Annotated in this window: 55 protein-coding genes (1 of these 55 only partly in view); 15 read left to right on the top strand and 40 right to left on the bottom strand. The window is 36.9% G+C overall.

The features are described from left to right. From BUE24_RS19480 to BUE24_RS19440, 9 genes are all read right to left on the bottom strand, one after another. Window positions 1-743: the 5' portion of a tetratricopeptide repeat-containing sensor histidine kinase gene (locus BUE24_RS19480; RefSeq protein ID WP_073319929.1), read on the bottom strand. It extends 1,258 nt beyond the left edge of the window; 743 of the gene's 2,001 nt are visible here — the first part of the coding sequence; the start codon lies at window positions 741-743; the stop codon falls past the left edge of the window. 81 nt (window positions 744-824) lie between these two features. After that, a complete protein-coding gene (locus tag BUE24_RS24060; protein ID WP_170864638.1) occupies window positions 825-980 on the bottom strand; it encodes a hypothetical protein in 156 nt (51 codons plus the stop codon). Between the two features lie 413 nt (window positions 981-1,393). Further along, a complete protein-coding gene (locus BUE24_RS19470; protein WP_073319924.1) occupies window positions 1,394-1,633 on the bottom strand; it encodes a hypothetical protein in 240 nt (79 codons plus the stop codon). 718 nt (window positions 1,634-2,351) lie between these two features. Further along, window positions 2,352-2,879, bottom strand: coding sequence for a hypothetical protein (locus tag BUE24_RS19465; protein ID WP_073319922.1), 528 nt, complete (start codon window positions 2,877-2,879; stop codon window positions 2,352-2,354). Between the two features lie 4 nt (window positions 2,880-2,883). Beyond that, the gene (gene prfH / locus BUE24_RS19460; RefSeq protein ID WP_073320283.1) at window positions 2,884-3,579 is read right to left on the bottom strand and encodes a peptide chain release factor H; all 696 of its coding nucleotides are present in this window, start codon (window positions 3,577-3,579) and stop codon (window positions 2,884-2,886) included. A 154-nt stretch (window positions 3,580-3,733) separates the two neighbouring features. Further along, on the bottom strand, window positions 3,734-5,125 hold the full coding sequence (locus BUE24_RS19455; protein WP_073319920.1) for an RtcB family protein: 1,392 nt from the start codon (window positions 5,123-5,125) through the stop codon (window positions 3,734-3,736). 976 nt (window positions 5,126-6,101) lie between these two features. Then, on the bottom strand, window positions 6,102-6,971 hold the full coding sequence (locus BUE24_RS19450; protein ID WP_073319918.1) for an aldose 1-epimerase family protein: 870 nt from the start codon (window positions 6,969-6,971) through the stop codon (window positions 6,102-6,104). Window positions 6,972-7,006: 35 nt separating this feature from the next. Beyond that, on the bottom strand, window positions 7,007-8,395 hold the full coding sequence (locus tag BUE24_RS19445; protein WP_073319917.1) for an RtcB family protein: 1,389 nt from the start codon (window positions 8,393-8,395) through the stop codon (window positions 7,007-7,009). 62 nt (window positions 8,396-8,457) lie between these two features. Next, window positions 8,458-9,072: an RNA polymerase sigma factor gene (locus BUE24_RS19440; RefSeq protein ID WP_073319916.1), complete on the bottom strand. Its 615-nt coding sequence runs from the start codon at window positions 9,070-9,072 to the stop codon at window positions 8,458-8,460. 113 nt (window positions 9,073-9,185) lie between these two features. Between BUE24_RS19440 and BUE24_RS19435 the strand changes: the two genes are divergently transcribed. Next, on the top strand, window positions 9,186-10,214 hold the full coding sequence (locus tag BUE24_RS19435; RefSeq protein ID WP_073319915.1) for a helix-turn-helix transcriptional regulator: 1,029 nt from the start codon (window positions 9,186-9,188) through the stop codon (window positions 10,212-10,214). Here the strand turns inward: BUE24_RS19435 and BUE24_RS19430 are convergent. The 12 genes from BUE24_RS19430 to BUE24_RS19380 form a co-directional block, all read right to left on the bottom strand. Continuing rightward, window positions 10,190-10,738: an RNA 2'-phosphotransferase gene (locus BUE24_RS19430; protein WP_073319913.1), complete on the bottom strand. Its 549-nt coding sequence runs from the start codon at window positions 10,736-10,738 to the stop codon at window positions 10,190-10,192. The genes BUE24_RS19435 and BUE24_RS19430 overlap by 25 nt on opposite strands. 108 nt (window positions 10,739-10,846) lie before the next feature. Continuing rightward, window positions 10,847-11,119, bottom strand: a complete 273-nt coding sequence (locus BUE24_RS19425; protein ID WP_073319911.1) for a hypothetical protein — start codon at window positions 11,117-11,119, stop codon at window positions 10,847-10,849. A gap of 193 nt (window positions 11,120-11,312) precedes the next feature. After that, window positions 11,313-12,074 (bottom strand): tetratricopeptide repeat protein, encoded by a 762-nt coding sequence (locus BUE24_RS19420; protein ID WP_073319909.1) that lies wholly within the window; start codon window positions 12,072-12,074, stop codon window positions 11,313-11,315. 5 nt (window positions 12,075-12,079) lie between these two features. Continuing rightward, window positions 12,080-12,661: an RNA polymerase sigma factor gene (locus BUE24_RS19415; protein ID WP_073319907.1), complete on the bottom strand. Its 582-nt coding sequence runs from the start codon at window positions 12,659-12,661 to the stop codon at window positions 12,080-12,082. A 219-nt stretch (window positions 12,662-12,880) separates the two neighbouring features. Next, the gene (locus BUE24_RS19410; protein ID WP_073319904.1) at window positions 12,881-13,774 is read right to left on the bottom strand and encodes a thiopeptide-type bacteriocin biosynthesis protein; all 894 of its coding nucleotides are present in this window, start codon (window positions 13,772-13,774) and stop codon (window positions 12,881-12,883) included. Continuing rightward, entirely contained in the window at window positions 13,767-16,010 is a 2,244-nt protein-coding gene (locus BUE24_RS19405) for a lantibiotic dehydratase family protein (protein WP_073319900.1), read from the bottom strand. The genes BUE24_RS19410 and BUE24_RS19405 overlap by 8 nt, the downstream gene beginning before the upstream one ends. Window positions 16,011-16,031: 21 nt before the next feature. Further along, window positions 16,032-17,249: a lanthionine synthetase C family protein gene (locus tag BUE24_RS19400; protein ID WP_073319897.1), complete on the bottom strand. Its 1,218-nt coding sequence runs from the start codon at window positions 17,247-17,249 to the stop codon at window positions 16,032-16,034. Between the two features lie 201 nt (window positions 17,250-17,450). Continuing rightward, window positions 17,451-17,609, bottom strand: coding sequence for a hypothetical protein (locus tag BUE24_RS24055; RefSeq protein ID WP_170864637.1), 159 nt, complete (start codon window positions 17,607-17,609; stop codon window positions 17,451-17,453). A 199-nt stretch (window positions 17,610-17,808) separates the two neighbouring features. Beyond that, entirely contained in the window at window positions 17,809-19,428 is a 1,620-nt protein-coding gene (locus BUE24_RS19395) for a helix-turn-helix domain-containing protein (RefSeq protein WP_073319894.1), read from the bottom strand. Between the two features lie 94 nt (window positions 19,429-19,522). Beyond that, entirely contained in the window at window positions 19,523-19,909 is a 387-nt protein-coding gene (locus BUE24_RS19390) for a thiol-disulfide oxidoreductase DCC family protein (RefSeq protein WP_073319891.1), read from the bottom strand. A gap of 27 nt (window positions 19,910-19,936) precedes the next feature. Beyond that, window positions 19,937-20,605: an ABC transporter ATP-binding protein gene (locus tag BUE24_RS19385; protein ID WP_073319888.1), complete on the bottom strand. Its 669-nt coding sequence runs from the start codon at window positions 20,603-20,605 to the stop codon at window positions 19,937-19,939. Next, window positions 20,602-21,819, bottom strand: a complete 1,218-nt coding sequence (locus BUE24_RS19380) for an ABC transporter permease (protein ID WP_073319885.1) — start codon at window positions 21,817-21,819, stop codon at window positions 20,602-20,604. The genes BUE24_RS19385 and BUE24_RS19380 overlap by 4 nt, the downstream gene beginning before the upstream one ends. A 227-nt stretch (window positions 21,820-22,046) precedes the next feature. Here BUE24_RS19380 and BUE24_RS19375 point away from each other — a divergent pair, with 227 nt between their 5' ends. Next, window positions 22,047-24,983 carry a T9SS type A sorting domain-containing protein gene (locus BUE24_RS19375; RefSeq protein ID WP_073319882.1) on the top strand — a complete coding sequence of 979 codons (2,937 nt, stop codon included), beginning with the start codon at window positions 22,047-22,049 and terminating at the stop codon, window positions 24,981-24,983. A 5-nt stretch (window positions 24,984-24,988) separates the two neighbouring features. Here BUE24_RS19375 and BUE24_RS19370 read toward each other — a convergent pair whose 3' ends face one another. From BUE24_RS19370 to BUE24_RS19360, 3 genes are all read right to left on the bottom strand, one after another. Next, window positions 24,989-25,357 carry a TfoX/Sxy family protein gene (locus BUE24_RS19370; RefSeq protein WP_073319879.1) on the bottom strand — a complete coding sequence of 123 codons (369 nt, stop codon included), beginning with the start codon at window positions 25,355-25,357 and terminating at the stop codon, window positions 24,989-24,991. A 2-nt stretch (window positions 25,358-25,359) separates the two neighbouring features. After that, window positions 25,360-26,025 carry a DUF2461 domain-containing protein gene (locus tag BUE24_RS19365; protein WP_073319876.1) on the bottom strand — a complete coding sequence of 222 codons (666 nt, stop codon included), beginning with the start codon at window positions 26,023-26,025 and terminating at the stop codon, window positions 25,360-25,362. 69 nt (window positions 26,026-26,094) lie between these two features. Continuing rightward, window positions 26,095-26,457: a VOC family protein gene (locus BUE24_RS19360; RefSeq protein ID WP_073319874.1), complete on the bottom strand. Its 363-nt coding sequence runs from the start codon at window positions 26,455-26,457 to the stop codon at window positions 26,095-26,097. Between the two features lie 92 nt (window positions 26,458-26,549). On the opposite strand from BUE24_RS19360, the gene BUE24_RS19355 reads away from it, so the two are divergent. Next, complete coding sequence (locus BUE24_RS19355; protein WP_073319872.1) at window positions 26,550-27,944, top strand: hypothetical protein; 1,395 nt, start codon at window positions 26,550-26,552, stop codon at window positions 27,942-27,944. Window positions 27,945-27,947: 3 nt separating this feature from the next. Here the strand turns inward: BUE24_RS19355 and BUE24_RS19350 are convergent, their stop codons facing one another. Both BUE24_RS19350 and BUE24_RS19345 read right to left on the bottom strand, forming a co-directional pair. Then, the gene (locus tag BUE24_RS19350) at window positions 27,948-28,652 is read right to left on the bottom strand and encodes a LytR/AlgR family response regulator transcription factor (protein WP_073319869.1); all 705 of its coding nucleotides are present in this window, start codon (window positions 28,650-28,652) and stop codon (window positions 27,948-27,950) included. Continuing rightward, on the bottom strand, window positions 28,642-29,688 hold the full coding sequence (locus tag BUE24_RS19345) for a sensor histidine kinase (RefSeq protein ID WP_073319866.1): 1,047 nt from the start codon (window positions 29,686-29,688) through the stop codon (window positions 28,642-28,644). The genes BUE24_RS19350 and BUE24_RS19345 overlap by 11 nt, the downstream gene beginning before the upstream one ends. A gap of 231 nt (window positions 29,689-29,919) precedes the next feature. Between BUE24_RS19345 and BUE24_RS19340 the strand changes: the two genes are divergently transcribed. Further along, the gene (locus tag BUE24_RS19340; protein WP_211483328.1) at window positions 29,920-30,426 is read left to right on the top strand and encodes an ankyrin repeat domain-containing protein; all 507 of its coding nucleotides are present in this window, start codon (window positions 29,920-29,922) and stop codon (window positions 30,424-30,426) included. Between the two features lies 1 nt (window position 30,427). Further along, window positions 30,428-30,844: a hypothetical protein gene (locus tag BUE24_RS19335; RefSeq protein WP_073319864.1), complete on the top strand. Its 417-nt coding sequence runs from the start codon at window positions 30,428-30,430 to the stop codon at window positions 30,842-30,844. A gap of 17 nt (window positions 30,845-30,861) precedes the next feature. On the opposite strand, the gene BUE24_RS19330 is transcribed toward BUE24_RS19335, so the two are convergent. The 3 genes from BUE24_RS19330 to BUE24_RS19320 form a co-directional block, all read right to left on the bottom strand. Beyond that, window positions 30,862-31,458 (bottom strand): YceI family protein, encoded by a 597-nt coding sequence (locus BUE24_RS19330; RefSeq protein ID WP_084549621.1) that lies wholly within the window; start codon window positions 31,456-31,458, stop codon window positions 30,862-30,864. Between the two features lie 84 nt (window positions 31,459-31,542). After that, window positions 31,543-32,682, bottom strand: a complete 1,140-nt coding sequence (locus BUE24_RS19325) for an AraC family transcriptional regulator (protein ID WP_073319858.1) — start codon at window positions 32,680-32,682, stop codon at window positions 31,543-31,545. A gap of 16 nt (window positions 32,683-32,698) precedes the next feature. Further along, window positions 32,699-34,276 carry a solute:sodium symporter family transporter gene (locus BUE24_RS19320; protein ID WP_073319855.1) on the bottom strand — a complete coding sequence of 526 codons (1,578 nt, stop codon included), beginning with the start codon at window positions 34,274-34,276 and terminating at the stop codon, window positions 32,699-32,701. A 490-nt stretch (window positions 34,277-34,766) separates the two neighbouring features. On the opposite strand from BUE24_RS19320, the gene BUE24_RS19315 reads away from it, so the two are divergent. Further along, window positions 34,767-35,306: a hypothetical protein gene (locus tag BUE24_RS19315; RefSeq protein ID WP_073319852.1), complete on the top strand. Its 540-nt coding sequence runs from the start codon at window positions 34,767-34,769 to the stop codon at window positions 35,304-35,306. A 5-nt stretch (window positions 35,307-35,311) separates the two neighbouring features. After that, a complete protein-coding gene (locus BUE24_RS19310) occupies window positions 35,312-35,806 on the top strand; it encodes a nuclear transport factor 2 family protein (protein WP_073319849.1) in 495 nt (164 codons plus the stop codon). On the opposite strand, the gene BUE24_RS19305 is transcribed toward BUE24_RS19310, so the two are convergent. From BUE24_RS19305 to BUE24_RS19270, 8 genes are all read right to left on the bottom strand, one after another. Then, window positions 35,803-36,438, bottom strand: coding sequence for an HAD family hydrolase (locus BUE24_RS19305; protein WP_280174047.1), 636 nt, complete (start codon window positions 36,436-36,438; stop codon window positions 35,803-35,805). The genes BUE24_RS19310 and BUE24_RS19305 overlap by 4 nt on opposite strands. A gap of 31 nt (window positions 36,439-36,469) precedes the next feature. Beyond that, window positions 36,470-38,878 (bottom strand): TonB-dependent receptor plug domain-containing protein, encoded by a 2,409-nt coding sequence (locus BUE24_RS19300; RefSeq protein ID WP_073319844.1) that lies wholly within the window; start codon window positions 38,876-38,878, stop codon window positions 36,470-36,472. 3 nt (window positions 38,879-38,881) lie between these two features. Then, window positions 38,882-39,601, bottom strand: a complete 720-nt coding sequence (recO, locus tag BUE24_RS19295; protein ID WP_073319841.1) for a DNA repair protein RecO — start codon at window positions 39,599-39,601, stop codon at window positions 38,882-38,884. A gap of 24 nt (window positions 39,602-39,625) precedes the next feature. Further along, window positions 39,626-40,120, bottom strand: coding sequence for a tetratricopeptide repeat protein (locus BUE24_RS19290; protein WP_073319838.1), 495 nt, complete (start codon window positions 40,118-40,120; stop codon window positions 39,626-39,628). A gap of 101 nt (window positions 40,121-40,221) precedes the next feature. Then, window positions 40,222-40,746: a DUF4136 domain-containing protein gene (locus BUE24_RS19285; RefSeq protein ID WP_073319835.1), complete on the bottom strand. Its 525-nt coding sequence runs from the start codon at window positions 40,744-40,746 to the stop codon at window positions 40,222-40,224. Between the two features lie 123 nt (window positions 40,747-40,869). Continuing rightward, entirely contained in the window at window positions 40,870-42,588 is a 1,719-nt protein-coding gene (locus BUE24_RS19280) for a DUF5018 domain-containing protein (RefSeq protein ID WP_084549619.1), read from the bottom strand. A gap of 192 nt (window positions 42,589-42,780) precedes the next feature. Then, window positions 42,781-44,124, bottom strand: a complete 1,344-nt coding sequence (gdhA, locus tag BUE24_RS19275; RefSeq protein WP_073319829.1) for an NADP-specific glutamate dehydrogenase — start codon at window positions 44,122-44,124, stop codon at window positions 42,781-42,783. Between the two features lie 99 nt (window positions 44,125-44,223). Further along, window positions 44,224-45,363 carry a cystathionine gamma-synthase gene (locus BUE24_RS19270; protein WP_073319826.1) on the bottom strand — a complete coding sequence of 380 codons (1,140 nt, stop codon included), beginning with the start codon at window positions 45,361-45,363 and terminating at the stop codon, window positions 44,224-44,226. A 198-nt stretch (window positions 45,364-45,561) separates the two neighbouring features. On the opposite strand from BUE24_RS19270, the gene BUE24_RS19265 reads away from it, so the two are divergent. Further along, window positions 45,562-46,341: a DUF3298 and DUF4163 domain-containing protein gene (locus BUE24_RS19265; protein ID WP_073319823.1), complete on the top strand. Its 780-nt coding sequence runs from the start codon at window positions 45,562-45,564 to the stop codon at window positions 46,339-46,341. Here BUE24_RS19265 and BUE24_RS19260 read toward each other — a convergent pair. Both BUE24_RS19260 and BUE24_RS19255 read right to left on the bottom strand, forming a co-directional pair. Beyond that, window positions 46,317-47,834 carry a serine hydrolase domain-containing protein gene (locus BUE24_RS19260; protein ID WP_073319820.1) on the bottom strand — a complete coding sequence of 506 codons (1,518 nt, stop codon included), beginning with the start codon at window positions 47,832-47,834 and terminating at the stop codon, window positions 46,317-46,319. The genes BUE24_RS19265 and BUE24_RS19260 overlap by 25 nt on opposite strands. A 42-nt stretch (window positions 47,835-47,876) precedes the next feature. Next, window positions 47,877-48,332 carry a DinB family protein gene (locus tag BUE24_RS19255; RefSeq protein WP_073319817.1) on the bottom strand — a complete coding sequence of 152 codons (456 nt, stop codon included), beginning with the start codon at window positions 48,330-48,332 and terminating at the stop codon, window positions 47,877-47,879. A gap of 88 nt (window positions 48,333-48,420) precedes the next feature. Here BUE24_RS19255 and BUE24_RS19250 point away from each other — a divergent pair, with 88 nt between their 5' ends. After that, on the top strand, window positions 48,421-48,774 hold the full coding sequence (locus tag BUE24_RS19250) for an arsenate reductase family protein (RefSeq protein ID WP_073319813.1): 354 nt from the start codon (window positions 48,421-48,423) through the stop codon (window positions 48,772-48,774). Continuing rightward, window positions 48,767-49,660 (top strand): DMT family transporter, encoded by an 894-nt coding sequence (locus BUE24_RS19245; RefSeq protein WP_073319809.1) that lies wholly within the window; start codon window positions 48,767-48,769, stop codon window positions 49,658-49,660. Before BUE24_RS19250 ends, BUE24_RS19245 begins: the two co-directional genes overlap by 8 nt. On the opposite strand, the gene BUE24_RS19240 is transcribed toward BUE24_RS19245, so the two are convergent. Continuing rightward, complete coding sequence (locus BUE24_RS19240; RefSeq protein ID WP_073319806.1) at window positions 49,652-50,128, bottom strand: acyl-CoA thioesterase; 477 nt, start codon at window positions 50,126-50,128, stop codon at window positions 49,652-49,654. The two genes, BUE24_RS19245 and BUE24_RS19240, sit on opposite strands and share 9 nt — an antisense overlap. Window positions 50,129-50,264: 136 nt before the next feature. On the opposite strand from BUE24_RS19240, the gene BUE24_RS19235 reads away from it, so the two are divergent. The 5 genes from BUE24_RS19235 to BUE24_RS19205 all read left to right on the top strand — a co-directional run bounded on the left by BUE24_RS19235 (window position 50,265) and on the right by BUE24_RS19205 (window position 57,659). Beyond that, window positions 50,265-51,266, top strand: coding sequence for a bestrophin family protein (locus BUE24_RS19235; protein WP_073319803.1), 1,002 nt, complete (start codon window positions 50,265-50,267; stop codon window positions 51,264-51,266). Continuing rightward, complete coding sequence (locus BUE24_RS19230) at window positions 51,266-52,234, top strand: YheT family hydrolase (RefSeq protein ID WP_073319800.1); 969 nt, start codon at window positions 51,266-51,268, stop codon at window positions 52,232-52,234. The genes BUE24_RS19235 and BUE24_RS19230 overlap by 1 nt, the downstream gene beginning before the upstream one ends. Window positions 52,235-52,429: 195 nt before the next feature. After that, window positions 52,430-56,083 carry a S8 family serine peptidase gene (locus BUE24_RS19225; protein ID WP_084549618.1) on the top strand — a complete coding sequence of 1,218 codons (3,654 nt, stop codon included), beginning with the start codon at window positions 52,430-52,432 and terminating at the stop codon, window positions 56,081-56,083. 137 nt (window positions 56,084-56,220) lie between these two features. Next, window positions 56,221-57,051 (top strand): helix-turn-helix transcriptional regulator, encoded by an 831-nt coding sequence (locus BUE24_RS19210; RefSeq protein WP_073319797.1) that lies wholly within the window; start codon window positions 56,221-56,223, stop codon window positions 57,049-57,051. A gap of 65 nt (window positions 57,052-57,116) precedes the next feature. Continuing rightward, window positions 57,117-57,659: a DUF4287 domain-containing protein gene (locus BUE24_RS19205; protein WP_073319794.1), complete on the top strand. Its 543-nt coding sequence runs from the start codon at window positions 57,117-57,119 to the stop codon at window positions 57,657-57,659. Window positions 57,660-57,671: the final 12 nt, after the last annotated feature.

Here is a 57,671-nt window from a genome sequence, read left to right as displayed (position 1 = left end):
TTTAAGGAAATGAGGGTTTGTTCAATTTCCCTATTCGTACCTAAATCTGCTTCTATGGCCTTATTATGATATGCAACAGCCTGATCATACCTGCCTAAATATTTTGCTATAATACCTAAGTTGGTATAACAAAAGGAAACATACCTTTTATTCTCAGACAATTTAAATAGCTCAATCGCCTTAATTGTCAAGGATTCACTTTCAACATAATCCTTTGACATTCGTTTAATTCGAAATAAATCAATCAAAACCTTTCCATAATTATAGGCAAAACTTTTTGGATCTCTATGTCTATTATTTTCGAATGCATCATAAATCTTTTTAGACTCATAAAAATTTTTGTAGGCAATTTCTGGGTTATTTGGGCGATAAAAAATACCAATATTTGAGTAGGATTTAGCTATTGCACTAGAATCCTTTAACAACTTTGATAATTCTAAAGCCTTTTCATTCAGAACCCTATATTGCACATAGTCTTTTAAAAAAAAATAATCCACAGAAAGACCATGAATCTCCGCGATTTTGGTAGTATCGTTTGGCAAGGCATTTATCAAATCATTCGCCTTTTCAAGATGTCTTTTTCGTTCTGCAACAGACAAAGATTTATCATTTCCCAACTTTGTTTGAACTGCAATAGGTTCTATTTCAGGATTTTCGCTAACAACTTCTTGTTCTTTGGTGGTACAAGCAAAGATTAAGATTACAAACTGTATATATAGAAAAAATCTACATTTAAATCGCATTAGCAAATTTTTGCCTAAAATTAAGCAAAAATAAATAGAGCCTGATAGTATATATCAAGCTCTAATAAATAAATTAACTCCTTATCCTTCAGGATCTACAGTACTTTCGTCATCCTCAGAGATAGAAACGGTTTCGATGTGATCGATTCCAACCTCATCCTGGATTGGAGGAGCCTCACAAGAGACTAAGTTGATTCCTAGGAGTATTGCTAATAATATGTATTTCAAAGTTTTCATGTTGTTTGTTGTTTTTTTGTTTTCCGTGTTTGGGATACGCCATAGGTATCTACCCCCAGATTGGCATGTATTGCCTACCTGATACCCATGGGAAATGGTCATTTGGTTTTGGGAAAGAGACATCCTGTACAGTCGCGGCACCCTACTTTCCCCCTTTGGGTAACCGACAACTGTAGTTGGATTATTTATAATGGATCAGTGCATTACCAATTCCTAGTCGATTCTTAGTCCTAAGCACTATCTGTGGCAATCGATGTCTGACTAAGTTCTTTTGCGCGAATCAACACACCAAAGAACACCTATTGCCATACGATACGCTTATCGTCTAGGAAACAAGTAACCGATACTAAGGGCAATCAAACCGGCGGGTTATCAAAACCAGCCTATGTGACTCCTTTTACTAAAAACCAGCTTTATGAAATTAAAGCCTTGCGGGAAGTATAATTATCTCTAATTATTACCTCGCCAGAGTTTTTACATATAGTTGCAACTACTCTTTTCAGTTTTTTTATGCTTTTTGGTTGGTGCATGTTGGCTGGAAGAGGATCAACAACCGAAGTATCTAATCCTACGCCAAGAATGCCTCCAAAAGTATCGGCCAACAGGAAGGCTATTAGCTCCTGATTCTTGTTATAAAATTTACTATACTTCATTGTTTACATTTTAGTTGTTTTTAAATTATATGTTCTACAAATCTCTGCGAGTACTACGCATTCATTTTGCGTAGTGAATATTACAGATACTATTTATTGTTTTAATGAGTACCAAATATCTAAATATTTTCTTAAATCCACAAATTTTTTAACACTTATTTTATTGATTACCAAATAGTTACAATAAACAAAAGCAAAGATATCCCTATTCGCTATTTAGCGAATTTTTTGGGGTTTAGGCAATCATTTACAGATCAGCGATTTGCTTTTTTACAATCACTTTTAAGGTGTTTTTACTTTGTATTCGTTTTTACAATTAAACTACGTTCAAATCATTCAATAGTTGCAATCCTAAATTGCTGTTTTACTCGATAATCGAGATTTAAATCCTCTGAGGTTTGCGTGGTAATCAAAATTATATTCTGATCACCACTTCATGGGTTTCTCCGAGGTCATTTACTTAGGTGTTTGTTGATTTATGTATTTATCTATTTGTATACCACAAAAAAAGCGCCCAATTTCTTGGACGCTCTTGATATATTGATTTTTCTGGTATTCCTTATGTAAAAGAATCACCATAATCTACATACGTCCTGCCGACGGATTTGATTAAAATCCATCTGCTATCACACTGCCCAAGCAGTACTTGTAATTTTTCGATATGTATATTATGTTGGTTCATTGATTGTATTAATATACGAAATATTACAAGATTTTCCTAATTGTCCTTTTTCGCTTCTCCAGAGGGCTGATTCTCAGTTTTTTTCTTTGGCATTTTGCCTTTGATTCTGTTCTTTTCCTCTTTCAAATCGTGAATAAATTGATTGTTATAGGCATTGGTTTTGGCCAACTTCAAACATTTTAAAGCTTTTTTATACTTTCTTTTATGTTCAAAAAGAATGGCTTTCTTAAGATATAACATCGCTTTATCCGTTCCTTTTACCGTTAGTGCGAAATCAATCAATTTTTCGGCTTCTTTGTAATCTTCATTCCATAGTAATACATTGATGTATTTTGGGTACACCTCCAACGTATACATATCTTCTGCCAAAGCTTGCTGAAAATATTCTTTGGCTACCTCATAATTTCTAAGGCTCTCGGCATGGATCTGCCCCAGTAAGCACAACGCCATTGGATTCTTTTCGTTATACGATAGTGCATAGTTCAAAGACTCCACCACCTCGTCGAGATTATATGGGTATGCATCCAGCGCCTGAAGCAAATACTTATCTAATATAGTATTCATCGTTCTAGTTCTTTAATTCGTTACGCAACTCTTTTTTGAGTTGATTTCTTTTTGTTTTGAAGGTCTTTACCTTCTTCTGTTTTTTAAAATCCGATCCCTTGTACACCCGTATGGGATTTCCCCGTTGTACCGAGAGATGATTTTCCCACTGATCGGTGATCGATTGCTTCAATTGCTCCAAGCCAATCGCAATCAGCTTTTCTTGTAACCTTTGGATCGCTAGCTTTTTATTTTGATGTTGCGATCTGCTATCCATCACTACCACACTGGTTTTGGTTGGCAGATGGGTTGCCCGCACTGCCGAGTTTACTTTGTTGACATGTTGCCCACCTGGGCCGGTGCTTCGCATGGTTTCAAAAGTGATATCCTTTTGATGTATTTGTTGATTTGCGATTTGCTCCAATTCGTACAATCCGATAAACCAATTTTTTCGTTTATGATACTTCCTAAACCTCGAGGTACCGATCCATTGTATAGTGCCGATCCACGATTTTACAAAGCTATCCAGCTCTTTACCTTCTAGCTGTACCGTAGCCGATTGTACTGTGCCATTTTCTACTCCAGCGATTCTTTGGATGACCGTATATTCAAAACCTTGTTGTTGTACCTCTTCCAAAAAATATTTAAGTACCTGGGCCACTACCCAGCAACATTCTGCCGGACCTCTACCCGCAGTTATTTGTATTATCTTTTGATTCATAATTTTCTTTTTATTGATGTTCATTTTTTCCATTGATGAAAAAACGAACCAAAACTTCCAGGGTTACCTCTATTTCTTCCTAGAGATGGAGCACTTACCGCACACTGAGCCTGTCGAAGTGTAGCGAAGTGTACGGTAATGCTCTTCCCTCCTTCTATGTATCCATTCTTACAATTTTTGGTGTAAATGTCCCCAGCACTTCCACCAGTTCTTGTTGATTGGCCATCACTTTATGGATGTCCTTGTACGCCATGGGCGCTTCATCTATCCCCCCGCCAATCAAGGTTACCTCGTGCGCTTTCAATTCTTTTTTTACTTCGCTACGTGTTAAGGTTTCCTTACATTTTCGTCTGGATAAGACTCGTCCCGCTCCGTGCGATGCCGACTGCAAACTTGCCTCATTCCCCAGTCCTCTTACAATAAATCCTGGCGCTGTCATCGATCCCGGGATGATTCCCAACTCGCCTTTGGCAGCTGGGGTGGCTCCCTTTCTGTGTACAATACACTCCTCGCCATTTACCTCTTGTTTCCAGGCAAAATTGTGATGATTTTCAATCTTGGCTACTGGTCTTGATCCCAGTAGTTTTCCAATTCTGCGATGGATATCATCGTGACATGCCTTTGCATAATCTCCTGCCAAGTTCATGGCTAGCCAATATTCCTGCCCATCGTGGGTATTGATATCCAACCAAGCTAGTTGTTGCACATGTTTGGGCAACGGACATTGCTTTGTCGCCAGATAGGTATAATGTTTAGCAATATTGGCACCCAATCCGCGAGATCCGCTATGTGATAACAATCCTATATAAGATCCTACCGGCAAATCCCAAGCGTTGTCGACATCGGTAATGGTTACCTCGCCAAATTCTACAAAATGATTTCCTCCTCCAGAGGTTCCCAATTGCTTATAGGCTTTGTCTTTTAATCGCTTTACAAACGGAATGGTTGTAAACTCACCTCGTTCAAACACCTCATGATCATGTTTGATCTTATGGGTTTCGTACATTCCGAATTTGGTATGCTCTGCCAGTATGTTTTCGAGTTGATGTTTCTTTCCTTTCAAAAAAGAAACGGGTATCGGATATATCGTTAAACACATTCTACATCCTATATCCACTCCTACTCCATAGGGGATCACCGCATCTTGGGTGGCCAACACTCCACCAATTGGCAATCCATATCCTGTATGTGCATCGGGCATTAATGCTCCTGCAACGGCTACCGGTAATTTTAATGCATCATACAGTTGGTATTTTGCCTGATCATCGATTTCATTTTCGCCATATATTGCAAAAGGAGATCGTGTCGTTTTCAAAGCGTGTCTTTTTACCTCGACCGGGCTTAGTAAACTTTCGGCTACCTTACCCCAAACTCCATCCCCTTTATAATTTTCGGGATTGAGCAGTACTTTTTTGGCTTCTGTTAATATTTGTTCTTTTTTTATTCGTTTATGATATCTATTGATATGACCCAAAGTCACATTAATGCTATTGTTTTTTGGAAAACCCAGTTTAATCAGGTCTTTTCCGCTTAGTTTCTTTCCCATGATTTCAAAAATTTGGGCGTTACCCTACTGCACTATCGTGACAGTGGGTCGGGCTTTTGGCTGTATCTTTTATGTAGATCCCTTCGAGAACCTCTGGGCTCCACACAAAAGGATGTCGCCGTAATCCCTAACGCTAGGTATTGTTTTGATAAAATCTCGGATGGCTTTGACACACTCACTTCGACACACTCGGCACACTTCGACAGGCTCAGTGTTCAGCTTCAGTGTTCGTTTCCTTTTTTTCCTGAGTTTTTGGCTCTGGGTGATAGCGTAGCAACAAAAAAATCCGAAACTTTTGGGCTTCGGACTTCTTGTACTATCATATAGCAACTATTGTATAGTGAAGTCCCGAAGCAGTAGCTGAAAAGAACCTGGTTCTCCTGCAGCTAAAGTTTTTGATATTTCAACAATCATTGTACTTCGGTTTTATAGATTATTATTTATTCTCTTGCTTACACTTCGACGAGCTCAGTGTCCGTCTCAGTATAATCATGCCATGAACGTTAATCGTTTTGACGGTGCAAATATGAAATGAGTTTTTGAATTACGCAAATAAAATTTCAAATTATTTTATTGATTATCAGTTGGTTATGATCAAATTAGGCAATAGAATTCTTGTCCGTTTTTCAACAGATAGTAATCATACATGCAAGTCTCTGTAGGTCTTAGACTTATCCTTCAAGCGGGTTTATTTTAGATTTACAAAACATCATATCATTTTTTTTACAAAAAAAGCGCTCAATTTCCTGAGCGCTTTCTTTTTATAGTCGTTTTACAGTTTTATACCTATAACTCAGGTTGCATAAACCGCTTTTTAGCGCTCTTTTTATGTATATAAACTTCAGTCATTCGTTATAAAACGTGTTTTTTTTGGTTTTCAAATCTGGTACAAATATGTAATTAATCCTCGATTCTGAAAATAAATTCGATGATTTTTAGCCATAAATCATGGTATTTAGAATCATTTCAAGCAAAATTAAAAGATTGTAATGCTATATGTACTGGTATGTGTCTGCCCTTGATCCAAGGTTTGTATCCCAGCTTTTTCCTCCAATTTTTGAGTGGTATCTACTACATCTGCATGACCTAACCAGGGCTCGATACATACAAACGGTGCCTTGGGTTTTGCCCAGATGCCCAAATCTGGAAAATCTTCAAAATTCATCTTTAAGACGGCTCCTTTTGTTTGATGATGCAGGGTAGCTTCTTTGGCATGAATTCCTTTAAAGATGAGGGCATCATGATCAAACAAGGTATCTGTCAATTGGATTTTCCCTTCTTCAAAAACAGTAATGCTATCCTTTTGTATCAATCCTGTGTTAGACAATAGGTGACTCTGCTGTTCTTTACCATCGGCTAGCGTAATGTAATACTCTTCATAGTTTTCGTCATCTTTCAAAGGGCAATTAAATGCCGGATGCCCACCCAGACTAAAATATAAGGATTGAGTATCCTCATTTTTTACGACATGAGATACCTGAATCTTGTTTTCGATCAATTCGAAAGCCACTTCAAAATAAAACCGAAAGGGATACATGGCCAATGTCTCGGCATTACTCTCTAGCGAAAAAGATACCTTGGTGGGTGATTGTTGATCTACCTTTAATCTCTGGTTGTATCGAATAAAACCATGTTTAGGCAATTGATAAGCGGTATCGTTAAAAAAATAAGTTCCTTCCTTTAATCCCCCGATGATCGGAAAAAGTACTGGGGCCTGACTGCCCCAGATATTTGGATCTCCTTGCCACATATACTCCTGTTGTGTGCTTTTTTTAAAAACACTGGCCAGTTCGGCTCCTACAGGATCTATTTGTAAACGCAGCAAATCATTTTCTATGGTATGCATGGTTAGGTTTTAAGCATTATCCACGTAAAGCTACATTATCTTCTTCTTTTTTTCCTTCTCCACGGAGCGTTTTTTTGCCAGTCACCTGCCATGATACTACCATATGGCATTACCTCATCCTCTACTGTACCCAAACCAAATTCTTCCATCTGGTTTCTTACCGTTTCGGCATTCTTGTAGGCACTTGGGAGTTCGGTAATATCGATCTCTTTTGAAAAGAAACGCACATCCAATCCTTGAGTTTCTTCAGCAAAGATGGTGTCAAAGGTTTTACCCTCCTTGCTTTTTCTATGCTGGGTTCTACTGGTGTTACGCCCAGCCCCATGAGGTGCAAAACCAAGGTTGGTAGCCGTAGTAGCTCCATTGACGATTAATACTGGTTCTGCCATATTCAACGGGATTAATCTTGGTCCGGTGATGTCTGGCATAAACTTAGGGTCCAATGGTGTAGCTCCCTTGGCATGATAAAACCGATCCTCATCTTTGAACACAAAATTATGTTCGTTCCAGTATCGGTCCCATCCATCCATGTGCAAAGCTTGCAAGGTGGCATTATGAATCACTTCGTGATTGGTCTTGGTCCATTTTCTAATGATCTGTAAAGCTTCCCAGTAGGTTTGTCCTTCTTCGGTATCAAAAGGTATCCAGGCATTTTGCTTCAAGGTTTTTGGAGATATTTCTCTTCTATAACGTTCGGCAATTTTCATTCCGGTTTTATACAAGTTGGCTCCAACCCCTCTGGATCCATGGTGTGTGATCATCATGGTATTACCCGTTTTTTTGGAAGTTCCCACGAATAAGAAATGGTTACCATCACCCTGGGTTCCCAAGTGGGTTCTTGCGGCCTGGATCATTTTTTCATTATTCAACATAAAATTACCTTCGAAATCCTTCAGTAAAGTTTCTGGAAATCGATATTGTGTATCTCGATCTCTACCTCCAGGGCCAAAATGCGTTTGTTGGTGTGCGGCATCCAATACTTTTTTAGGATCCATTTTACCAAAATCGGTAAGCATCACCGAACAACAAATATCAGCACTATGCATTCCTGGATGAATGGCGTTTTTGGCCACAGCCACTCCACCCACAGGGATGGTGCCTTCTGGTCCTGTAGGACAGGCATCAGGCATGATTGCGCCGTCTACCAGGGTGGGTGTCTTCATCAAGGTTTGCATCGATTTCACAACGGAGTTTACATTACTTTCTTCTAACTCATTTTCGGCTTTGATATTCACCGAAAACGGAACCGTGTCTGCGTGCAAATCCACCAAAGGAGGTGATTTGAACTGTTCTAGGTAGCTCATCATTTGTTCTCCTTGTAATTGATGCGTATTGATATGATCGATGGCCTCAGGAAACCACTTCCCTGATCTGAATCCTAAATCGATTAATGTTTTTCCGGTGATGTTTTTCTTGTTTTCCATCTTATTTCTATTTGGCAATCTTACATTGCCCGTTATAATGTTACTACAAATGTTTGATATAACTACGCAATTAATTTGCGTAGTGGTTTAACTTTTTGAAAATAGCGTTTGGAATCCCGATTAGTTATTTCTCGATACAAAGGGTCTCGCTCTATCATTGCCATAAGTTGTTCTTTGGTTTTGAACTTCTTTTTGCGAGCGTAGGCTTCGGTATATCCCATCAAATTCGCGATTTCTTGCATGGATTTCCCTTCAAAAAAATAATTGAGCACTTTCTTTTGTGAGGTGTTTAATTTCAGAACATACTTTTGATACAAACGCTGTCGTTCTTGTTGTTCGAAAGTTTCCATGATATCAGAAGTATCGGCAAGCTTCCGCTCTAGAGGATATGCCGTTGCAAATCTTCTTTTTTTACGTAGTTGGTTTCTCCACATATTCTTACATACTCCATAGAAGTAAGCGTGTATAGAGCTTTCGAGCACAAAATGTTCCTGTTGTAACTTCTGAAACAAAAACACCAGAGCTTCCTGAAAGATATCATCAACATCTTCTTCCCTACCCGAATGTTGAAGAATCATTTTTCGCACACCTTGATAGTTATGCCGATAAAAAGCCTTAATTGTTTTGGTGTCTCCATTTACAATTCCCTTACTAATTTTTTGATTTTGTTTTTCCACTAAGCTGTTCGTTTTAAGAGTTTTTGATTTTGATACCACAAATCTCTAACCGACCTACGCAATCTTTTTGCGTAGTAAGAAATATGAGTTAATTTTGTGGAAAACAACAGGCTATGGCGCAAACTAAAAATGCATTAATCCGTTACAAAACCATTGACAAGTGCCTGCAAAACAACAATCGACAATGGACATTGGATCTTTTGATCGAGGCCTGTTCTGATGCCTTATACGAATATGAAGGTAGGAATGTCAATGTGAGCAAACGCACGGTGCAACTAGACATCCAAATGATGCGAAGTGATAAATTAGGGTACAACGCACCAATAGCCGTATATGATCGAAAATACTATCACTATTCGGATCCAGAATACTCGATCACCGATATCCCTTTGACCGAAAATGATATGAACGTCCTATCGGAAACGGTAGAGATGCTGAAGCAGTTTAAAGACTTCTCCTTGTTTTCTGAACTTGGTGGGATCATTCAACGATTAGAGGACAAAGTATATACCGAAAAGACCCATCAATCTGCAATCATTCATCTGGATAAAAACGAAAACCTAAAAGGGTTAGAGCATTTGGATACGCTATACCAAGCCATTCTTAAAAAAATAGTTTTAAAAATCACCTACCAATCTTTTACCGCTCGACAGGCTAATGAGTTTGTATTTCACCCTTTTATCCTGAAAGAGTTTAATAACCGATGGTTTTTAGTAGGTAAAATAACAGCCAACAAACCCATACTTACTTTGGCATTAGATCGTATCATACAAATTGATTATGATACAAGTTTACCTTATCTCAAAGGAAATTTTGATGGAGATGTATATTACAAAAACACCATCGGGGTAACTGTACTTAACGATGAGCAATTACAAGAAGTATTGCTCAAAGTGGATCGTAATAATGCCCCCTATGTGATCACTAAACCTTTTCATCACACTCAAGAACTGATTGAAAAACATGAAGATGGCAGTGTGACCATTAAACTATATGTGCATTTAAATTTTGAGTTGGATCGTTTGATTCTGGGCTTTGGAGAAAGTATTGAAGTGCTGGAACCCCGAACACTACGCAAGAGAATCCGAAAAAAACTGGAAAAAGCGGCTAACCAATATCAGGAATCTGCAAACTCTAAATAATCAGAAGGGATATCCCTGGTAAGCCATACGTCTTTTTCAGTCTTGTAAAATTTCCAGCCCTTATCTAGCAATTGCTCCGTATCAATCTTGATGATAACGGGTACCCCATGTCTGCTTCCTACCTCGGTGGCAAGATCTACATCATCGGTAAGATGTACATACTGCCGTTTCATTGATTTCAAACCCTCCTTTTTGATACTATCTATATATTGTGCTCCCGTACCATGATATAATGTAGAAGGTACAAAAGTGGCATCTTCATGTAGAATAGAAATCGAATGCCCATGTGAGGATTTGATGGTATTTTGGGTAAGATCTATTTTCCATTTTACCGGATCAAAATTGGCATTCATTTCGATCAGATCTTCTTTTTCCAGATGAATATCCCTTTTTGCCAATGCCAATAATAAATCCTCGATCTTTACCCAACCATATTCGTCTAAAACAATCCCTCCATCATCGGGATTGTGTCGAAGCCAGTAATTGATCAGATTTTCTATATCTAGTTTTGGAGTATTTGTCATAAGCTGGCCAATTTTTGTGTGTTAGGTTTTAAACATACAAAGTTAAGAGTTGACCAATACAAAAACCAAAGAACAGGATTCACAAAATTGTTTTTTGTCATTCGATCTTCAACTTACGATTGCGTAGGATCGTCCTAAGATTTCTTTCTTCTGGTAAAACCCAAATCTAAACCCCACAGCTTCCGAATACACATAACTTTGTACTACTACATCATACTCTACTGGAGCATTCAAGGACTTCATCGTATTAATTAATCGGTACAATTTGGATTTGGAAATTCCGAATCGATGCGCCAAATCTCCAGGTGTTCCGGTAGCTTGTAAACGGATAAGTTGATCAATTCTTTCAATAAGCTCAATGTGTTCAATAATACCATTCATAATTACTTCTTTTTTCTGACTTACTTCTTTATCTCATTTTATTATGGGAGGGAATTTTAGATAAGTGTTATGAGATTTGGATTTGTTACCCTATAAAGCGATTTTTTAGGAAAAAGGAAGTGCTGTGTACCTAGATTAGAATCCGTATTTTTAAATGATAAAAGAGAAGTAAATAAGAAACAGAGACTACAACTTAGGGTAGCTCTTCGAGCAGTTTAACGGATTTGTCTTTATAAACACCATTGTATTGGATCAATCCTTCAAGTATAGATTTTGTTTTTGTAGGTTTTCCTAATTTTAGATAGGTCAATCCCAAATACCATTGTGCATTTTCGTAATATTTGCTGCTTTTAGCAATACTTTCAAAGACGAGAATTGCTTTCTTTTCTTGATTGGTATTCATGTAGCTATTCCCAAGATATAAATTAAACTGATTTGTGGATGACCGATTACCCAATGAATCGGTTTGCTTTGCATTTACTATTTCCTCTAGTTTGGGAAGAATTTGTTGATACTCTCCTTTAGAATATTCGGTTAATACATCTACAAAACCCTGAGTATCCTCACCACGTGTGGTATCTTCTACTGGAAAAGGTTCGTAGTAAGTAGCGTATAAGTCTTCATTTTGATCCTTACCAAAACCTGAGAACCACAACAAAGCGCTCACCCCAATAATAACCGCTATTGAAGCTGCTATTTTCCAGTAGTGGGAAGAACCCGAAGAAGTTGCTTGTTCTTCGGCTTTGATTTCTTGACTTATTCGTATTAGTTTTTCGCGAAATGCTAAGGTGTCGGTATCACTCAAGGTCTCATGTAATACTCTATGCTTTTCGACTTCTTCTTGCAAGGCAGTACTTGCCATTACCTCTTTCTCAAAAGCAGTTAATTCCTCTTGAGACAAGGTCTTGTTAAGATATCCTTCTATTTTTTCAAACAATTCCTGATTTCTCTCCATATGGCTTAGTTTTCAGGTTCCGTTTTTAATTCTTGATACATAGGATCTTTTTCGATCATTTCGATCAACGATTTTTTGCAGTCAAACTTTTTCTTTCGGGCATATCCTTCAGAGTATTCCGTCTCACTCGCTATTTCTTTCATACTTTTCCCAGCAAATACTAAACCTAATACCTTTTTGCAAGTATCACTTAATTTATTAAAATATTTTCTATATAAGTGCTCCCTTTCTTTTTGTTCGATATCTTTACTAATATCTTCACTTAGTTGGTCTTCGGGATCGTCAAATACTTCAGCTTTGTGAATCATTTTGCTATTTTTCCGCAGTCGATTCCTCCAAATATTTTTACAAACCGCATAAAAATAGGTATGTATAGAAGCAGTGACTACCAGCGAATTTGATTTCAATTTTTGATACAATAATACCATTGCATCCTGAAATACATCCTCCACATCGGCTTCGTTACCCGAGTTTTGCAAAACATACCTTTTTATATGGCCAATATTTGTTCGATAAAACGTTTTTATCACCGCTTCATCTCCCCTAGAAATACCTTCTAAAATGTTGCGCTCTTCTTGTACGCTCATAGATTTATATGCTATAGCAGTAAAACGTTACTTTTAGGCTTATCGTGTTCTTAATTCTTCCACAGATCTATCTTACGAGATCCATGCTAAATATTTTAAACTATAAAAGTAACATTTTTACGTTCTTTGCTATTAATAAATGAAGGATAAATACCAGAAAAAGATTTTGGGATTATTTTATTTTAGAAAAAAGGAAGAAACAAAAGAATCAATAAAAAATTATGATGTTTTGGCTTTTTGCTTAAACTTTCGGATGCCCCATGCTACTTTGTAGGTTCTGAATAGCAGATCATAAAGCACCATTTCGTGTAATCTATTTTTGGATCTAAATAAGCGGTTCATCAGCATATGGATATAGCTGCTCATCAAATTATCTAATCGGTTTTTATCTACCTGTGAAGTAATTTCGGTAATGACAGTTTTATTTTGTTCACTTCTGGTTTCCAACACATCAATAATAGGAGCGTAATCAGGATTATTATCTCTGGTAAACACCATAAACTCCTTTATCTTTTCATGCTCTTCTCTAAATTTTTTATCCATTTGCTTTTTCAGGAACTTATTCATCCCAAACTCCTTTCCAAATCCGATTTTTAGCTGTTCCATCAATGCCAACTTTTGATCTTCGTCATACCCAAAATCATCAAGTAAGGTATCCATTGCCCGAATGCTAAACAACCAGCGTAATTCTTCTCCTTCTTCTTCGTCAATCATATCCAAAAAATCCACCATCATCTTACTGTCATAAAAGAAAAGGCTTTCGGATACTTCCATGGTTTGTTCCCCGTAGCGCTCAATCTCTCGCTGGTACGTATCGATTTGTATTTTCCAGATCAAATCCTGCTGGATATAGGTTGCCAAAGACGGTTGCAAGGCATTTATAATTTCTCCTACTTTGTTGATATCTGTATAATGAAATCGCACCCGGATATGGTGTTTGGGATCTGCATAACGAATAAAAAACCACTTATCAATCACTCCTCTGGCTAATAAATCATCGGTAACAGGTTTGATGATCTGAGTAAGTACCAAATCTGCCGTTTTGGGTCCTGTATACAGTTTGTAGTATAACCATTCGTCCCCTATGATAAAAGATCGTTGTGTATTACTCATTTGTAGTTCTTGTATTTTTTAGCTTTTGTTCGTTGTAGAATGAAAGTACTACCTGATTGGTATATGCTTGATCACCTTCATTTACAACTCCATTTTGATCATGTAAAAACTCTTTCAATTTAAATGAAGATCTCTTTTTAACTGTATGCAACAACATAGCAGCAGAGGTTGTATTTTTTGTATTGATCAACAACTCATTGTCGCCATCCGCCAACAACACGTAGTTGGGTAATTTTTGTTGGTTGACCCAATCTTCTAAAAGAGCAACAAATTGATCCGAGGTTGGCTCTGCTTCTACCAAAGTCTTTATATCCTTGGTATGGATGTTCCAGACAGCCTCGGATAGAATAACACCATTATACTCTACTCTTGGTAAAAAATCAGATTCGTCCGCCAAGGGTCCCCAATAAAATCCTAATCCCGATCTCATGCGCTGGGTTTGCATATTTGCCAAAAACTGATAAATGGGCAATGGGTCTGCCGAGTAATTATGCGCATTGGTAAGGTGGGGTAACACCTCTTTGTTGTGCTTTTTTGATCGCAGCAACACCTTACTATCATGATTGGTTGAAATCATCAAATCATCCAAGGTTAACTGATCTTCTGGAGCGACTATAGATTTTGCTAAATAAGGAATTTCATATTTCCTAAAAGCAGGACGCATCAGTATATTTCCAACACGAGACTCGGGAAGGTGCACAATCTCAGCCAAAATCTGATCTGGGTTTTCCTGAGTTTCGATATCTATGATTTCTTGAGTGTATTGTCGCAGCTCTTCATCCCCATGACAAAAACGGCCCAGCAGATTAGCTGCGCTGGATCCTCCTACACTCGACATCACGATCTTTTGTTCTCCATCTACGGTAATAATTTCTACCATCGACGACATCGTATCTGGCAGATCATCCCAACGAGCCTCGAATCCATCAAAATCCTTATCGGTGAGCTGGATGATACGTTCCCCTTTTTGTAAAGCAAGCATCATTTTTTTCTGAAGAATAGCATGCACAGGTGACCATTGAATTTCTTTAGTCTGGACGCCATTATTTTGGCCAGGCAATATCAAATCATCTACAATTTTGCTGATATCTCCTGCTCCTTGATTTTGCAAAAACCCAATACCCAATTCTACATCTAATGCTTTAGAAAGAGGGACTTCTCTATTTTCATACCGCTCATAAAATGCCTTCTGAAACCTTGTCATCAAGGTTTCTCTTGGCGGAATAGAGATTTTGTTTAGTAACGTAATTGCTTTTCTGACCCGATGCAGTAATTTTTGATCCAAGGTATTTATCTGTGGTGTAATTACCATATCAGTCTGGAACATATATTTAAGTTCAAAACCTACCTCGAGTTCCTTTAAGTATTCACTGAGCTCGATATATTTTTGAGGATCATTCCCTATTTCGCCATCCAATTCTTTTAAGATTCGTTGTGCATTTTCTAGAGCAGTCATCAAATTTTCTGTCCCTTCAATCCTTTTCAGAACTGGTAAAATTTGATCTAGAAACTCTGGTCCGGATACCGAAGGTTCAAGTTCACTGATGAGCAATTGGCTATTTACAAGCTCTCCTATAAACTCTGTTGCATCCTCTATAGTTATCTCCTCATCTACCAACAATATCGCCAGATCTTTGAGCAGGGCTCCTTCTTTGGCTTTTTCTAGTACCTTTTGTAAATACTCTGAATGTTCTACCGCTACAATATGATGTATCCTTCTACTATTTACGTAATTGTATTCTACATACCGCAACTGATGCCCTGTTTCATAAATACTGGTATTAGGATAAAACAATAATTGTGATCGAATTTGCTCTTCTTTTACAATATGCTGAGACAAGGCTACCAGATAATTCATATCTAATCGCGTATGTCGTTTATTTTTGGATTTATGTTGTAGATCCAAAACAGTTGCATCAGAAAAAGTACCAACTGCAGTTCCTGCAAACAAACCAAAAGGTGTGCAACGGGAAGACATACGACTAATGTATTTGAGTACCGAATATTTCATTCGATCTGCTTTATCCCGATCTTTGAGATTACCTTGTAACCATTTTTCGAATTCGGAATAAAGAGAAGGTGAAGCCAGGAAAATAGCTTCTTTTATTATAGGATCTTTACAGATGTTTTGCAAAGTTTCATCAGAAAGTGTTGCATCCTTTGTGACTTCCTGATAAAAAGAAAAAGAAAACAACGGGACCCGTAATACGTATTTAGGGAAATTTTTATAAATCATAATGCTGTTTCTCGATGTGCATTAGCTAATTAGTAGACATTCGTCCCACTTGGTCTCAAAAGTAGCCAAAAAAGAGATGAGGGTAAGACCAATACCAGAGATTCCCTCCAAAAGATTTAGTTCATTCATCCATTCTTTCTTATCCCCTCTCCACTGTTTAAATCCGGCATCTCCATCTTTATGTATTGCCATTTTTAGTAATTCATCTAACCAGAAATCAGCTGCCTCCTGAAACGAGGCTTCCTTTGTTTCTTGAAACATATGATTATAAATATTCGCAACACCGCAAGCACCATGACAATGTCCAGAATCTAATACTACGGCTTCTTTAAGGTCTCTCCTTTTGGTAGAATTTTTTACCATGGCCAATGCTTCATTTTTATAAGTTTCATTATCAAGCACAGAACCTCCTCGCCACATAGAAAGGCCAATCCCCAAATCTCCGTAACACCAGGCCAATCGTGAACTACCTTCTTTCGGAACATCTTCATGTACCCAGCTAGGATACCAGGAAGACTGACTTGTATCCTCTTTTTTATGACTCAAAATATATCGAATGGCTCCATCCAGCATCTTACTTGTAGCATCCTTAAAATCATCATGAAGATAAGCTCTACTTAAAAAGTTAATGATACTAGACATTCCGTGCGAGAGGCTTAGGTTTCCTCCTTTGGTACCTTCTTCTACGTTGAGGTCAAAAACCCACCAAATAATTCCATTTTCCTCTTTTTGTGCAGCCTCCCAAAGGGCTTGAATTAATGTATTTACATTATTTCTGTATCGCTCTTTAAGTTCTGGCGATTGCGTATTTTGATATCGTTTCAAGAAATAAAACCCATACCCTGTCGCCCCGTGCAGAAAGTCGAAATAGCTGCGTTCGATATCCCCATTCATAGCCTCTAGCAAAAAAGGATCAAGGTCAGCGAGCAACTCATCGTTATCGATATCGACAAACTCCTCTTCACTTAAGAAATCCAAGACCCAGGCAGCACCAGCTATTCCTGAACAAAAAGTAGGAAATGTATATCCATTGCTAATCGATTCTACAGCCTGAGAGATAATTTCGGCACCTTTGTCTGCAGCTTCTTCAGAATCTTTATATCTAGCATAATAGAACTGAAACAAGGAAACTCCAGAAACCCCTGCTAAAACCCCTATATTCTGATTTTCGGTTTGATAATTCTGTAAGATGTTATAGATTTCATCAAGCTTTTTTTCTAATTCTTTTTTTGTGCTCATATACTATTATATGTCATTCATTGAAGATTTGTTACTATGCACAAACCAGATTTGTGTCTATTCGCTTCACAAAGTAATAGACTATCTCGTAAATGAAAAATAAAACCACACGAAATTCATGAAAATTGGGCGATTAATTCTTTTTTTGTTTTGGACTAAAAAAAACCTGCAATGCTGCAGGTTTTCTAATTTATTGTTGGATTAGTAAACTTGAACACACGGCCCCCCAGGGTGCTTTACCGTGGGCACGGCATCTGTAGGAACGCTGCTCCCTCCTTTGATCAAGTGTAGATTTTGCGTATTAATGCTTGCTATAGTAAGCTTTTTGAGCGCCATCTTGTTTTGTTTTTGAGTTTTCATAATGATCTACTGCTTTAATTAAAAAATTACTTGTGTTATCAGTGTTTCCCTAGTTACAGGTATTGAGTTATATGAACTTAATATAATTTTTTACACTCACTAATAGTAATTTGACAACCCTAATTTGTTTAAAATAGGGCTGCTAATCAGGTCCTTTCTTTTTATCAAAAAACTCTTGTAAAACTCACCTTCTTATTAGTCATGAAATCATATTCTCTATACTTTTTTCCTGTTTTTGAAGGTTCTTAATATAATAGGATGGATTTAAACCTGTTTTGGCTTTAAAATGTTTGGCAAACGAATAGTCACTCTTATATCCAATTTCGTTGGCTATGGATTTTATAGAAAAAGATCTAAATTTTTTATCATTTTTCAACCTTTTCAACACATACTCGATTCTAAGATCTCTTATATATTCATTAAAATTCTTTTGCCGATGTATGTTTACAATCTTTGATAAGTAAGTAGAATTTGTTTTTACTTTTTTGGCTACCGATCTCAAATTACAATCTAATCGCAAATAATATTCCTGAGCCTCTAAGCGCTCTAATCCTTTTAAGACATCCATAACTTTTTCGTCATCGATAAGAATTGGTTTGGTAGTTTCCTTTTTGTCTGTAACCTCATGTTCTTTCGTTTCCAAATCATCTATTTTTTGCAATAAACGATCAAATCGTAATTTATATGTTTTTTGTTTTTTGAAATAAAGTACGGCTCCAATAAAAAGTATTATAAAAAGTAATATAGCAAGAAAATACCCATAGGTTTTGATACGTTCGTTTTTGCGATGTGCATCTTGTAAATCTACAATTCCTTTTTGCAACACCTGTGCTTCTTTTTGATAGATCTTGTTGATCGTTGCTGTTTTTCGTTTTTGATTGGCTTCATTAAGTTCTACATATTTGGTATTCCACAATAAGGCACTTTCAAAATCTTGTTGAGCAGCATAACAGTTGGCGAGCAATAAATGAGATTGTAGTACTGGTAGATTAAACAAATCTTTTTGTTCTGAAGCTTTGATATTGTCAAGTAATCTTGTGATCGCTTGATCATACTTCCCTTGTTTGTAATAGCAACTGGCGATGAAATAGGCACAGTTGATCGTGGGGTAAAATTTGTTTTTAACCTCGTTGGTTTGTAAAATTTCCTCGGCTTTAAATAAAATATTCAGAGCATTTTCATACTCATCTCTATGATAAAAAACCACCCCTTTTTTGATATACAAATCAACCAACCCTTCTTTAAAATCTAGTGATTTGCTCAGAGTAATACCCTGTTCTGCATAATGTAACACAGAATCGTATTGTTCGGTATCCAAATACACCTCAATACTAACAGTAATGGTTCTAACATGATTTTTGGTATTCTTGTAAGAGGATTTATCTATTGACTGTAAAATCTCTTTGGAAAGTGCTAATGCTTTATCATATTGATTGGTTTTTTTATACACCAATACTAAGCCAGAGTTAGCAACTAATTCTCGATCATAATTTTTCAGGGCTTTAGCAATTTCAAGAGCTTTATAATAGGCATCGAGCGCTTTTTGATTTTGATCGTTCATCAAATATGAAGTCCCTTTGGCCGTAACTGCTTTGCAAAGTAATAGGCTATCGTTGACTTCTTGAGCAATCTTTACTACTTTGTCCAGAACGGCAACACTCTCTTTATAAGCTTCTTCATGATATAGCGTCTTCCCTTTTTGATAATATTGCTCTGCACGTTCTAGGCTTTCTTCCTGCCCAAAGGTATAGTGTATTCCCAAAAGAAGGAAAAACAAACAAGAAAAGAAATCTACAAATCGTATAGAAGGGCCCTGCATGATAGTGTATTGATGTGATTATCCAAAAGTAAGAATTTACTTTTGGATATCAGATGGCAGGCATCTAAACGAAATGTAATCCAGAGGTTTACGTTTATCTGAAAGTAATAGTACAACTGCTGGATTGCCCAAACCATCGTACTCTATTTCGAGAGGCTATTTTATAAATCCCATCTCTAATCATTCTAGGTACAAAAGCCAATAAAGCTGCGGCTAACTTCCATCTTGGGATTTTGGAAACAATTTTTAAAAACCCATCAGAATGTGTATGCGCTCCATTTTGATCGATCAAAATTACCGTTTCTAATTGCTCTAATGGATATCCGTATTGTTTGAGGTATGCTTGGCCCTGTGGAGATTGAAAAGGTATAAACTGAAAAATCTCTTCTGGGGCAAATTTTAATAACCATCCTACAACCCCATTACATAGGTTGCACTCGCCGTCGAATATAATTACACTTTTATTTGCTAGATTTTCCATAACATTGGTTTTTAACTTGTTATGCTTCTATAGTCGAACGGATCCGTCAATCATTTCAATCGCACGGTGAGAATTTTGATAAATTTTCGAATTATGGGTCGCCATGATCACCGTTTTGCCTTTTTCTTCGGTGATTTTTTTGAGCAAATCAAAGACCATTTCAGTATTTTTTTGATCTAAATTCCCGGTAGGCTCGTCGGCTACAATCAAATCAGGATTATTAATTAATGCTCTTGCTATGGCTACGCGTTGTTGTTGTCCTCCAGATAATTGATACGATGGACGCTTGGCAAAATCTTGCATGCCAACTTCTTGCAGAAGTAACAGTGCATCTTCTTTGATTTGTTCTTTGGTTTTAACACCCATTTTCATGGCAGGTAGCATGATGTTTTGCAATACATCAAACTCTGGCAGCAAATAATGAAATTGATATACAAAACCGATATGTTGATTTCTAAAATTGGTAAGATCTCCAGCCGATACGTCTTTGATGTTTTGATCTTTTATCCATAGTTTTCCTCCAAAATCCGTATCCAAAGTCGAAAGTATATACAACAAAGTCGATTTACCACTTCCCGATTCGCCATAGATCGAAACCAATTCTCCTTGAGCTATTTCCAGAGAAACTCCATGCAATACCTGATGCCGTTCTGGTTGATCAAAATATTTGTCGATATGTGATGCTTTAATGATCATAATCCTCTGATAATGGTTACCGGATCTACTTTACTCGCTTTTTTTGAAGGCATATATCCTGCCAAAATCGTGGTCAACACCCCAAAGGCAAATCCCATACAGAAATAAATAGGCTTAAAGTTGATGGGGTATGTTTCTACAATGATAAAGTCTGAGGTATCCAATGGTGTTGTAGAAATCATATAACAAATCACATAAGCAAACAACAACCCTAGTACTGCGCCAATCAATCCTATGATTAGGGATTGCACCAAAAAGATAAAAACGATATCCTTGCTAGAATATCCCATGGTTTTTAATACCGCGATATCCTTTCTTTTCTGGATCACCGTAATGTTCAGGATATTAAAAATCCCGAAACCTGCAACCAACAACAAAGCAAAAGAAACCGACCAGGTGAGAATATCTCGAACTTTGTTACCTATAACAATGGTTTTATTACTGTCTTTCCAATCTTCGGTAGCAATTGATGCTATTTGTTCCACTATTTGATGTTTCAAACTTACATCGTCACGGTCTTTTAATTTGACATGTACATGGGTTATTTTTTGATCTTGGTCCAATAATTTCTGTAAGGTTGAAGCTGAAAAATACGTTCGTACATTATCTATCGTGGTAATTCCAAAACTAAAAATCCCAGATACTTTAAGTTTTGCATTTTTACCATTGGGGAGAATCATTTTAAGCTCGTCTCCAACGGATACTTTCAAACGATTTGCTAAACTTATACCTAATATAATAGAATTTTCTTCTAATAGGCTCTGAAACCCATTCCCTTCTATCAATCGTCGTTCCAGATCTACCATCTGTTGTTCTTGATCTGGAAATACTCCATTAATACTCCCTGGTAATTGCGTAGTGCTACTGACCAAAATAGCTGGAGTAATCAACTGATGTGCAAAAGACTGTACATTTTCATTTTTTGAAAGAAGATCGTCTATACTTCCCACATCGACTATAGTTTTTAGTTGATTTCCAAAAACTTGTTTTGATGACTCCGCTTTCGTTTTTGAAGCAATAATAATATCTGGACTTCCATTAAAAACAGCATCATCCAAAAAATCATTCACCCCAGTCATAAAGTTGATCATGACAATAAAGGTCGTTACTCCCAGCATAACACCCAACATCGCCAAAAAACTTTGCTTCTTACGTGCAGACAAATATTGCCATGCGATAAATAAGTTGGTTTTAGAATATATTGGTGTAGACATATCTGTTAGGTCGGGTAAGTTTTCTATAGATTACAGTGAAATTTCTATACTATTTAAATACAATTTATTTCTATGTTGCTAATAAATATACATTAACTTTGATTTTATATTGTTAGGAATAATCAAATTATTACTTTTGCACTACGGTTATCACGTAATATTGATGCGTTAATTATTTCTTCCCCCCGTTGTTAATCAGAATTATATTGAAAATTAAATCTATAGTTATGGATAAACTATTACGCTGTTTTTTAATTTTTCTTGTTAGTGGGCAATTCCTATCTGCACAAGCCGATTATATCAGCTGGGAGTTTAGAGGAGGAAACCTACTCAATAATCCCGATGGTACTTCTACCGGACCAGGACCGGAGCCTGCAGGATTGGACGTGGCCGATATCCCTAGCACACCAATTACCTTTGGCCGTTTGCAATCTGCGGTATTAGGAGATCTGGATGGAGATGATGATTTGGATTTCATCTCTGGAAGCCAGGGAGGTACCGTACATTATTATGAAAACGATGGGACGCCAACGGCGCCTAATTGGGTAGCGGCTTCGATACCGACCTTGGATACGCTTTGGATAGATCGAGACAATCCATTTAGAAATCAAAACAGACCGCAACTCGTAGATATTGATAACGATGATGATTTAGACCTATTTATCGGTACAGATTATGATTATGAAGGTGATCGAAATAATGATATTTTGTTTTATCGAAATGTAGGTACTCCTGAAACTCCAGTTTTTGAATATGTCCCTAATGGGATACCTGGATTAAACGATATTGAAGTGGCAGAATTCCCTGGTTTAGGTTTTGTAGACCTGGATAATGACACCGATCTGGATTTGGTAGCATTAGGAAGTGATAAACTCACCTATTTTCTGAATACGGGTGACCCTGAAAATCCTGTTTTCGAACGCCAATCTGAAGCCGATAGCCCATGGAGTGATGAGGATGCCTATACCAATATGGACGTTCCCGTGCCTGTTTTTGAAGATTTTGATAAAGATGGGGATTTTGATATGTTTTTTATGATCGATACCGGTTTTGTGAGATGGATTGAAAATATAGGAACCGTTACAGAACCACAATTTGATGACCCACAACTACTTTTTAATGGTGAATTGACTCGAGGAGAAATAGGAAGCTTTGCAACCATAGACTTTGGAGATGTAAATGGTGACGGTTTAAAAGATGCTATTCTTGGAAGTTTTAATGTTGCGCGATTTGCTTGGTTCAGACAAGTACCTGTGTGTGTTGCGCCAAGTACTCCTGTGGTAACTGCCACTCCAGTAACTTGCGAGGGAGAAACTTCTACCATTACCATTTCGGGAGATCTAAATATTGCCTCTACCTGGTCGATTTATACGGATTCTTGCGGAGGTACTCTTTTGGGAACAACTACTACAAACACTTCTACTTTTGAAGTAACGCCTACAGCTCCCGGAACCACCTATTACATTAGAGGAGAAGATGGGGATTTGGCCTGCATCGATGAAAGCACAGCCATTTGCGTAGAAATTACGATTCCGGTTAATGCGATAGATGACCCTACGTTTGGCTATCCTGATACTAATTATTGTTCAAACGACTCCAACCCATCTCCTGCTATTACAGGAACAACCGGGGGAACATTTAGCTCTACCTCGGGATTAAGCATTGATCCAGATACTGGAGTGATTGATATTGCAAACAGTACTCCAAATACGTATACTGTTACGTATACTACCAATGGTACTTGCCCAGACAGTAGTGATCAGGAGATCACCATTATCCAGCAAGATGATGCTACATTTAACTATACAGATAGTAGCTATTGTAGTAACGATTCAAATCCAACACCAACGATCACAGGAACTACTGGAGGAACATTCAGTTCTACTTCTGGATTGAGTATCGATCCAGATACTGGAGTAATTGACCTTGCCAATAGTACACCTAATGTGTATACAGTGACCTATACCACCTCTGGTACATGTCCAAATAGTAGTGATCAGGAAATCACTATCATCCAACAAGATGATGCCACATTCAGTTATACAGACAGTAGCTATTGTAGTGATGATAGCAATCCAGCACCTACAATTACGGGATCTACAGGAGGAACATTCAATTCTACTTCTGGATTGAGTATCGATCCGGATACTGGGATAATTGATCTTGCCACCAGTACCCCTGCAACATACACAGTCATTTACACTACCAACGGTACATGCACAAACAGTAGTGATCAGGAGATTACTATTATCCAACAGGATAATGCTACATTTAATTATACGTCCAACAGCTATTGTAGTAACGATGCAAATCCAACACCTACAATTACCGGAACTTCTGGAGGAACCTTTAGTACTCCTATGGGCTTGAGCATTGATCCGGATACTGGGGTGATCGATATTACTAATAGTACACCGGATACGTATACAGTAACATATACTACATCTGGTATATGCCCAAACAGTAGCAATCAGGAGATCACTATTCTCCAACAGGAAGATGCTACATTCAGTTATACAGCCAATAGCTATTGTAGTAATGAGTCTAATCCTGTACCTGCAATTACAGGAACCACAGGAGGAACCTTTAGCGCTGACTCAGGGTTGAGCATTGATCTCAATACAGGAGTAATCGACCTTGCTGATAGTACTCCAGACACATATACAATTACGTATACCACTGCTGGTCTTTGCCCAAATAGTAGTTCGGTAGAAATTACGATCCATCCACTTCCAAATGTGGCTATTGAAAATGATTCCTCAACTATTTCAGTAAATAGTTTGGAAGGAGCAACGTATCAATGGATAAATTGTGATACCGACTCTCCGGTGGCTAGCGAAACCAACGCTTCGTTTACTATTTCAGAAAATGGATCTTATGCCGTAGACATCACCATAAATGGTTGTACCAACAGATCTGAATGTGTAACCATCAATATCGCAAACAGTTTGTCTGACTTTAAGTTATATCCAAATCCTTCGGAAGGGATGATTCATGTTACTCTTCCCTCGGTAATCGATATTGCTATCTATAATAATCACGGGAGAAAAGTATTTGAGACCACCAATACTTCTATAGATATTTCTACATTGAAGTCTGGGGTATACTTTATGAAAATCGAAACTTCAGAGGGCACCACCATTAGAAAGTTGGTAAGAAACTAGAAGATTTATGATTTCCTTTTGCTTTTGCTACTCTTTGCCAAGGGGTTGAAGGCAAGACATAATTGTACCCAATACTCAAGGTCGTCATCCAGATCAAAACCATCTGGAGAGACAAAGACAAAACCCTTCATGGGCCTACCCGTAAAATCCATAGGAAGACACCCTTCTTTTTGCATGGCTTCGTTCATGGCATCGGGTCCGATCCTGGCCATTAGCAAATCCATTTCCTTCTTTTTATCAAAATGTATCCCGCAACACATCTTATCATCCACCATAAAACATAAACCGCCCATCATTTTTTTCTCGAAGAAACCAATACGTTCTTCCCTAAATATCTGACGAATTCGGTCAGCCAAAAATTCGTTGTATGCCATAATTATTGTATTGCTTTGGTTAAATAGTCATTTAGCGGTTGCATGATTTTCCAATATCCAATCAACTCTTCAATCAACTGCTCACTCAGGATCAAATCCGATGGTTTTTCGGTCACAAAATAAAACTGTTTATTCGCAATATACGGTTCCTTCTCTATCGCTTGTTGCCATTCTTTAGGAATACGCTTCATTGCCTCACCTTTTAGCTCTCCAAAGTGTTCTATAAATTGTTGCTCTTCGATAAGCTTACGGAACGTTTTTGGATCCTCCTTGATTTTTGTTCTAATCTTAAGAAGCTGCTCCTTATCCGGACCAAAACATCCTCCCATAATGCCAACCATTTCTGGCGAGAACCGAACAAAAAAACCAGGAATACTTTTGTCCTTCTTGCCTCCTCTGGAAATAAACGCGGTATAATGTAAATTATATGGTGTTTTGTCCTTAGAGAATCGAATATCTCTATTAATTCTAAGGATACAATCTTTGGGTTCAATCATAAGATTTGCATCCACTTTTTGTATTTCTTCGATCATTTTACCAACAAACACAGTAAATGGCTTTTTGACACTTGATTCGTATCTCTTTTTATTTTCATGAAACCACTCTTTATGATTGTTGGCCGCCAACTCCTTGAAAAAGCTTATAAAATCTTCTGTTAAACACTGCATAATATACGGTTTACCTACTAAAGCACTACCGACCCTTGAACCTAAAGATCGGTAGACCTAATAACTTTATTATTTCATTGAATGAAAAGCTACTCGATTTCCTTCCGTATCCAGAAATATAGCCATAAAACCATTCTCCCCTAGAGATGTTTTTGGCATCAAGACCTTACCCCCGGCTTTTTCTACTCTAGCTAAAGGTACCGATAGATCTTCTCCTCCATTAAGATAAGCAAAGGTTCCTTCTTGAGATGGTTTGTTGCCGTTACCGTGAGTAACACAACCTCCTACTCCTCCATCTTTATATGGAAAAAAGGCCATTTTAAATTCAGTTTCAAAGGGTTGTAACTCTACATTAAGAAGTTCGTTATAAAACTTTACTGCTCTTTCAAAATTGGTGCTTGGTATTTCAAACCAGCTAATTGCACTAGACATAGTATTGTTGATTTTTGATTAATAACTACTCAAAGATATTGGATAACAAGTTTCAAAAAAATTATATTTTTGAAAAAACATAGGTTTCTAAAATGAAGAAAAGCGAAGAATTATTCCATCTCATACAATCCTTATCTAAGAGTGAAAAGCGTTATTTTAAGCTCAGCGCTCAAGGAAGTGACTCTGCAGAATATTTGGTTTTGTTTGACGCCATAGAAGCACAAAAAGAATACGACGAACAAGAAATAAAAACCATTTTTAAGGACAAAGCTTTTGTCAATCAACTTACCACTATAAAAAACTATTTGAAACATCGTATTTTACAATCGCTACGGAATTACCATGCTAAAATTTCAAAAAACACAGAGCTTTTGGATATTCTTCGCAACGTGGAAATTTTATTTCACAAAGGACAATACACTATTTGCGACAGCGAACTGAAACGAGCAGAAAAAAAAGCCAAAAGTTTTCAGCAAGACACCTTATTGTTTCATATCCAGGATTGGAAAAGAAAGGTATACCAGGCACTTAATCCCCAGGATTTCGAAACACTTCGTACTATTATACTAGAACAAAAAACAACCTTAAAATCTACCAACGAATATATTGATCTCTTGCTCGCCAATATTGACCCTACTCAATTTTCCCTTTCACACAAAAAAAGTGGTTCTCTACAGAATAAAACGCTCAAAACCCTTCATAAATACAGGAAACTCCTACTATCCAAAGATCCAGAAAAAGCGAGACGTACTTTAGAAGATCTAATAAAAGAATGGGAACAATATCCAGAAATGCTTCATGAGTTTTTCCCAATGTATTTTTCAGTTTGTAATAATTTACTCGGTTTTTTAGTATTCAGAAAGGAATATAAAAAAGCCTTTGTACGCATCTTGTTAATCAAACAAAAAGCATCCCAAGTCACCACTACTTCTGCGTCATTAATCAAAGAAAAGTTACGACTATACAACATAGAATTAGAAATTCATCGAAACCTAAAAGAACTACACACTACTCATGAAGTTATTCAAGAAATACAGGAATTTATGACGCAACACGCTACCCTTATTCCCAATAATTACAGACTTTCATTTAGTTATCAATTTGCTGCTATTTATTTTACCAAAAACGACTACAAAACATCCCTGCATTGGATCAATGCCATTCTAAATCGTCAAACCAAAAAAGATCGAAAAGATTTGATCACCTATACACATTGGCTGAATCTTTTGGTACATTATGAACTCGGCAACGGATTCACCTTACGGTATTTAATCGACAATTTCAAAAAACATCTTAAAAAGCAAGAAAACATAGTTTCTTACCAAAAGATTCTACTGAAATTTTTATCAAAAACAGTAGAATGCACGTCACAAGAAAAAAGAAAGGCATTTATTACACTAAAAGAAGAGCTAATTCTTAACCCGATTCCAGAAGATGTTTTAGGTTATATCGATTTTGAGGATTGGGCAATCCATAGAAAACATTAAATCTCAGGAGTGTCTTTGAGACAACATTCTCATAAAGTTTTCTTTATACGTATTTCCAATAGAGAGCTGCGTGTCAAGCACATCTACATAATCAGTACCGTATGCTTTGATCTTATCAAATGCAACAATATATGATTTGTGAATCCGTACAAAATCCTCTTTTGGCAACAGTTTTTGTAAATCTATGAGTTTGTGATAAACCACAAAATGTTTGTCTTTGAGATGAATTTTCACATAGTTACTTAACCCTTCGATATAAATAATATCATCATAGTCTATTCGGATGTTTTTCCGGTCTACCTTAAAATACTCATAGGTCTTTTTACAAGCTGTAGCTTCCACTACTGGTGTCTCTACCGATCGAGTTACCTTATTTACTGCCTTTAGGAATCGCTCAAAAGAAAATGGTTTTAGTAAATAATCTGCAACATCGAGCTCATATCCTTCTAGAGCAAACTCTCGATAGGCGGTAGTAATAATGGTTGCAGGAGGATGATTTAAGGTTTTTAAAAAGCTTAAACCACTTATCTTGGGCATTTCTATATCCAGAAACAAGATGTCGATCGTGTGCTGTTGCAAGATTTTAAGGGCATCCATGGCATTGTCGCAAATGGCAAAAACCTCGAGATCAGGAACATCTTCCACAAACCCCTTTACAATATTTTGTGCAATGGGTTCATCATCTACGATAACACACTTAAGCTTCATCTTGCTGTAGTTTTATGGTTAAATCTACACGAAAAGCATCATTGGTTTTGTCAATGGTCAACTTTTTGTTCTCTCCATATAATAAATCCAATCGGCGACAAATATTTTGAAGCCCCAGCCCTCCACAGGCATTCTCTTCTTCTTGAGTAGAAATGCTATTTTCAGCTTTAAAAGACAACTCATTGTTGTGAACCTCAATATTCACCTTGATCCATCCTTTTTTTACTTCGTTTTTAAGGCCATGCTTAAACGCATTCTCTATAAAAGGCACAAGAATTAGCGGTGGAATTTTAATTCCTTCAGTTTCGCCACTCACTTCAAAATCGATCACTACCCTTTTTTCGTATCGCTCTTTTTCAAGCGCAATAATATTCTCGATCAGTTTTAATTCTTTGGTCAGCAAAACCAGTTTGGTATTGGACTCATACAAGGTATAGCTCAAAATATCCGATAACTTAAGAATCAGGCTTGGTGTTTTTTCAGATTTCTCGAGAGCCAAACCATAAATACTATTCAAGGTATTGAACAAAAAGTGAGGGTTAGTCTGTGATCGTAAAAACTTTAATTCGGCATTGGTCTTTTCTTGTTTGAGCACTTCGGTTTCTCGTCGTTGCTTATACCAATCCATAAAAAGCTTAAACCCCGTAGTAAATGCCACTGGTGAGATAATGATAAGCACCACCTGAATTATTTTGGAAAACGCCAAAGGCTCTATTTTCTGACCTACTAACCATTGTGGGAAAAACTTAGGAAACCCCCAATACAATACAAAATACCGATGACCCACCGCAATAACCAACAACAACAAGATCAGAATGGTAAAATAGGGCAATAATTTATTCTTATACAAAAACATCGGAATCAGAATAAACCAATTGATGTAGACTGCAATGAACCTGGATGGCAGCACCAAAAGTTCATAGATCAATGCTCCTTTAAACGAATGCATATATCCCCATTCTGAGATGGTAAAAGATGCGGTTACCACCACCCAGAACAAAATATGATAGGTAATATGTTTTATCCTTAACTGCATATACTGATGACCTTCAAAACTATGGGATATCTTTTCAACTTCTGAAATTTTTATGCCTACATCGGTTGAATTTATGCAAACACCTTATTTAGGCAGTTGGCATAAAGAACATAAAGGTATGCAGAATTCTTTGTGAAACTTGTATAAAATTCATTCAATGTAACTTATTCTGAAGTACTTTCATATAGCTCCCGTAAAGGAGTATCAATCATCAATCAAAAAACGAACATCATGAATAGATCACAATTCATAAAAACCGGAATTGGCTCTGCGGGTACTCTTATGTTTCCTGTTACATCAGTTTTTTCGCAACCTTTTTCAGAAAAAACACAATTAGACAAAAAAATAGTCGCCGAATTTGTGGGCGCTGGCCATGGCAAATTTGATAAGGTTAAGGAACTTCTTGAAGAATATCCAACACTTCTCAATGCTGCTCATGACTGGAAAAATGGTGATTTTGAAACTGCCTTGGGAGCTGCTAGTCATGTCGGGTATAAAGAATTAGCAACATTTCTTATCGATAAAGGCGCTCAAGCCAATATTTTTACGGCAGCTCTTTTTGGCAGGATCGATATTATAAAACCTACGCTAAGCTTTTTCCCAAATGCACTTCATGCCAAAGGTCCGCATGGATTTACCCTACTACATCATGCAGAACGTGGTGGAGATGAAGCCAAAGAAGTTAAGGATTACCTCATCTCACTTGGAGCCACAGAAACCAAAATTCAACTTTACTAATATGAATATAAAAGCTACCCTATTTTGTGTCCTGGGTATTATTTGGGGCACAATCGCCCTTGCAATGTTTACCTCTTTTGTACAAGAAATACTATTCAATGGTGCACACTATACCAATGCCAGCACATCGATTGTGATCTTTAGTGGTTTTTTTACTTTTCTAGCAGCTATTGCAGCCGGTCATGTAAGCAGAATACTAGGCAAAACCTACACGTTTATCATTCCCTGGATGATTAGCAACCTCATCATAATGGAAACAGTATTCTTAATTTTCTTTGGTAATACTAACGACCCTATTTGGTATACCGTTGTTGGCGGTTGTGGTCTTATTCTTGGGATTTGGATAGGGTATCACTTTCTGGAAATCAAAGATTCCTTTGTAACCGGATCAGAATATTACAGTAAAGAAAAAGTATAAAAAGTGAGTTCTGAAACTCACTTTTTATACGCCAATGTTCTGATCTTGATTTTAACCTCATTCCCTATAAAAAAGGACCCATTATCCATCTTTTTATTGAACATTATCCCGAAATCGAATCGATCAATGACCAAATCGGCTTTAATACCTATAGCTATTTTCTTTGTAGGATCTTTAAATGGACCGGAAACAGTTATCGGAAACTGAATGCGTTTTGTGATTCCCCGAATGGTTAAATCCCCTTCCATGACATATTGATTCTCCTGGTTTTTGGTCACTGCTGTAGACACAAAGTTAATTTCCGGGTATGACGCCGTATCCAACCACATTTTTCCTTTAAGATGTCCGTCTCTTATTTCATTATTAGTATCCAAACTATTGGTTTTAATCTTAATATTTGCTTGCAAACTCTCTATATTTTCATTTTGCAATGAGATGTCGCCAGCAAATTCATTAAACCTACCCGTGACTTCACCTACCAGAAAACGTTCTACGTCAAAACCAATATAGGTATGCCCAACATCCAATAGGTATTGATCATTTACTGAGTAAAATCCGAGATTGAGAAATGAGAAAAATAATAGTAACGGTAGCAAGATTTTTGTTTTCATCATAAGGTGTTTTTTGATTATACCTCAATGATAAAACTATCTGGTATCCCAGGCGACAATCTTTATAAGTATTGCCAAACTTTATAATTAATTTGCATGTACCACCGCTTTTCGGAAAGCTGAAGGCGTATTCCCATCAAACTTTTTGAAAGCGTTGACAAAAGAGGTTTTATTATTAAATCCAGCATCAAATGCAATCCGCAACAGCGTATATTCAGGATGTAGTTGTATTCTTTTTTTAGCTTCTTCTACCCGATAGCTATTAATCAAATCAAAAAAAGTAGAATTAAAATGTTCGTTAATAATCTGAGAAACATGATGAGAAGGGATATCCATCATTTTGGCTACATCATCTAACCGAATTTTACTATTTAGATAGATTTTTTCGTTTTCGATTAAATCTTTCAACTGCTGAACGTAGGTTGCTACTTCTTGTAATTTCAAAGTGCTTTTTGCATACTTTTCTTTCTTAAGTTGAATGGGTTGCCATTCTGCGTTCATCAAATAGTATCCTATTACATAGAATAAAACTCCCGTGGGGAGCACGTATATGTAATCCAGATGTCTTCTATAAATATCAGTGACCAAAAGGAGATATAAAAACAATGATGAAAATACAACAACGACCAGAAGTATTCTGTTAAAAAGCTTCACCCATCGAAGTGCTGGCTCTATGTATGCATATTCAAATCTCAATGCTCTACTATAATTTTGAATGATGTATAAGTTTCTGAAGAGGTAAAATCCTAGGTGAATAAATTGAGCAATAAACACCACAGCATATACATATTGAATAGGACTGATCACTTTTTTTCTATGATCAAAAACCGAAAGCATTCCATAATCGACTTGTCTTTTGTTGATAATATCATCAACAAAAAGAGGAAGAACGGCTACAAAGATTAGAAAGGGTAAGAAATGTAGTATTTCTTTTAATCCAGGTTTCCATTGTTGATCCACCATTGATTTGAAATAAAACAACGACAATGGCCCCAATAGAAACCAAGATCCATATCGGGTTCCATAAAAAATGCTAAATGGAATGTGCAATCGTTGCCGGATGGAGAAAAACTCCAGCATAAACCAAATCAATACCAGAAGTATGCCTACAAGGTAGGTATTCTCCTTTCGGATGCGTTTTTTGGGTGAAAACAATAGTACTGAAATCAGGAAAATCCCTTGAAAAATAACTATAAGTAATAATGCCGACCAAAAATCAATACGCATTAACGGTTTTTATGTTTTATGAAAAGTAGATATATGTTGCAATTACAATCGCACAAATCAATACACCCACAACTTTGACAGCTTTCCACGGAACGATATCCACTTTTTTGGTGTACTCTAACTCGAACGGAACTGCTCTTGGATACAATTTACCAATAATTAGCATAACTCCTACATTGAAAACAAAAAGTATCGCCATGACGTGCAAGAAATGTGGAAATTGATCCTCCATTATCGTACCATCCAGCACTACATAAATTATGTATAGAACTGCACCAGAAATAATGGCAATTTTTGCCGCAATAGCCGGAACATTTTTGGTAAGATACCCTACAACTATAATCGTAAGAATAGGAATACTATAGCATCCATTAACCTGTTGCAAGTATCCAAAAATACTCTCTGCACTTTGTAAGAGCGGAGCAATAATCATAGCAAACAAGGCCAGACCTACTCCAAACAGTTTTCCTGCAAATACGGTTTGGCGCTCCGTTGCTTCCTTATTCACGTATTGCTTATAGATATCTATACCAAAAAGGGTAACCGAACTATTCAACGCACTATTAAAAGAACTCAATATGGCACCAAACAACACTGCAGCAAAGAAACCAACCAGAGATAACGGTAATACTCTACTCACCAAGGTAGGATAAGCTTCATCCGCTTTTTCTAGTGTATCTCCAAACATATGAAATGCAATAACCCCAGGAAGCACTACAATCAATGGGCCTAATATCTTGATAAACGCTGCCAACATCAATCCTTTTTGTCCTTCTTTCAGGTTTTTTGCTCCCAACGCTCTTTGAATTATCGCTTGATTTGTTCCCCAATAAAACAATTGCACCAACATCATCCCAGTAAAAATAGTAGCAAACGGCACAGAAGCCTCACTATTACCAATAGAGTCGAATTTCTCTGGATTATCTCTAAACAAAGTGGTCAATCCTTCTCCGATGCTTCCATCTCCTATTTCCAGCAATCCAAATACGGGAATCATAATCCCCCCGATCAATAATCCTATAGCATTGATCGTATCAGAAACAGCCACTGCTTTTAGTCCTCCAAAAATCGCATAAATCGAACCGATAATACCAATCCCAAAAACACAAATCCAAATAGCCGCATTCTTAGAAACACCTAATAATCCTGGTACATCAAACATGGTGCTTAACGCCAACGAACCGGTATATAATACGATTGGTAATAATACAATTGCATACCCCGATAGAAATAGTCCGGATGCAATGGTTTTGGTCACCGTATCATATCGTTTTTCTAAAAACTGGGGTACTGTAGTAATCCCTCCTTTAAGGTATCTCGGTAACAAAAACACAGCGGTAATCACCATGGCAATCGCAGCCAACGTCTCCCAGGCCATTACCAAAACTCCTTCGGTAAATGCTTGCCCATTAAGTCCAACGATCTGTTCTGTAGACAAATTGGTAAGTAACAATGAACCTGCTATGACCACTCCTGTAAGACTTCGACCTCCTAAGAAATAGCCATCCGAGGTGTTTTCATTTGTTTTACGCGAGGCGATATAAGAGATTATTCCCACTAATAAAGTGAAGCCTAAAAAGGAAAGTAAACCCATAATGATTGTGTTTTGAGATTAAATATATAGGAATTATTTTAAACTATTATTAACATTTTCGATTTGATAAATTCTTTCAAAAAGACGCTAAACTCATCTATTTCTAAGAAGCCTCTTCATGATTATTAAATGTTTAAGAAAAAACAACCCTACCTATTTCATAAGTCCCCACAGGCATTTTCATGTACTAAATGAATGTTAATTTTTACATAAAAGAATACTATTATCGCATATTTGCGTTTCAAATCGTGGTATCTATCTTAACACAAACTCAACATTTTTGATACCGCATTTAAAGCTACCACCTGAATCTTAACTTGATACTTATGTGATCGCTGAACCTCGAGTGAAATCTTCATTCGAGGTTCTTTTTTGAAGTGTGATTTTCCAGCAAATTCAAAAAAACCGCACTATCTATTGCCAGAATTAGAATGCTTGCCATAAATCCCCTATTTTTGAGTCCTTACCAATAAATTAATATAGTATTGTAATGCGCATTTTTCTTTTTATGGTGATGATTTGTCTTTGTTTTTCTTGTAAAAAGGAAATCAAAACAGAAGCACAAGTAGTTCCTACAGAGAAATCACTGGATAGCCTTTCTAAAGACCATATACGACTAGACCTGTTGAAGCTCTCTTCGCAAGGAGAAAAAGACCTTGAAACTTTTGAGGATTTTCAAAACCTTCGAAATTTAAGCCAAACACTAAAAACCGCTAACCCTTACTATGTAAAAAAGTATGCTGATAGTATACAAATACTGATTCAGGTTTTTGACGAAAATCTTTCAGAAGATTTGAATGTAAACACAATCAATTCTCGAATTTCTGTGCTTATGACCGAATCTGGTTTACTCAAGCAAGTAACGGAAACCCAAAATCCCAAACCCGAGAAAATTCTCGAGCAAAACACGCGTTTGCTTACAGCCTATAATAGTTTGATCGTTCAACTTAATGAATTGTCTTTGGCCATACCAGAAAATATTGAGAAAGAGCTTTTGCGTGATTTGGATGAAGAAAATAAAGAAGAATAAATACTATGAAAAATATCCTCCTCATTTTATCTGTAGTTTGCTGCAGTGTTTGTTTTAGCCAAGCAAAAACCGACATTGATCAACTGTTAGTATCCTGGCATAAAGCGGCAGCAGATGCCGATTTTGAAGCCTATTTTGGCCGAATGACTAATGATGCCATTTTTATTGGTACAGATCCAACAGAAAATTGGTCGTATGACGCGTTTAAGTCTTTTGCAAAACCCTATTTTGACAAAGGTAAAGCCTGGAGTTTCTCGACTTTGGAACGAAATATTTTTGTTAAAGAAGGTGATACTTTAGCCTGGTTTGACGAGTTGTTAGACACTCAAATGGGTATTTGCAGAGGAAGTGGTGTAGTAGAAAAAACAACTGATGGCTGGAAGGTGAAACACTATGTGTTATCGATTGCTATTCCCAACGAAAATGTAGCTGAAATCACCAAACTGAAACAAAACTTTGACACCACGCTTATGCAGCAACTAAGAGCTGGTAAGAACTAGTCCAATGTAGCTTGAAATGCACTAAGATCATCAAAACAATGCGCTGCTCCGGCAGCAAGAAGTTTGTTTTTGTTCCGCTCTCCTATCCCCACAAAATCTAGGGATAAATTCTGTGCGGTTTTCAAATCCCATATCCCATCTCCAACAGAAATTACCTGATCAAATTCGGATCTCTGATAGAACTGCTTTGCCCGATCAATGGCATCTAATACAAATCCTTCTCTAGACTCATGCGTTTTTGAGGTAGCTACCAATTGTTCATCGTACCAAAGGTTACATTGTTCTAATTTTAGTATTGCTGGCTTAGGTAGAGCGCCAGTAGCAAAACAAAACGGTATTTTTTGAGCTCTAAGGAAGTTAAGTAGTCTTTTTGCTCCGTTAATTTCTACAACAGGATCAAATTTGTTCATCTGTAGCACCAAATCCTCTTCAAAATCATGTAATAACCCCTCTGGCATTCTGGATTCAAAATTACGCTCATAATTGTATCGCAATGCATAACTATCTGTATGATGTTTGTAGTTATTGTAATCGGTATCGATATCTTTAATTCCTAAAGCTTGTAACGATTTGGTAACCGAAATCAAATACATAGGTACACTATCGGTTAAAGTGCCATCAATATCAAATATGAAGAGCTTGTTTTTCAGAACGATTATGGTATTAAAATGAATATTTCAACGATGCGATAAAATTTCTTCCCGCACCTGCTATTCCAGAAGAATATGGTCGATAACGTTGATCCGTAATATTCTCTACAGAAAAGATTCCGGTAATATTTTTGGTCACGTTATACTGAGATCTAAAATTTAAAGTATACCAGGAAGGAGAATACGGATTTCCATTTTCGTCACTTGCATAAAGAGATGGATTATTTTGTTGTGAAGGAGCAAGGTCTTCAAAATCAAACGTACCATTATATTGCACAAAGGTGCTCAACATCAGCTTATCATTGCGAAAGGTAAGACTAGAATTTCCAAACTGCGGAGATACATGTCTAGATGGGGTGATTAACCCCCCTTCTAACTCTTCTTCTCCACCCACAAAGGTATATTGCGAAGCAAACTCAAAGTTTTTGGCAAAGTTATATTTCAGACCAGCTTCAAAACCATAAATTCGTGCTCTCGCAGCATTTTGAATAGCTTGTACATTACTCAATTCACCACCAAACAAAATCTCAGTTTCTCCATTCAGATTAAAATCACTTCGCACCAAGGCATTATCCAGATAGGTATAATACGTAGCAAGGTCCAGAGTAAAATGATTCCCAAATTTAGCACTCAGTCCTAATTCTCCATTATAAGCATATTCTGGTCTTAAATCCGGATTGGGTACCACTACAGAACCAGGTTCTGAATCAAATATTTTACCAACATCATCGATATTTGGAGCTCTAAACGCCGTAGAAAAGTTTAATTTCCAATGAAGGATATCATTTGGCAACCAGCTTAACCCTGCCGTCCCGGTTAATGCATCCGTATCTAAATTGGCTTCATCAAAAGGGAAGTCAAAAAATTCATCATCATATTGCGAAAACAAAATGATTCTGTTGTATCGCAATCCTCCTTGAAATCTTAGTTTTTCGCTAAAATTATTCTGAATACTCAAATATGCAGCAATCGATTGCCAGGTAGATCCGTCTGGGTATCTTGAAGGTGCATTTTCTACTACACCTGTTTCAATATCTCTACGGGATCCATCAGAAAAGACATTATTCAGTATGTATTCTAACCCATAGTAAAATGAGGTCTTTGAGCTATATTTTTTCTCAAAATCTACATTAAGAGAGTATACATCGACTTGTTCTTGTGTTCTCTCTAATATGGTACTTCCAAAATTTCGGTCATTTCGACTTTCTTCAAAAAACTGATAGGCCGCCGTGATCTTCATTTTATCATACAGCTTGCTTCTGGATTTTTGTGCCACCTGCAGGTTTCCCATAAACCAGCGCTGTGGACCATAAAACCATTCTGCCGACTGCAAATTCCCATCCCTACGTCTAATCAATCGATCATACCTGGGATAGTCTGAAGAAGTAGTGTAGATCAAATCCGCATTAAAGTCCCAGGTTTCGTTGGGTGTAAAATGGATTTTTTGCAAAAAATTTACTTGGTCATATCCGGTAAACACTTGTTCTTCCGGATCCGGATTTTGAAGAACGACATCCTGACCATTAATTCGTTCCACAAAATCTGTTCTCAAATAATCATCCGGTCCATTACTCCCCATTCGTAGATCATCAAAATCGGTATAACTTACACTAGTTAAAAAAGCCCATTTATTCAATCCTATATTTAAGTCTATATGACCTGTCTTTTCATTACTTGCACTTGCATATCTTGCTAATACATTCCCGGTGATCACATGTTCTCCGGTCACCGAAAACTTAGGCTTCTCGGTATAAAAATTCATAACTCCTCCTATGGCATCACTACCATATACTACAGAACCTGGTCCCAGAATAACTTCGGTTCTACCAATAGTAAAAGGATCTATGGATATTACATTTTGCACATTTCCCCCTCTAAAAATAGCAGTATTCATACGTACACCATCCACCGTAATAAGAAGACGGTTTGTAGAAAAACCTCTGATGATGGGACTACCCCCACCCAACTGACTTTTTTGGACAAATACCTGCCCACTATTCTGTAGCAGATCTGCTGAGGTTTGTGGTGTGGATTGCGATATGTCTTCTGAAGTAATACTCAACACCTTATGAGTGATGTCATCTTTATCCTGTTCCCATTTGGAAACTGATATCACCACTTCTGAAAGTTGATTTTCATCAACGACCATGTATACCTTATTTCCTTTTCTAACAACTTCGGATTTTCGTAGATGTACATTTACATGCGAAACATGATCAAAAAATAAAAGTTCTCTATCTGCAAATGAAGATATATCGGCAACACCATCAAAATCGGTAAGCGCACTTTTTGATTTATCCTTGTTGTAAATCGCTACATTAGGTATCGGTGTTTTCGAAGCTTTGCTAAGTACCGATATTTGTTGAGCATTTACAAAAGGAGCGAGAATAAAGAATAATAAAATAGTAAGTATTAAACGCATTACCTATTTGAAAATTTCATTTAAAACCGAAAGTGATTTAGGTTTCTTAAAGCCGTGCAAATGTAGTTCAAAATATAATAATAGCATAGCAAGAACCTCACTTCGTGTCTTCTTCGACAAACTAATATCCATACTCCCCTCAAATGTTGTGCCTAAAAACTCTTTGAACTTGGATATATGCTGTCCCTCGACGCAATAAACATTAGTATCCACAGATTGAAATACTCCTTCTTGCATATTAAAATAAGAGGCTTCGATTTGAGACAAATCCGGGAAAAACCCCAGATACTGCGTTAACTTAATTAGAAATGCGATATGGAAATTCGCGATTTTATCATGAGCATCTAGCCAAAGGATTGTCGTTTGAAGATAGTCAAACAGATCTACATTAGATTCTTGTTCCTGAATCGAACTTTTGAGAATATCGGCAATAAAGAATACCAGAGCACTTTTTATATGGTCTGTATGTAGGCTGGTATAATGAGATAAAACTCGTACGTCTCGTAGTCGTTCTAAAGTACCTTTGTTTTTGTGTGAAGCTTCTATATCCAGAAGCATCAAAGGTTGAAAAAAAGAGGATCTGATTTTACCTTTTTTAGATTTCAAAACCCCTCTTAGCATGTATGATCGTAAGCCATCTTTTCTTGTAAACAATGTCGCTATCAAATCTGCTTCTCCGTATCGAATAGCATGAAGTACTATTGCAGGTGTATTTACAATCATTTTGCAATCAGAATCATTAAGCTATTACAAGAATTCTTTTTTCATTTTACACCTTTCAAGTGATTCTTTGGCCCTGGTTAATGTATTCTTATCCAGAGTGTTCAATGCACATTTTTTATAATGTTCGATAGCTTTATCCAATTCCCCTTGTTGTTCATACATAATTGCATATTCGTTATAAATAGTAGATTTTGTAATCCCAGGAATATTCATTGCGGTATCCAGCAAACTCTTTAACTCTTCCCATTTACCTAGCGTAGATAGTAAAATAGCATAGTTATAGTAAACACTAGGGTACATTGGACTTTTCTCAAGACACAGCTTATAGAGAGTTTCTCCCTTTTCGTATTCCTTAAACTTTACTTCGTATAGATACCCAAGATGATTATACGCCTTTCCAAAATTGGGGTCCATATCAATAATTTTTTCTAGCTTATTGGTCGCCTCATCATAATATCCATTCTTGATATCATCGTTGGCCCTGTGAAGCATTTCTTCCAATTTCGTAAGGTGATCCATACCTTTTCTTTTTATACGTTATATGAAGTAATTGATACTGTAATCAAATGTAGTTAAAATAGGGGCATTCTCTTTGTTTTTGAAACAAGATATTTATGTCATTATTTCTTTTTAGGCGGATATTTTGAGAACGTTTTTTGCATGATTTTTAAAAAGAAGTTTTCTCTATTCTCGGGTTTGGCATTCATATTAAACCTTCCTTCTGAGATTGCCTGCCACACCAGATTATTACTTGTTACATCTACAAAATCAGTAGTAATCTCAAGAAAGGTTTGCGGCCCACCGATTGGTATTGATCCACCAACTCCCACTCCTATCCCACGATTACCTCCTCCTATACCTACACCTATATTATTATTAGATGCTTGTTCAAATACTCTTGTTTTAAAATTAATGTAAATGTCAGGTGTGTTTGAAGCAGTAAAACCAATCGATTGTAACGCCAATTCGGTACTACGAATCAATCTTTTTTCATCTAACTCGTTCAATCCTGAATTCATTTCAGAATAAAAAGCATACGTTTTATATTTGGAAAAATTCTGCTGCTCATCATAATCATAGTTTACATAACTACTACCGCAAGAAACAAGCCCTAGGGATAACCACAATAAAATAATCTTTTTCATCTGTACTTTTTTATAAAAGTACACAACAAATTGTTATGTACTAGATATTTATATGCGATATATTTAAAAATCCGTTTGAGACAAGTCTCAAACGGATTTTTATACGAAATGCTTTGATCAATCCTATTGCTTACCACTAATTCTAAAACTAAAATGCCATTCATGTGGATACCAAGTATCCCAGTCTTCCAGACTAGTACCATTTTCTGATTTGGATTCTCCAGTAAACCCTGATCCATTATGAATTTCATCGGCTTCGTCGACATTAGCTGTTGATCCGGTAGAAACACCTAGAGCTTCTCCATTAATTAAGTACCATGTAAAAAAGTAGTTGGTATCATTTTCTAGCAAAAGATATAATGAAGATAAATCAAAATCTACCCAACCACCATTAAATGGTCCTTGAACCGTGGTAATTTTTGAAGCTATAATATTTCCGTTTGATTCTCTAATATTCAATTTTATTTCAAAATTCCCATTATATGTTGCTCCGGTATTATCTGATCTAAAAGGATCACTGAAATGCACTCCAAATGAAGTTGGATTGGTATCCTTTTTTAATATCACCGTCTGACCAGTACCCACATTTCTAGGACCAATTTCTGGAACATCAGGGACTGCACGGTCATCACCCCCAAACCATTTAAATGCATTAGTGATATCACATTGTACATCATAATCCACATCCATGCTTTCTAGCGTTACTGTATATTCTTTTGTATCTCCATTTTCTGCAGTTACCGTAAAGACAATTGGGTTAGTATAATCCAATATCGTCTCTGGATCCGGAGATATGGTTGCTCTATTAGAAATGGTAACGATAGGGGTTAAAGACATCAAATTCACATCAGGTAGAATTCTCTGAAAAATAGTTCTACTTTCTTCATCGATATCCAGACTTCTCTTAAAAATATCAGTATCGATTTCGAATGATAACAGCTCCTTTTCTGGACTTAAGTCTCTTTTGATGTTTACTGTAAAACTCTGTTCATCTCCATTTTCTGCAGTTACCGTAAAGGTTATAGGGTCTACAATACTTTTTACCGTACTAGGATCTGGAGTAATGGTGGCATGATTAGATATCTCAATAGTTAAAGTAACGTCTTCGTCATCTATATAATATGGTGTTCTACCATTTATTTCATTTTCAACAACTTCAAAATCCTCTACATAATCCCCACTTTTTAAGTTGAATGATACCAGATCATTTTCTGGACTTTCATTCCTTTTAATATCAACATTAAATATCTTTTCCTCACCATTTTCTGCGGTTACTATTAACTCCAAAGGTTCTTTAATACTCTTTATCGTTTCTGGATCTGGTGTAACCGTTGCACGATTCGATACTTCTATAGTTAACGTTACATCTTCGTCATCGATGTAATAAGGAGTCGTTCCACTTATTGTTCCCTCTTCAACTTCAAAATCTTCTTGGTAATCACCACTTTTAAGATTAAAGGATAATATTTCGTTTTCATCATGTAGCTCTCGATTGATTCCTATTACATATGTTCTTTTCTCTCCATTCTCTGCTGTAATTATAAAATTGGTAAGATCCTTAATTGAAGTAATAGAAGCAGGGTTTGGGCTAATAGCAGCCTTATCAGAGACGAGTATCGTCAATACGATATCTTCTTCGTCTACAAAATATGGAGTGCTGCCTTGAATCGTATTTTCTTTAACCTCAAAATTTTGTTCATAATTACCACTTGTTAATTTAAAAGAAGTAATAAAATTTTCATCACTCAAAACTACTTCTTCATCTTCGTTACAAGAATATGTTAGTACAATTAAGTTAAAAAGGAGTAACATTTTTACTCCTTTGATCACATTTTTCATCATGTCTGATTCGTTGTTTTTTTGATTAATTCTTTATCGCTATAGTTAAGTATCTTTCCTCTTTGATTTGTTACCTAAAAAAATTAATTTTTTTATAAAAAGTTTATAGTCCCTAAAAACTGAACTCAAGTGCTTCAAAAAAACAAAAGCCGTTCGGAGTCCCGAACGGCTTTTGTCATATATTATGTTATTTATTTAGATCACTCCTTGAGCAAGCATAGCGTCTGCCACTTTTACAAATCCAGCAATGTTGGCTCCTTTTACATAATCTACATAACCATTGCTATCTGTACCGTATTCTAAACAAGCTTTATGGATATCACCCATAATTTGCTTCAGTTTTTGATCTACTTCATCTCTGGTCCAGTTAAAACGCAAAGAGTTCTGTGTCATCTCTAATCCCGAAGTCGCTACTCCACCTGCGTTTGATGCTTTACCTGGTGCAAAGAATATCTTAGCCTCGTGGAATGCAGCAATCGCTTCTGGAGTACTTGGCATATTAGCTCCTTCACTTACACATGCGCATCCGTTAGCAATAAGTGCTTTTGCATCATCTCCATTTAATTCATTTTGTGTAGCACATGGTAATGCGATATCACATTTCTCTCCCCATGGAGTTTTTCCTTTATGGAAAACAGCAGAAGGGTATTTTTCTACGTACTCATGAATACGACCTCTTCTTACATTTTTAAGCTCCATAACAAAGGCGAGCTTTTCTTGGTCGATACCATCTTTGTCGTAAATATATCCAGAAGAATCAGAAAGCGTAACTACTTTTGCTCCTAGTTGGGTTGCTTTTTCAGTAGCATATTGTGCCACATTACCTGATCCAGAAACGGTAACTGTTTTCCCTGCAAAAGAATCCCCTTTGGTCTCTAGCATATTTTGTGCAAAATAAACCGCCCCATAACCAGTTGCTTCAGGTCGAATCAATGATCCTCCCCATGTAATTCCTTTTCCTGTAAGTACTCCGGTAAACTCATTCTTCATTCTTCTGTATTTCCCGAATAGGAATCCGATTTCCCGAGTACCTACACCTATATCTCCCGCAGGAACATCGGTATTTGGACCGATATGTCTGTACAATTCACTCATGAAACTATGACAAAAACGCATTACTTCGGCATCAGATTTTCCTTTAGGGTCGAAATCCGAACCTCCTTTACCACCTCCCATAGGAAGCGTCGTTAAGCTATTTTTGAATACTTGTTCGAAAGCTAAGAATTTCAGAATACTCAAATTCACCGATGGGTGAAAACGAAGTCCTCCTTTGTATGGCCCGATAGCAGAATTCATCTGGATTCTATATCCTCTATTGACATGAATTTCTCCCTGGTCATCTACCCAAGGTACACGGAACATGATCACCCTTTCTGGCTCCACCATTCGTAACAGAATGTTTTTGCCATTATAAATTTCATTTTTGGCAATGTAAGGGATCACAGTTTCTGCTACCTCTTGCACAGCTTGTAAGAACTCTGGCTCATATTGATTTCGAGCTCTTACTTCTTCCATAAATGCATCGATTTTTGCTTGCATATGTTAAAGAATTAATGGATTCTTATTTGATAAGTAAAATTTGGTCTCAAAGATATGATATTCTTAAAAAACCATATCTGTTTTTTTGAATTTAATAACTTACCCTATTGCTTGTTCCAAATCAGCAATAAGATCATCTACATCTTCTATACCTACACTCAATCGAATTAACGAATCAACAACCCCGGTTTTTTCTCTTTCTTCTTTCGGTATAGAAGCATGTGTCATACTTGCAGGATGCCCTGCAAGGCTCTCTACCCCTCCTAATGACTCTGCAAGTGTAAAAATCTTTAAGTTGTCTACAATTTTGATTGCACTTTCATAATCGCTGCCTTTAGGCACAAAAGAAATCATTCCTCCAAAACCATCCATTTGCTCTTTGGCAATATCATGATTTGGATGATCTTCAAAACCTGGCCAATATACTTTTTCGATTTTTGGATGATTTTTTAAGTATTTTGCAATCGCCTCACCGTTTTCGCAATGGCGTTGCATACGAATGTGTAATGTTTTGATACCACGAAGCGCAAGGAAGCTATCCTGTGGACCACAAACTGCGCCACTGGCGTTTTGTATAAAATACAATTTCTCTGCAACAGCATCATCTTTTACAATAAGCGCTCCCATTACCAGGTCACTGTGTCCTCCTATATATTTGGTAGCACTGTGCATTACGATATCTGCTCCCAAGTCTAATGGCCTTTGTAAATATGGTGTAGCAAAGGTATTATCTACAGCCAACAAAACATTGTGTTTTTTGGCAACACCAGCAATTGCTTTGATATTAATGATATTCATCATTGGGTTTGTTGGCGTCTCTACCCAGATCAGTTTTGTATGATCATTTACATAACGCTCTACCTTATCTGCATCTTTCATTCCAATAAAATGGAACTTAATACCAAAATCTTCAAAAATCTTGGTAAACAAACGGTAGGTCCCTCCATATAAATCATTGGTAGAAATTACCTCATCACCGGGCTTTAATAATTTAATAACTGCATCAATTGCCGCCAATCCTGATCCAAATGCCAATCCATGTTTTCCATTTTCAATACTGGCTAATGCATTTTCTAAGGCTTGTCGTGTTGGGTTATGTGTCCTACTATATTCAAACCCTTTATGTCCTCCTGGTGTGGTTTGCGCATAGGTTGAGGTTTGGTAAATTGGTGGCATCACTGCTCCATATGCTGGATCGTGTTGCTGTCCCCCGTGTATAGTTTTGGTATTAAATTTCATATGTTTAAGTATCGTTTCAAATGTCAAATGGAACTCGCTAACTCATTGTTTTCGATTCTGGTCAAAAACTTTGCTATAACTCTTTACATTTATTTGTACATTTTTACGAGAAAAAATAACTTGCTTTTTTTGTTAAAAAACTGAACAAATGTATGATTTAATTCGTTCTAATCATATATCAATGAATATCTTTAGTAGATGATTAACACAAAACCTAACAGCCGATTTTTTTCATTATTTTTTGCCTCATTTATATTGCTGCTGCAAGCCTGCAATACCAATGAATCTTTCACTTTTGAAAAACAAAATATCACTAACAATACACATTCACTTTGCGAAGGAGAAGATTGTCCTACAGTAGATATCCGTCTTGTTAATATTATAAATGACAACCCTATTTGTAAAAAAATAAATAAGGAGATTGAAAAAGCAGCTTGTACTGTATTGAGTTTGGAAGAAAACTCATCTTCGACAGAAATAAAACAAGCGATTAGACGATTTAACCGATCTTATCAGGAGGCACATCAAGAATTCCCAGAAGAAATTCCTCCGTATGAAGTATCCATAGACTCTGAGGTGAGTTTTCAATGCCAAAGTATGATCTCTATATTGATGGACTCTTATGTCTTTACCGGTGGAGCGCATGGCTACGGAGCGGTTTCATTTATTAATATAGATCGCAAAACCGGATTGCCCATTCAAAACAAGAAGTTATTTAAAAATTATAGCGCTTTCAAAGATTATGCTGAACGTGTATTTCGATCCACATATGAAATCTTACAGAGCGAATCCATTAATAGCACTGGTTTCTTTTTTGAAAATGATGCATTTGCACTACCAGAAAATATAGGATTCACGGATACGGCAGTAATTTTGTATTACAATACCTACGAAATCAGTTCGTATGCCGAAGGACCAATAGAAATTAAAATGAATAAAGAAGACGTTGCTTCTTATTTTGCCTTTGATATTTTGTAATCTGGTTTTGTCTCTTTTAACCAGTTTTCGGCTTCAACCGTATACCAATTCCTAGAAAAGTTATTTGCTTCAACAATTTGACGAAAATGAAAGAATGTTTTTTCGACATCCCCTTTCCTATCAAAATAGGTTCCCATATACATATGCAGATAAGGATTATGTGGATCTTGTTTCAGTAAATGCACACCCATCTCTTCTATTTGTTGATCAAAATCATTAAAAGACTCCATATCCCTGTAAAATGCAACGTCTTTCAAAAAAGAAAGCGTGTGCATGAGATTGATATCTGCATACTCCAGATAGTTAGGGAACTCTGAAAATACTTTATTAAGAAGCATTTTACTGGTTTCCATATGTTTTACATCAAACCTAGCCATAAAAGAAGAAGATAGCGCTTGCGATAGTAGTTTTTTTTGATAAAACTCTTTATTTGTATATGCTTGTTCGGTTGTAGTAGATGCCCCTGTCTCGAAGAGTGGCATATCTGAAATCTGGTAGACATAGTTTTTCAAAAAGCTTAATGCAAAAAGTGAAGATGTAACATCTCCATAGATCAATCTTGCCGGATCGCTCATTAAGTTATTGTTGGCTAACAGAATAAGAGACAAATTTTTTGAGGGAACTTTCAACCACAAACCTGAATAACAATCATACTGACCATAGGCCCAAATCAACGGTTCGCCTTGAAATTTCTCACTAAAAATACCATATCCATAGGGTAAGTCTTCTTCAATACCTTTGAATAACAACTCTTTGGATTCCTTAGAAATCAGTATATCCTGATCCAAGGCATTGTTAAAAGTGCTTAAATCCTTCAAATTAGATACAATCCCTGCAGAAGCAGAAGATCCATAATCCATAAAACCTTTTGTAATAGTGCCTTCTTCCAGAATATAGGGCTGCGCTACTGTAAAATTACTTTCGGCTAGCTGCAAAGAATCTTTGAGCAAAAAGGTGTTTTTCAAGCCCAAAGGATCAAATATCTCAGCTTTCATATACGCTTCAAAAGTATCCCCAGACCCTTCTTCGATGATTTTGGTAAGCGCTCCAAAACGGGAACTATAATAAAAATGTTTTCCTACTTCATCACCCTGGGAAGTATGGGATAAAACATGTTTGATTAATATAGGTTCTTTGATAGGCAGGTTGGGAAAATAAGTTTTTAGGGAATCATCCAAAGACAGTTTCCCTTGTTCAACTAATTTCATCATTAATACTCCCGAAAAGACCTTGGTCACAGAAGCTATAGGAAATACTACTTCGGCATCAAGGGCAATCTTACGCTCCACATCCGAAACTCCAAAATAGGCTTCTTGTACAGTTTCTTCACCTTCAAGAACGACAACGGCCAAGCCAGGAATTTTAAAAAAATCTTGTAGCTGAAGGAGTTCTTGTTCAAAATTTTTGGTCTTATCAAATTTCGGTTGTTGTTCTTTAGCACAACCAATAAACAGGAGTCCTAAAAGGAAAAGATACCCATAGTGTTTCATCATGATTTTTGATTTAATGCACCTTATTTCTTCATCAAAAATGGCTTACAACGCCTTTTTCAATGCCAAAACATATCCCAGGTGAATTCCTTCATGAAAATTATTGAAATTCATCGCATCTTCTATAGATTTTAACACAAAACCTGTACTAGTAGGATACTCCTGAAAGTTTTTAAAAATTCCAGCTTCGATATCTTTTTCGGTTTGATCCAAGGTCGTAAATAAAAGCGAACGTACTTGATCTACTTCTTCTTGTGATACCACACCTTCGGCTTTTGTACCTTTTCTAAATTTAGCCACCATTTCATCACTCACCATCATCGGTAGTCCACTTAATTTATAGGCTAACAGCTGCTGCGTGACAATAACGTGCGCAATGTTCCAGATTAAATTGTTTTGAAACCCTTCTGGAACGGTATTGAGTTGCTCTAGCGAATGAGCGTTAAGAATTTTTTCTAGTAAACGACGATTCGTGCGTGTAATTTCTAAAAGATGTTGCATGAAGTTCTTAATTTTTAGCCAAAAATATAAGTTTTAATTCTTAAATGAATTTCCTTTGTGATGATTTTGACATTAAATAATTTCAGCTGTGAAAAAATTATACCATCTCTCTACCTGTGATACTTGCAAACGCATCATCAACGAATTAGAACTTCCTTCAGAAGTAGTATTGCAGGATATCAAAACAGAAGCGATCACCAACGAACAAATCCAGGAAATGCATCAGCTGGCTGGAAGCTACGAAGCCTTATTCAGCAAACGGGCACGATTGTATAAAGAGCGTGATCTCAAAAATCAAAACCTTACCGAAGAGGATTATAAAAATCTAATCCTTGAGCACTATACATTCCTAAAACGCCCGGTGTTTATCCACGATCAGCAAATTTTTGTTGGAAATAGTAAAAAAGTGGTAGCCGAAGCAAAAGAAGCCATACATGGATAAAAGAACCGCAGCATTACTTGCTGCCTTTGGTGCCAGTTTGATTTATGCAGTAAATCATACCGTTGCCAAAGGAATCATGCCTACGTATATTAAACCCTTTGGGTTTATTTTGCTACGGGTAGTTGGTGCTGCTGCGTTGTTTTGGATTGCCGCTTTCTGGGCACCTAAAGAAAAAATTGATCGTAAAGACTGGCCCAGAATACTGGGATGTACCGTTTTTGGAATGGTCATCAATATGCTGATGTTTTTTAAAGGATTACAACTCTCTACCCCGATTAATAGTTCGGTAATGATTACCATATCTCCGATTATGGTATTTATCCTTTCGGCCATCTTTATAAAAGAAAAAATCACCATTCTAAGAACCATAGGAATATTACTAGGGTTTTCTGGAGCACTAGGGCTTATTCTTTTTGGTGCCGAAGTGCGTCAAGACGCTCCAAATATCCCTTTAGGAAATGCGCTTTTTATCATCAACGCAGCCTCTTATGCGATTTATTTGGTAATGGTAAAACCGCTTACCGCCAAGTACCATTCTTTTACATTGATGAAATGGTTTTTTCTACTCGCCATAGTGATTAACTTTCCAGTGACTATCTCAGAATTTAATGAGGTAGCGTGGACATCTCTTCCATTTGATGTGATTTTGAAAATGGCTTTTGTCGTAGTGGGTACGACCTTCTTTACCTATTTACTGAATGTTTTTGCATTAAAAACGCTAAAAGCCTCTACCATTGGTGCATTTATCTATTTACAACCTTTACTCGCCATTAGTTTTGCCATGGCTATGGGAGCAGATTCTTTGAATCTGATTAAAGTGATCTCGGCTGTCTTGGTGTTTATCGGTGTCTACCTGGTCACCAAAAAACCTAAGGCTTTACCCTAAATCTACAGGCTTTTTATTAAATCTTCTGGTATCTTCTTTGGTAAGAATTTTAAAATCAGATGGACGTTCTATCTTATCCATAAATTTCATCATCTCTTCTGGTAGTGGGATTAGTTTTCTACTTCCTAGATCCATCCACGCTCCCATCATTTCGCATTGCGCAAAATTTCTTCCTTTGTAGTCGTAGAAGTTGTGTCTAAATTCAAAAAACATTCCATCTTCACTAAGCCCAGAGACTTCTAGAGAAACTCGTACCGGAGGTCCATAAAAAACCTCTTTGAAGTAATAGATATGTTCATAAAAAACCACAGGCCCAACATTGAACTTCCCTAATAATCTTCTGTCAAACCCTTGTTCTGACAAGAAAGACATACGAGTATGTGCAGCAAATTCTATATATGCCTTGTTTGCCAGGTGACGATTAGCATCGATATCATTCCAACGTATTTCAAAATCTTTTATGTACATATCTTTGTTTTTTGCTTTACAAAAATACGAAACATTTTATTATGCACGCATAACAAAAGGAATTGAATAATCCTCAAATTACACTAGCACTTTGAAAAGGCACTTGGTATTCTTATTTTAGAACAAAAATTCACACATGTATATCAAAAGAAACATTGGTTGGGGACTTATCTTACGGTTCGGGTGGAAAAACATTTTATTCTTTATTCTCTATTCTGGTTTGGTCTTCTCTGCTTATTATTTTTTGGATTGGACCTTTATTGATATCCCTTTCCAACCGCTAACTGTGATTGGGATTGCGGTTGCCTTTTATATCGGTTTCAAAAATAGTCAGAGTTACGATCGCTTTTGGGAAGGTCGAAAAATTTGGGGTGGTATCGTGAATTACTCCAGAACCTGGGCAAATCAGGTACTTTGTTTGGTAGAAGATGATCATCAAACCAAAAGTGTTCTGATTCATCGCCATATTGCCTGGATCAATGCATTGCGTATACAACTACGGCAACCTACCTCCTTCTCGATTAAGGAAAATTCTTCGGTAGAGAGCCTTTTCAAAAAACACGGGGAACAACAACCCGCTTGTGATGCTACTAAACAATTTGTTACGCAGGAGGAATATGAAGACTTATTAAACAGAAAAAATACAGCCACTCATATTGTAAAAAACCAAGGACTTCATATCAAAAAGTTATGTAAAGAAGGGAAAATAACAGAATTTGACAAGCAATTGTTTCATGGAGTTCTTGAAGAATTATATAACCTTCAGGGAAAATGCGAGCGTATTAAAAATACACCTTTCCCTAGACAATATGCTTATTTTAGCACCGTATTTACATGGATTTTTGTGCTCTTACTTCCTTTTGGGATGCTCAATGTTTTTGAATCTGAATTAGCCACAATGCCAGACGAGATACAACGTTGGTTTATCTTTTTAATGATTCCTTTGTCTGTTTTAGTCTCCTGGGTGTTTACCACTATGGAAAAAATCGGAAGTAATAGTGAAGATCCTTTTGAAGGACGTGTTAATGATGTCCCGATGACAGCATTATGCAGAACCATTGAAATTGATCTGCGAGACATGCTGGATGAGAAAGATTTACCAGAAAAAGTAAAACCCAAAGACAATATCTTGTATTAATGCCAGTAATAGATTCTTCGTATACCCCACCACATTTGTTTAGGAATGGTCACTTCTCTACCATCTATCCCAATCTTTTCAGAAAAGTAAATGGAGTAGAACAAACCAGAGAACGAGTAGAATTGGATGATGGGGATTTTATTGATTTGGATTGGAGTTATGCCCCCGGCAAAAACAATCAAAAATTAAGTGTTATTATTCATGGCCTTGAGGGTAATGCCCAGCGTCAATATATGGTGGGTCTTGCCAGGCATCTTAATCAAAATGGATGGGATACTGCTTTGGTGAACTTAAGAAACTGCAGTGGTGAAGTCAATCGACTCTATAGGTCCTACAATGCTGGAGTTACCGAAGACGTAGCCCGTATACTTCATCATATTTTAGCCACTCAACAATATAGCGCTATTACGCTCTGTGGTTTTAGCCTTGGAGGAAATTTAGTATTAAAATACATAGGTGAAAACCGAACTTTACCTACAGAACTACAAGCGGCTATGGCCATATCCGCACCTTGCGATTTGTATAATTCTCTACAGGAAATCAATAAACCCAAAAACTTTGTATACGAACAACGCTTTATCAAACACCTGAAAGCAAAACTATATGAACGACAAGTTGTTTTTCCTGAGCACATTAGTAAATCACAAATAAAACAATGTAAATCCCTAATAGACATCGATAATCTATATACCAGCAAAGCGCATGGATACAAAGATGCTATTGATTACTATACCCAATGTAGTAGTAAACAGTTTTTGAAAAACATTGCCATTCCTACCTTAATTCTTAACGCAAAAAATGATTCCTTTTTGGGAGATCAATGCTATCCTTACACCGAGGCAAAAAAGAACGATCATGTGTTTCTTGAAGTCCCTGTTTACGGTGGACATGTTGGTTTTTACAGCTCTGAATCAGTGTATTATAATGAGAAAAGAGCTCTAGAATTCTTCTCAAAACATACGTTATAGCCAATTAAAAAAAGAAGTTTTTTCCTACGTGTTTTTTATTTTAAACGAACGTTAAGGGGATGTTAAAGTAGTATGAAGATTTTTTTTTCACTTGGTCGAAAATCTTTTTTTAATTAAGAATATTTTAAGAGTTTTGGCTGTTTTCTGAATTTTTTTCAGAGAATTCTAACCAATACTAACTCAAACTCAAAAAAAATGAAAAAAAGCTACGGAAGTTTTAGCTTAGCTTTAAACTTCACACAAACCAAGTCGGGCGTACTTGCATTTTTTGTAATGCTCTTCCTAACAACCGGGCTTTTAGCGCAAACCACTGCAGAAAAAGCCAAAATTGCACAACAAACCAACTTAGCGAAATTGAACCAACTTCAAACTGATTTTTCAGAAAAGGCGGCTTTGGACAAAAAGAAAGCCATGCAAATGGCACAACGTAATGGTTGGCAAACCAAAATACAGGTAAAAGACAAAAGCTATTCTGAGCTTCAAAAAGTCGTTACTGTAGGAAATGAAGATTATGCCATCTATTATACTACTGAAAATGTAGATGCTGCTAGATCTACAAGAACAAATCACCTAAACTCTGGAGGATCTCTAGGGCTAAATCTTGATGGTCAAAATATGACTGCTCACGTTTGGGATGGTGGTCATGCTCGTGCCAGCCACCAGGAGTATGATGGTCCTGGAGGAAACAATCGTGTTACTATTCGAGATGCAGCTTCAGAAGGAGGTACACAATTGAATTTCCACGCAGCTCACGTAACCGGAACTGTAATGGCTTCTGGTGTACAAGCTAATGCAAAAGGGATGGCTCCTCAAGCAAAAGTAGATGGATACATGTGGAATAATGATGTTGCAGAAGCTACTACAGCTGCTGCGAATGGGATGTTGATCTCTAACCATTCATATGGTTTTAGAAGTGACCTAGTTCCTGATCAATACTTTGGAGCATATATCGATGAATCCAGAAATTGGGATGAGATCATGTTTAATGCACCTTTCTACCTAATGGTAGTTGCTGCAGGTAATGATGGTAACCAAAATAGCTACAATGGTTCTCCACTAGATGGGAACTCTTCTTACGATAAACTAACTGGGCATTCTACATCAAAAAACAACTTGGTTGTTGCCAATGCTCAAGATGCAAACGTAAACAGCAACGGATCTTTGGTAAGTGTATCTATCAACAGTTCTAGTAGTGAAGGTCCTACAGATGATTATCGAATCAAGCCAGATATTACTGGTAATGGTACAGGTGTATACTCTACGTATCAAAATAGTGATACGGCTTATAACAGTATTACAGGAACCTCTATGGCTTCGCCAAACGTAACAGGATCATTACTTTTATTACAACAACACTACAACAACCTAAACGGAAACTTTATGCGAGCGGCAACCCTAAAAGGGATAGCACTACATACAGCAGACGATGCAGGTCCTTCTGGACCAGATGCCGTTTACGGTTGGGGATTATTAAATGCTAAAGCAGCTGCAGAGGTTGTTACCAATGCAGGAAGTGGAGAATCTAAAATAGAAGAATTGACATTAAATAGTGGTCAAAGTTATAGCATCACAGTTGATTCTGACGGTGTAAGCCCACTATTAGCTTCTATTTCATGGACAGACCGTCCAGGTACTGCCACTACAGCGACTAACTCTAATACTCCTGTTCTTGTAAATGATTTGGATATCAGAGTATCTAAAGGATCTACTACTTACGAACCTTATAGACTAACCAGTATCACTACCAATGGTACAGGAGATAACAATGTTGACCCTTATGAAAGAATCGATGTTGCTAGCGCTTCTGGAACTTATACAATTACAGTAACTCACAAAGGATCATTAACAGGTGGTAGCCAAAACTTCTCACTTGTTGTAACTGGATTGACTGGAACTCCTGTAGTTTGTAGTGCAACTGTTCCTACTGGAGTAGCTGCTTCAAATGTGTCTTATGATTCTGCTACTATTGGCTGGACTGCTGTGCCAGCTGCTACATATGATGTAAGGTATAGAGTTGCAGGAACTTCTGCATGGACTACAATTCAAGATGTTGGTGGGACTTCTACTGCATTATCTGGATTAACAGAATTAACTTCATACGAAGTACAAGTAAGAAGTAAATGTTCTGACGGAACTACTTCTAACTATAGTAGCACAGTAAACTTTAGTACTCCAGAGTTCCAATTGGTATATTGTGACTCTAACGGACAAAGTGTAGCTGACGAATATATTGGTCGTGTACAATTAGAAGGTATCGACAATACTTCTGGAGCAGGAAATGGTGGTTATACTGACTTTACTTCGATATCTACTGGACTAGCAAAAGGAGATACCTATACGATTACAGTAACACCAACCTGGAGCGGAACTACCTATAGTGAAGGATACAGCGTTTGGATTGATTATAACCAAAATGGAGTCTTTACAGATGCGGGAGAGCAAGTGTGGACGCAGTCTGCTACACAAACTACACCAGTAAGTGGGTCATTCACAGTACCAACATCTGCTTCAGACGGAAATACAAGAATGCGTGTATCTATGAAATACAATGGAGTTCCAACTTCTTGTGAATCTTTCCAATATGGAGAGGTTGAAGATTACACGGTAACTATTGGAGGAGCAACACCAGATACTCAGGCGCCTACGGCTCCATCTGCACTAGCTGCTTCTAACGTTACTGAAACTACCTTAACACTGGGATGGACTGCATCTACAGATAATATAGGAGTAACCGGATACGATGTATATCAAGGAAGTGCTGTCGTAACAAGCGTTACTGCAACTACAGCAAATATCTCTGGATTAACTGCTAATACTGCTTATAGTTTCTATGTTGTAGCAAAAGATGCTGCTGGAAACGAATCTACAGCAAGTAATACTGTAAACGTAACTACAGCTGGTGGAGGAAGTGGTTCTGGATGTACTAATGGAATCAGTACATTCCCTTATGCTGAAGGATTTGAAAATACTATCGGTGCGTGGACACAATCTACATCTGATGACATCAACTGGACTGTAGATGCAAGTGGAACACCATCTAGAAATACAGGACCATCTAGTGCTGTACAAGGGTCTTATTACATCTTTGTAGAAGCTTCTGGAAACGGAACTGGATATCCTAACAAGCAAGCGATCATTACATCACCTTGTTTTGATCTTTCTGGACTTACTGAAGCTGGATTCTCTTTCAACTACCATATGTATGGTGCTAGTGATATGGGAAGTATCGCATTAGAAGCTAGTACAGATGAAGGTGCTACATGGACAAGCATTTGGAGTGAAACTGGAAATAAAGGAAACTCTTGGCAGTCTGCCGATATAGATCTTGCTGCTTATGTTGGTGGAGGTGTACAACTTCGTTTCAACAGAATAACAGGAAGTACTTGGCAAGCAGATATTGCTATCGATAATGTAGAGCTTACGAATACCGCTGGTGGTGGATCTGTCGATCAGTGTGCTGGTGTTCCAGAATGGAGCAGCACCCAAAGTTATGTACTAGGTGATAGAGTTACTTATCAGGGAAGCCTATACGAAAGAACAGCTACGGGATGGAACAATCTTGGACCATGTGGAGCGACTACTTCATTGTATACAACTTTCAACGATGTATCTGGACCTCCTGTAATCAATATCGATCAGTTTGTACTGGCACCAAACCCTGCTCGCTCTGTATTGAATATTACTATGAGTAGCAAAGCGAGTTCTCATGACTACCAAATCCTAAATATCTTAGGACAAGTAGTAGATCAAGGTACTTTTACCAACACTATTGATATTCAAAAGTTAGAAGCTGGAACGTATTTGTTAACAGTGGACGCAAATATGATGAAACGTTTTATCAAAGAATAGAACGAATAAACAATCAAACAATGAAAAACCCTAAAGTTTATGACTTTAGGGTTTTTTGATATCAAGCATTACTATTTTCTACAAGTTGGTAATACTTATCACCATTACTTATCTTAGAGGAATCAATCATCCAGCTCATGATCTTCGAAACACATACTCTCAAGCAACCGCTAGACCTTTATATCGAATCGGTATTTCATTTTAAGCACTTTACTCCAGATCACTCTATAGAACGTGTAGTTCCTACCGGACATCTGTTTCTTATTTTTGAATTGGACGGAATACCTCGTCAAACATTTGATAATAAAACGTTGCAATCCAACCGCACCTACACCAAAGTATGGATATCAGGAATGCATAAAAACTATTTATCGATTTCTGCCCATCAGGATTCAGAAATGTTTGTCATACAGTTTAAACCTTCTGGAGCATATCCATTTTTGCATACCCCTATCAATGAACTCAACAATCAAGTTGTCGATGCAGAAACTATCTTTGGAAACGATATCTTGGAGCTAAGGGAACAACTTTTTCACAAAGCTTCTTCTTCCGAAAAATTTGAACTAGCAGAGCAATGGTTATTACAACGGTATAAAGAAAATAAAACACCGCCAAACACATTGCTAGAGATCATTTCAAAGTTTACCAACAACCCTTTATCCGAACATAACACTATTGTCGAAACCTACCCCAAAACACAAAAACATCTGATTAATCAATTCAAAAAGTTCTGTGGTCTTACTCCCAAAGTATTTCATCGCATTGTACGGTTCAATGAAATTCTTCAGCTTATCCATACTCAACAAAAAATTCGATGGTCGCAAATTGCCTATCAATGTGGCTACACCGATCAATCCCATTTTATTAAGGAATTCAAAGAGTTTTCGGGATTCAATCCCAAAGAGTTTATCTCTTTAGAATTCAATAATGACGAACCTAACTTCTTCCCTTTGGATCGAAAAGGTTAATTTTTTACTATACCCATATAACAAGGTTTACCTAATTTGTAGCATTCACTTTAAAATCAAAATTTATGAATGACGCTTTACAAACCATGATCAATAATATGCCTGAAAAAACGGGAAAGTCTCTCGAGGAATGGATCAAAATTTTAAAAACAAAAGCTTTTGCTAAACATGGAGAAGCAGTTAAATTTCTTAAAACGGAGCATGGGGTTACTCACGGTTTTGCCAATACCATTGTCACCCTTTCTAAAGAAAACCAAGATAGTCCAGATGATCTCGTTACCAAACAATATGAAGGAAAAGAAGCACTGATCCCTATCTATGAAAAACTTATTGACACCGTTACTGCATTTGGGGAAGATGTGATCAAAACACCCAAAAAAACAAGTGTGAGCATCATCAGAAAACGACAATTTGCGCTTATCAAACCAGCTACTAAAACCAGAATAGATCTTGGATTAAAATTAAAAGACAAACCCTATACAGAACGTCTCGAAAACTCAGGACCGTTTGGTTCTATGTGTACACATAGAGTCAAAATTTCTTCGGCAGACCAAATCGACGACGAATTGATTGCTTGGCTAAAAGAAGCGTATCAAAAAGCGCAATAAAAAATTCTCCTA

Source organism: Aquimarina spongiae, assembly GCF_900141785.1.
In the GTDB taxonomy this organism is placed as follows: Bacteria; Bacteroidota; Bacteroidia; order Flavobacteriales; family Flavobacteriaceae; genus Aquimarina; species Aquimarina spongiae.
The sequence above is the reverse complement of the archived record's forward strand: the minus strand, read 5'-3'. Positions and strand labels throughout refer to the sequence as shown.

Coding starts and splice junctions, on each gene's coding strand:
- BUE24_RS19270 (WP_073319826.1), bottom strand. CDS start 45,363: ATGAAATTTAATACCAAAACTATACACGGGGGACAGCAACACGATCCA.
- BUE24_RS19315 (WP_073319852.1), top strand. CDS start 34,767: ATGCGCATTTTTCTTTTTATGGTGATGATTTGTCTTTGTTTTTCTTGT.
- BUE24_RS19345 (WP_073319866.1), bottom strand. CDS start 29,688: ATGCAGTTAAGGATAAAACATATTACCTATCATATTTTGTTCTGGGTG.
- BUE24_RS24055 (WP_170864637.1), bottom strand. CDS start 17,609: ATGAAAACTCAAAAACAAAACAAGATGGCGCTCAAAAAGCTTACTATA.
- BUE24_RS19400 (WP_073319897.1), bottom strand. CDS start 17,249: ATGAGCACAAAAAAAGAATTAGAAAAAAAGCTTGATGAAATCTATAAC.
- BUE24_RS19325 (WP_073319858.1), bottom strand. CDS start 32,682: ATGCGTATTGATTTTTGGTCGGCATTATTACTTATAGTTATTTTTCAA.
- BUE24_RS19330 (WP_084549621.1), bottom strand. CDS start 31,458: ATGATGAAAACAAAAATCTTGCTACCGTTACTATTATTTTTCTCATTT.
- BUE24_RS19405 (WP_073319900.1), bottom strand. CDS start 16,010: ATGATTTATAAAAATTTCCCTAAATACGTATTACGGGTCCCGTTGTTT.
- BUE24_RS19455 (WP_073319920.1), bottom strand. CDS start 5,125: ATGGGAAAGAAACTAAGCGGAAAAGACCTGATTAAACTGGGTTTTCCA.
- BUE24_RS19205 (WP_073319794.1), top strand. CDS start 57,117: ATGAATGACGCTTTACAAACCATGATCAATAATATGCCTGAAAAAACG.
- BUE24_RS19300 (WP_073319844.1), bottom strand. CDS start 38,878: ATGCGTTTAATACTTACTATTTTATTATTCTTTATTCTCGCTCCTTTT.
- BUE24_RS24060 (WP_170864638.1), bottom strand. CDS start 980: ATGAAAACTTTGAAATACATATTATTAGCAATACTCCTAGGAATCAAC.
- BUE24_RS19410 (WP_073319904.1), bottom strand. CDS start 13,774: ATGAGTAATACACAACGATCTTTTATCATAGGGGACGAATGGTTATAC.
- BUE24_RS19370 (WP_073319879.1), bottom strand. CDS start 25,357: ATGGCATACAACGAATTTTTGGCTGACCGAATTCGTCAGATATTTAGG.
- BUE24_RS19360 (WP_073319874.1), bottom strand. CDS start 26,457: ATGTCTAGTGCAATTAGCTGGTTTGAAATACCAAGCACCAATTTTGAA.
- BUE24_RS19375 (WP_073319882.1), top strand. CDS start 22,047: ATGGATAAACTATTACGCTGTTTTTTAATTTTTCTTGTTAGTGGGCAA.
- BUE24_RS19470 (WP_073319924.1), bottom strand. CDS start 1,633: ATGAAGTATAGTAAATTTTATAACAAGAATCAGGAGCTAATAGCCTTC.
- BUE24_RS19385 (WP_073319888.1), bottom strand. CDS start 20,605: ATGATCATTAAAGCATCACATATCGACAAATATTTTGATCAACCAGAA.
- BUE24_RS19265 (WP_073319823.1), top strand. CDS start 45,562: ATGATTAACACAAAACCTAACAGCCGATTTTTTTCATTATTTTTTGCC.
- BUE24_RS19335 (WP_073319864.1), top strand. CDS start 30,428: ATGAATATAAAAGCTACCCTATTTTGTGTCCTGGGTATTATTTGGGGC.
- BUE24_RS19225 (WP_084549618.1), top strand. CDS start 52,430: ATGAAAAAAAGCTACGGAAGTTTTAGCTTAGCTTTAAACTTCACACAA.
- BUE24_RS19255 (WP_073319817.1), bottom strand. CDS start 48,332: ATGCAACATCTTTTAGAAATTACACGCACGAATCGTCGTTTACTAGAA.
- BUE24_RS19210 (WP_073319797.1), top strand. CDS start 56,221: ATGATCTTCGAAACACATACTCTCAAGCAACCGCTAGACCTTTATATC.
- BUE24_RS19310 (WP_073319849.1), top strand. CDS start 35,312: ATGAAAAATATCCTCCTCATTTTATCTGTAGTTTGCTGCAGTGTTTGT.
- BUE24_RS19240 (WP_073319806.1), bottom strand. CDS start 50,128: ATGTACATAAAAGATTTTGAAATACGTTGGAATGATATCGATGCTAAT.
- BUE24_RS19280 (WP_084549619.1), bottom strand. CDS start 42,588: ATGATGAAAAATGTGATCAAAGGAGTAAAAATGTTACTCCTTTTTAAC.
- prfH (WP_073320283.1), bottom strand. CDS start 3,579: ATGAATCAAAAGATAATACAAATAACTGCGGGTAGAGGTCCGGCAGAA.
- BUE24_RS19290 (WP_073319838.1), bottom strand. CDS start 40,120: ATGGATCACCTTACGAAATTGGAAGAAATGCTTCACAGGGCCAACGAT.
- BUE24_RS19465 (WP_073319922.1), bottom strand. CDS start 2,879: ATGAATACTATATTAGATAAGTATTTGCTTCAGGCGCTGGATGCATAC.
- BUE24_RS19380 (WP_073319885.1), bottom strand. CDS start 21,819: ATGTCTACACCAATATATTCTAAAACCAACTTATTTATCGCATGGCAA.
- BUE24_RS19285 (WP_073319835.1), bottom strand. CDS start 40,746: ATGAAAAAGATTATTTTATTGTGGTTATCCCTAGGGCTTGTTTCTTGC.
- BUE24_RS19450 (WP_073319918.1), bottom strand. CDS start 6,971: ATGCATACCATAGAAAATGATTTGCTGCGTTTACAAATAGATCCTGTA.
- BUE24_RS19350 (WP_073319869.1), bottom strand. CDS start 28,652: ATGAAGCTTAAGTGTGTTATCGTAGATGATGAACCCATTGCACAAAAT.
- BUE24_RS19420 (WP_073319909.1), bottom strand. CDS start 12,074: ATGGAGAGAAATCAGGAATTGTTTGAAAAAATAGAAGGATATCTTAAC.
- BUE24_RS19395 (WP_073319894.1), bottom strand. CDS start 19,428: ATGCAGGGCCCTTCTATACGATTTGTAGATTTCTTTTCTTGTTTGTTT.
- BUE24_RS19365 (WP_073319876.1), bottom strand. CDS start 26,025: ATGCAGTGTTTAACAGAAGATTTTATAAGCTTTTTCAAGGAGTTGGCG.
- BUE24_RS19260 (WP_073319820.1), bottom strand. CDS start 47,834: ATGATGAAACACTATGGGTATCTTTTCCTTTTAGGACTCCTGTTTATT.
- BUE24_RS19390 (WP_073319891.1), bottom strand. CDS start 19,909: ATGGAAAATCTAGCAAATAAAAGTGTAATTATATTCGACGGCGAGTGC.
- BUE24_RS19430 (WP_073319913.1), bottom strand. CDS start 10,738: ATGACAAATACTCCAAAACTAGATATAGAAAATCTGATCAATTACTGG.
- BUE24_RS19245 (WP_073319809.1), top strand. CDS start 48,767: ATGGATAAAAGAACCGCAGCATTACTTGCTGCCTTTGGTGCCAGTTTG.
- gdhA (WP_073319829.1), bottom strand. CDS start 44,124: ATGCAAGCAAAAATCGATGCATTTATGGAAGAAGTAAGAGCTCGAAAT.
- BUE24_RS19415 (WP_073319907.1), bottom strand. CDS start 12,661: ATGAGCGTACAAGAAGAGCGCAACATTTTAGAAGGTATTTCTAGGGGA.
- BUE24_RS19445 (WP_073319917.1), bottom strand. CDS start 8,395: ATGGAAAACAAGAAAAACATCACCGGAAAAACATTAATCGATTTAGGA.
- BUE24_RS19340 (WP_211483328.1), top strand. CDS start 29,920: ATGAATAGATCACAATTCATAAAAACCGGAATTGGCTCTGCGGGTACT.
- BUE24_RS19425 (WP_073319911.1), bottom strand. CDS start 11,119: ATGAATGGTATTATTGAACACATTGAGCTTATTGAAAGAATTGATCAA.
- BUE24_RS19230 (WP_073319800.1), top strand. CDS start 51,266: ATGCCAGTAATAGATTCTTCGTATACCCCACCACATTTGTTTAGGAAT.
- BUE24_RS19235 (WP_073319803.1), top strand. CDS start 50,265: ATGTATATCAAAAGAAACATTGGTTGGGGACTTATCTTACGGTTCGGG.
- BUE24_RS19355 (WP_073319872.1), top strand. CDS start 26,550: ATGAAGAAAAGCGAAGAATTATTCCATCTCATACAATCCTTATCTAAG.
- BUE24_RS19435 (WP_073319915.1), top strand. CDS start 9,186: ATGGCGCAAACTAAAAATGCATTAATCCGTTACAAAACCATTGACAAG.
- BUE24_RS19320 (WP_073319855.1), bottom strand. CDS start 34,276: ATGGGTTTACTTTCCTTTTTAGGCTTCACTTTATTAGTGGGAATAATC.
- recO (WP_073319841.1), bottom strand. CDS start 39,601: ATGATTGTAAATACACCTGCAATAGTACTTCATGCTATTCGATACGGA.